The 57,159-nt window shown below is 33.7% G+C and carries 63 protein-coding genes (2 of these 63 running past the window's edge); 25 read left to right on the top strand and 38 right to left on the bottom strand.

Translation table 11 applies throughout. The annotated features are described in order from the left end of the window. On the top strand, positions 1 to 522 hold the 3' portion of the coding sequence (locus J7E44_RS16180) for an APC family permease (RefSeq protein WP_214831449.1). Its footprint begins 1,164 nt before the window's first position; only the last 522 of its 1,686 coding nucleotides appear in the window; its start codon lies off the left edge, out of view; it ends in the stop codon at positions 520 to 522. A 148-nt stretch (positions 523 to 670) separates the two neighbouring features. Continuing rightward, positions 671 to 985 (top strand): Mpo1-like protein, encoded by a 315-nt coding sequence (locus J7E44_RS16185; RefSeq protein WP_214831450.1) that lies wholly within the window; start codon positions 671 to 673, stop codon positions 983 to 985. 51 nt (positions 986 to 1,036) lie between these two features. On the opposite strand, the gene J7E44_RS16190 is transcribed toward J7E44_RS16185, so the two are convergent. Continuing rightward, complete coding sequence (locus J7E44_RS16190) at positions 1,037 to 1,513, bottom strand: hypothetical protein (RefSeq protein ID WP_214831451.1); 477 nt, start codon at positions 1,511 to 1,513, stop codon at positions 1,037 to 1,039. Positions 1,514 to 1,609: 96 nt separating this feature from the next. Here J7E44_RS16190 and J7E44_RS16195 point away from each other — a divergent pair, with 96 nt between their 5' ends. Next, positions 1,610 to 3,619: a M43 family zinc metalloprotease gene (locus tag J7E44_RS16195; protein ID WP_214831452.1), complete on the top strand. Its 2,010-nt coding sequence runs from the start codon at positions 1,610 to 1,612 to the stop codon at positions 3,617 to 3,619. Positions 3,620 to 3,765: 146 nt separating this feature from the next. Here J7E44_RS16195 and J7E44_RS16200 read toward each other — a convergent pair whose 3' ends face one another. Further along, the gene (locus J7E44_RS16200) at positions 3,766 to 5,787 is read right to left on the bottom strand and encodes a hypothetical protein (protein WP_214831453.1); all 2,022 of its coding nucleotides are present in this window, start codon (positions 5,785 to 5,787) and stop codon (positions 3,766 to 3,768) included. 150 nt (positions 5,788 to 5,937) lie between these two features. Between J7E44_RS16200 and J7E44_RS16205 the strand changes: the two genes are divergently transcribed. Then, positions 5,938 to 6,285: a DUF4377 domain-containing protein gene (locus J7E44_RS16205; RefSeq protein WP_214831454.1), complete on the top strand. Its 348-nt coding sequence runs from the start codon at positions 5,938 to 5,940 to the stop codon at positions 6,283 to 6,285. A 51-nt stretch (positions 6,286 to 6,336) separates the two neighbouring features. On the opposite strand, the gene J7E44_RS16210 is transcribed toward J7E44_RS16205, so the two are convergent. Together J7E44_RS16210 and J7E44_RS16215 are read right to left on the bottom strand one after the other, a co-directional pair. Next, a complete protein-coding gene (locus J7E44_RS16210; RefSeq protein WP_214831455.1) occupies positions 6,337 to 7,269 on the bottom strand; it encodes an SPFH domain-containing protein in 933 nt (310 codons plus the stop codon). A 63-nt stretch (positions 7,270 to 7,332) separates the two neighbouring features. Next, positions 7,333 to 8,688, bottom strand: a complete 1,356-nt coding sequence (locus J7E44_RS16215) for a deoxyguanosinetriphosphate triphosphohydrolase (protein WP_214831698.1) — start codon at positions 8,686 to 8,688, stop codon at positions 7,333 to 7,335. A 70-nt stretch (positions 8,689 to 8,758) separates the two neighbouring features. Here J7E44_RS16215 and J7E44_RS16220 point away from each other — a divergent pair, with 70 nt between their 5' ends. Further along, entirely contained in the window at positions 8,759 to 9,493 is a 735-nt protein-coding gene (locus J7E44_RS16220; RefSeq protein ID WP_214831456.1) for a DNA-formamidopyrimidine glycosylase family protein, read from the top strand. Positions 9,494 to 9,596: 103 nt separating this feature from the next. Here J7E44_RS16220 and J7E44_RS16225 read toward each other — a convergent pair whose 3' ends face one another. After that, positions 9,597 to 10,322: a LytR/AlgR family response regulator transcription factor gene (locus J7E44_RS16225; RefSeq protein ID WP_214831457.1), complete on the bottom strand. Its 726-nt coding sequence runs from the start codon at positions 10,320 to 10,322 to the stop codon at positions 9,597 to 9,599. Next, positions 10,319 to 11,200 (bottom strand): sensor histidine kinase, encoded by an 882-nt coding sequence (locus J7E44_RS16230; RefSeq protein WP_251040607.1) that lies wholly within the window; start codon positions 11,198 to 11,200, stop codon positions 10,319 to 10,321. Before J7E44_RS16230 ends, J7E44_RS16225 begins: the two co-directional genes overlap by 4 nt. Before the next feature lie 378 nt (positions 11,201 to 11,578). Here J7E44_RS16230 and J7E44_RS16235 point away from each other — a divergent pair, with 378 nt between their 5' ends. The 4 genes from J7E44_RS16235 to J7E44_RS16250 all read left to right on the top strand — a co-directional run bounded on the left by J7E44_RS16235 (position 11,579) and on the right by J7E44_RS16250 (position 14,537). Continuing rightward, a complete protein-coding gene (locus J7E44_RS16235) occupies positions 11,579 to 12,007 on the top strand; it encodes a hypothetical protein (RefSeq protein WP_214831459.1) in 429 nt (142 codons plus the stop codon). Between the two features lie 3 nt (positions 12,008 to 12,010). Further along, positions 12,011 to 12,988: a DUF6268 family outer membrane beta-barrel protein gene (locus J7E44_RS16240; RefSeq protein WP_214831460.1), complete on the top strand. Its 978-nt coding sequence runs from the start codon at positions 12,011 to 12,013 to the stop codon at positions 12,986 to 12,988. A 150-nt stretch (positions 12,989 to 13,138) separates the two neighbouring features. Next, on the top strand, positions 13,139 to 13,813 hold the full coding sequence (locus J7E44_RS16245; RefSeq protein WP_214831461.1) for a glycosyltransferase family 32 protein: 675 nt from the start codon (positions 13,139 to 13,141) through the stop codon (positions 13,811 to 13,813). Between the two features lie 121 nt (positions 13,814 to 13,934). Then, a complete protein-coding gene (locus J7E44_RS16250) occupies positions 13,935 to 14,537 on the top strand; it encodes a DapH/DapD/GlmU-related protein (protein ID WP_214831462.1) in 603 nt (200 codons plus the stop codon). A 157-nt stretch (positions 14,538 to 14,694) separates the two neighbouring features. Here the strand turns inward: J7E44_RS16250 and J7E44_RS16255 are convergent, their stop codons facing one another. After that, on the bottom strand, positions 14,695 to 15,030 hold the full coding sequence (locus J7E44_RS16255) for a DMT family transporter (protein WP_214831463.1): 336 nt from the start codon (positions 15,028 to 15,030) through the stop codon (positions 14,695 to 14,697). A 665-nt stretch (positions 15,031 to 15,695) separates the two neighbouring features. Between J7E44_RS16255 and J7E44_RS16260 the strand changes: the two genes are divergently transcribed. Both J7E44_RS16260 and J7E44_RS16265 read left to right on the top strand, forming a co-directional pair. Next, entirely contained in the window at positions 15,696 to 16,196 is a 501-nt protein-coding gene (locus J7E44_RS16260; RefSeq protein ID WP_214831464.1) for a MepB family protein, read from the top strand. 84 nt (positions 16,197 to 16,280) lie between these two features. Then, the gene (locus J7E44_RS16265) at positions 16,281 to 17,003 is read left to right on the top strand and encodes an AAA family ATPase (RefSeq protein ID WP_214831465.1); all 723 of its coding nucleotides are present in this window, start codon (positions 16,281 to 16,283) and stop codon (positions 17,001 to 17,003) included. 503 nt (positions 17,004 to 17,506) lie between these two features. On the opposite strand, the gene gcvP is transcribed toward J7E44_RS16265, so the two are convergent. The 23 genes from gcvP to tpx all read right to left on the bottom strand — a co-directional run bounded on the left by gcvP (position 17,507) and on the right by tpx (position 36,302). Continuing rightward, positions 17,507 to 20,365, bottom strand: coding sequence for an aminomethyl-transferring glycine dehydrogenase (gcvP, locus tag J7E44_RS16270; RefSeq protein WP_214831466.1), 2,859 nt, complete (start codon positions 20,363 to 20,365; stop codon positions 17,507 to 17,509). 470 nt (positions 20,366 to 20,835) lie between these two features. Next, entirely contained in the window at positions 20,836 to 21,483 is a 648-nt protein-coding gene (locus tag J7E44_RS16275; RefSeq protein WP_214831467.1) for a J domain-containing protein, read from the bottom strand. Positions 21,484 to 21,813: 330 nt separating this feature from the next. Further along, entirely contained in the window at positions 21,814 to 22,071 is a 258-nt protein-coding gene (locus J7E44_RS16280) for a hypothetical protein (RefSeq protein WP_214831468.1), read from the bottom strand. A gap of 91 nt (positions 22,072 to 22,162) precedes the next feature. Further along, entirely contained in the window at positions 22,163 to 22,504 is a 342-nt protein-coding gene (locus tag J7E44_RS16285; RefSeq protein WP_214831469.1) for a hypothetical protein, read from the bottom strand. An 18-nt stretch (positions 22,505 to 22,522) separates the two neighbouring features. Then, a complete protein-coding gene (locus J7E44_RS16290; protein WP_251040608.1) occupies positions 22,523 to 23,077 on the bottom strand; it encodes an RNA polymerase sigma factor in 555 nt (184 codons plus the stop codon). 426 nt (positions 23,078 to 23,503) lie between these two features. Next, complete coding sequence (locus tag J7E44_RS16295; RefSeq protein WP_214831470.1) at positions 23,504 to 25,513, bottom strand: S9 family peptidase; 2,010 nt, start codon at positions 25,511 to 25,513, stop codon at positions 23,504 to 23,506. 153 nt (positions 25,514 to 25,666) lie between these two features. Then, the gene (locus J7E44_RS16300; RefSeq protein WP_214831471.1) at positions 25,667 to 26,125 is read right to left on the bottom strand and encodes a DoxX family protein; all 459 of its coding nucleotides are present in this window, start codon (positions 26,123 to 26,125) and stop codon (positions 25,667 to 25,669) included. A 126-nt stretch (positions 26,126 to 26,251) separates the two neighbouring features. Next, on the bottom strand, positions 26,252 to 26,695 hold the full coding sequence (locus tag J7E44_RS16305) for an SRPBCC family protein (RefSeq protein ID WP_214831472.1): 444 nt from the start codon (positions 26,693 to 26,695) through the stop codon (positions 26,252 to 26,254). 53 nt (positions 26,696 to 26,748) lie between these two features. Next, the gene (locus tag J7E44_RS16310) at positions 26,749 to 27,177 is read right to left on the bottom strand and encodes an SRPBCC family protein (protein ID WP_214831473.1); all 429 of its coding nucleotides are present in this window, start codon (positions 27,175 to 27,177) and stop codon (positions 26,749 to 26,751) included. A gap of 50 nt (positions 27,178 to 27,227) precedes the next feature. After that, positions 27,228 to 28,061, bottom strand: a complete 834-nt coding sequence (locus tag J7E44_RS16315; RefSeq protein WP_214831474.1) for an SDR family oxidoreductase — start codon at positions 28,059 to 28,061, stop codon at positions 27,228 to 27,230. A gap of 48 nt (positions 28,062 to 28,109) precedes the next feature. Continuing rightward, entirely contained in the window at positions 28,110 to 28,967 is an 858-nt protein-coding gene (locus tag J7E44_RS16320) for a VOC family protein (protein ID WP_214831475.1), read from the bottom strand. A gap of 121 nt (positions 28,968 to 29,088) precedes the next feature. Continuing rightward, positions 29,089 to 29,325, bottom strand: a complete 237-nt coding sequence (locus J7E44_RS16325; protein WP_251040609.1) for a helix-hairpin-helix domain-containing protein — start codon at positions 29,323 to 29,325, stop codon at positions 29,089 to 29,091. Between the two features lie 33 nt (positions 29,326 to 29,358). Beyond that, positions 29,359 to 29,772 carry an SRPBCC family protein gene (locus J7E44_RS16330; protein WP_214831477.1) on the bottom strand — a complete coding sequence of 138 codons (414 nt, stop codon included), beginning with the start codon at positions 29,770 to 29,772 and terminating at the stop codon, positions 29,359 to 29,361. 78 nt (positions 29,773 to 29,850) lie between these two features. After that, on the bottom strand, positions 29,851 to 30,282 hold the full coding sequence (locus tag J7E44_RS16335) for a VOC family protein (RefSeq protein WP_214831478.1): 432 nt from the start codon (positions 30,280 to 30,282) through the stop codon (positions 29,851 to 29,853). 133 nt (positions 30,283 to 30,415) lie between these two features. Next, on the bottom strand, positions 30,416 to 31,192 hold the full coding sequence (locus J7E44_RS16340) for an alpha/beta fold hydrolase (protein WP_214831479.1): 777 nt from the start codon (positions 31,190 to 31,192) through the stop codon (positions 30,416 to 30,418). Positions 31,193 to 31,195: 3 nt separating this feature from the next. Continuing rightward, complete coding sequence (locus J7E44_RS16345; RefSeq protein WP_214831480.1) at positions 31,196 to 31,720, bottom strand: DinB family protein; 525 nt, start codon at positions 31,718 to 31,720, stop codon at positions 31,196 to 31,198. A gap of 42 nt (positions 31,721 to 31,762) precedes the next feature. Then, positions 31,763 to 32,224 carry a DinB family protein gene (locus J7E44_RS16350; RefSeq protein WP_214831481.1) on the bottom strand — a complete coding sequence of 154 codons (462 nt, stop codon included), beginning with the start codon at positions 32,222 to 32,224 and terminating at the stop codon, positions 31,763 to 31,765. 23 nt (positions 32,225 to 32,247) lie between these two features. Beyond that, the gene (locus J7E44_RS16355; RefSeq protein WP_214831482.1) at positions 32,248 to 32,658 is read right to left on the bottom strand and encodes a VOC family protein; all 411 of its coding nucleotides are present in this window, start codon (positions 32,656 to 32,658) and stop codon (positions 32,248 to 32,250) included. A 76-nt stretch (positions 32,659 to 32,734) separates the two neighbouring features. Then, positions 32,735 to 33,325, bottom strand: a complete 591-nt coding sequence (locus tag J7E44_RS16360; protein ID WP_214831483.1) for a Crp/Fnr family transcriptional regulator — start codon at positions 33,323 to 33,325, stop codon at positions 32,735 to 32,737. A gap of 221 nt (positions 33,326 to 33,546) precedes the next feature. Then, entirely contained in the window at positions 33,547 to 34,758 is a 1,212-nt protein-coding gene (locus J7E44_RS16365; RefSeq protein ID WP_214831484.1) for a DUF763 domain-containing protein, read from the bottom strand. A gap of 188 nt (positions 34,759 to 34,946) precedes the next feature. Then, positions 34,947 to 35,351, bottom strand: a complete 405-nt coding sequence (locus tag J7E44_RS16370; RefSeq protein ID WP_214831485.1) for a glyoxalase superfamily protein — start codon at positions 35,349 to 35,351, stop codon at positions 34,947 to 34,949. An 11-nt stretch (positions 35,352 to 35,362) separates the two neighbouring features. After that, positions 35,363 to 35,710 (bottom strand): VOC family protein, encoded by a 348-nt coding sequence (locus J7E44_RS16375; RefSeq protein ID WP_214831486.1) that lies wholly within the window; start codon positions 35,708 to 35,710, stop codon positions 35,363 to 35,365. A gap of 94 nt (positions 35,711 to 35,804) precedes the next feature. Next, the gene (gene tpx / locus J7E44_RS16380; protein WP_214831487.1) at positions 35,805 to 36,302 is read right to left on the bottom strand and encodes a thiol peroxidase; all 498 of its coding nucleotides are present in this window, start codon (positions 36,300 to 36,302) and stop codon (positions 35,805 to 35,807) included. 169 nt (positions 36,303 to 36,471) lie between these two features. Between tpx and J7E44_RS16385 the strand changes: the two genes are divergently transcribed. Beyond that, positions 36,472 to 38,691, top strand: coding sequence for an NADP-dependent isocitrate dehydrogenase (locus J7E44_RS16385; protein WP_214831488.1), 2,220 nt, complete (start codon positions 36,472 to 36,474; stop codon positions 38,689 to 38,691). Beyond that, positions 38,681 to 39,976 carry a hypothetical protein gene (locus tag J7E44_RS16390; RefSeq protein ID WP_214831489.1) on the top strand — a complete coding sequence of 432 codons (1,296 nt, stop codon included), beginning with the start codon at positions 38,681 to 38,683 and terminating at the stop codon, positions 39,974 to 39,976. The genes J7E44_RS16385 and J7E44_RS16390 overlap by 11 nt, the downstream gene beginning before the upstream one ends. A 59-nt stretch (positions 39,977 to 40,035) precedes the next feature. On the opposite strand, the gene J7E44_RS16395 is transcribed toward J7E44_RS16390, so the two are convergent. Beyond that, positions 40,036 to 40,374, bottom strand: a complete 339-nt coding sequence (locus tag J7E44_RS16395; protein WP_214831490.1) for a winged helix-turn-helix transcriptional regulator — start codon at positions 40,372 to 40,374, stop codon at positions 40,036 to 40,038. 86 nt (positions 40,375 to 40,460) lie between these two features. Between J7E44_RS16395 and J7E44_RS16400 the strand changes: the two genes are divergently transcribed. The 7 genes from J7E44_RS16400 to J7E44_RS16430 all read left to right on the top strand — a co-directional run bounded on the left by J7E44_RS16400 (position 40,461) and on the right by J7E44_RS16430 (position 46,033). Continuing rightward, complete coding sequence (locus J7E44_RS16400; RefSeq protein WP_214831491.1) at positions 40,461 to 41,207, top strand: SDR family oxidoreductase; 747 nt, start codon at positions 40,461 to 40,463, stop codon at positions 41,205 to 41,207. Between the two features lie 165 nt (positions 41,208 to 41,372). After that, positions 41,373 to 42,365 carry a heme-binding domain-containing protein gene (locus J7E44_RS16405; RefSeq protein ID WP_214831492.1) on the top strand — a complete coding sequence of 331 codons (993 nt, stop codon included), beginning with the start codon at positions 41,373 to 41,375 and terminating at the stop codon, positions 42,363 to 42,365. Continuing rightward, positions 42,362 to 42,805, top strand: coding sequence for a cytochrome P460 family protein (locus tag J7E44_RS16410; RefSeq protein ID WP_214831493.1), 444 nt, complete (start codon positions 42,362 to 42,364; stop codon positions 42,803 to 42,805). The genes J7E44_RS16405 and J7E44_RS16410 overlap by 4 nt, the downstream gene beginning before the upstream one ends. A gap of 115 nt (positions 42,806 to 42,920) precedes the next feature. After that, positions 42,921 to 43,934, top strand: a complete 1,014-nt coding sequence (locus J7E44_RS16415; protein ID WP_214831494.1) for a sensor histidine kinase — start codon at positions 42,921 to 42,923, stop codon at positions 43,932 to 43,934. Further along, positions 43,915 to 44,682 (top strand): LytR/AlgR family response regulator transcription factor, encoded by a 768-nt coding sequence (locus tag J7E44_RS16420; protein ID WP_214831495.1) that lies wholly within the window; start codon positions 43,915 to 43,917, stop codon positions 44,680 to 44,682. Before J7E44_RS16415 ends, J7E44_RS16420 begins: the two co-directional genes overlap by 20 nt. A 116-nt stretch (positions 44,683 to 44,798) precedes the next feature. Further along, on the top strand, positions 44,799 to 45,578 hold the full coding sequence (locus tag J7E44_RS16425; protein ID WP_214831496.1) for a DUF1223 domain-containing protein: 780 nt from the start codon (positions 44,799 to 44,801) through the stop codon (positions 45,576 to 45,578). Positions 45,579 to 45,631: 53 nt separating this feature from the next. Continuing rightward, a complete protein-coding gene (locus tag J7E44_RS16430) occupies positions 45,632 to 46,033 on the top strand; it encodes a DoxX family protein (RefSeq protein ID WP_214831497.1) in 402 nt (133 codons plus the stop codon). Between the two features lie 414 nt (positions 46,034 to 46,447). Here the strand turns inward: J7E44_RS16430 and J7E44_RS16435 are convergent, their stop codons facing one another. From J7E44_RS16435 to J7E44_RS16445, 3 genes are all read right to left on the bottom strand, one after another. Next, positions 46,448 to 47,437, bottom strand: a complete 990-nt coding sequence (locus J7E44_RS16435) for an MBL fold metallo-hydrolase (protein ID WP_214831498.1) — start codon at positions 47,435 to 47,437, stop codon at positions 46,448 to 46,450. 72 nt (positions 47,438 to 47,509) lie between these two features. Next, positions 47,510 to 48,511: an aldo/keto reductase gene (locus J7E44_RS16440; protein WP_214831499.1), complete on the bottom strand. Its 1,002-nt coding sequence runs from the start codon at positions 48,509 to 48,511 to the stop codon at positions 47,510 to 47,512. Between the two features lie 88 nt (positions 48,512 to 48,599). Continuing rightward, positions 48,600 to 49,505, bottom strand: coding sequence for a helix-turn-helix domain-containing protein (locus tag J7E44_RS16445; protein ID WP_214831500.1), 906 nt, complete (start codon positions 49,503 to 49,505; stop codon positions 48,600 to 48,602). Between the two features lie 464 nt (positions 49,506 to 49,969). Here J7E44_RS16445 and J7E44_RS16450 point away from each other — a divergent pair, with 464 nt between their 5' ends. Then, positions 49,970 to 50,257, top strand: coding sequence for a GNAT family N-acetyltransferase (locus tag J7E44_RS16450; protein ID WP_214831501.1), 288 nt, complete (start codon positions 49,970 to 49,972; stop codon positions 50,255 to 50,257). A gap of 2 nt (positions 50,258 to 50,259) precedes the next feature. Here J7E44_RS16450 and J7E44_RS16455 read toward each other — a convergent pair whose 3' ends face one another. Beyond that, a complete protein-coding gene (locus tag J7E44_RS16455; RefSeq protein ID WP_214831502.1) occupies positions 50,260 to 51,357 on the bottom strand; it encodes an MBL fold metallo-hydrolase in 1,098 nt (365 codons plus the stop codon). 174 nt (positions 51,358 to 51,531) lie between these two features. Here J7E44_RS16455 and J7E44_RS16460 point away from each other — a divergent pair, with 174 nt between their 5' ends. From J7E44_RS16460 to J7E44_RS16470, 3 genes are all read left to right on the top strand, one after another. Further along, on the top strand, positions 51,532 to 53,037 hold the full coding sequence (locus J7E44_RS16460; protein ID WP_214831503.1) for a S41 family peptidase: 1,506 nt from the start codon (positions 51,532 to 51,534) through the stop codon (positions 53,035 to 53,037). 7 nt (positions 53,038 to 53,044) lie between these two features. Further along, on the top strand, positions 53,045 to 53,878 hold the full coding sequence (locus tag J7E44_RS16465; protein ID WP_214831504.1) for a helix-turn-helix domain-containing protein: 834 nt from the start codon (positions 53,045 to 53,047) through the stop codon (positions 53,876 to 53,878). A 62-nt stretch (positions 53,879 to 53,940) separates the two neighbouring features. Continuing rightward, positions 53,941 to 54,516 (top strand): DUF417 family protein, encoded by a 576-nt coding sequence (locus J7E44_RS16470; RefSeq protein WP_214831505.1) that lies wholly within the window; start codon positions 53,941 to 53,943, stop codon positions 54,514 to 54,516. Positions 54,517 to 54,549: 33 nt separating this feature from the next. On the opposite strand, the gene J7E44_RS16475 is transcribed toward J7E44_RS16470, so the two are convergent. Both J7E44_RS16475 and J7E44_RS16480 read right to left on the bottom strand, forming a co-directional pair. Continuing rightward, on the bottom strand, positions 54,550 to 55,143 hold the full coding sequence (locus J7E44_RS16475) for a hypothetical protein (protein WP_214831506.1): 594 nt from the start codon (positions 55,141 to 55,143) through the stop codon (positions 54,550 to 54,552). Between the two features lie 18 nt (positions 55,144 to 55,161). Next, the gene (locus J7E44_RS16480; RefSeq protein ID WP_214831507.1) at positions 55,162 to 55,662 is read right to left on the bottom strand and encodes an RNA polymerase sigma factor; all 501 of its coding nucleotides are present in this window, start codon (positions 55,660 to 55,662) and stop codon (positions 55,162 to 55,164) included. Between the two features lie 176 nt (positions 55,663 to 55,838). Between J7E44_RS16480 and J7E44_RS16485 the strand changes: the two genes are divergently transcribed. Continuing rightward, entirely contained in the window at positions 55,839 to 56,573 is a 735-nt protein-coding gene (locus tag J7E44_RS16485) for an SDR family oxidoreductase (RefSeq protein WP_214831508.1), read from the top strand. A 111-nt stretch (positions 56,574 to 56,684) separates the two neighbouring features. Here the strand turns inward: J7E44_RS16485 and J7E44_RS16490 are convergent, their stop codons facing one another. Next, positions 56,685 to 57,159, bottom strand: partial view of an NADP-dependent glyceraldehyde-3-phosphate dehydrogenase gene (locus J7E44_RS16490; protein ID WP_214831509.1) — the 3' portion only. The gene runs 1,154 nt beyond the window's last position; 475 of the gene's 1,629 nt are visible here — the last part of the coding sequence; its start codon lies off the right edge, out of view; it ends in the stop codon at positions 56,685 to 56,687.

The raw sequence follows: 57,159 nt of genomic DNA on the forward strand, positions 1-57,159 counted from the left end.
ATTGTTACTGGTATTGCAGTGGGAGTTCCTATTTTATTTACTGATAAAACGTTCATTCTTGATTTTACAAGTATTGGAACCATCTTCGCTTTCGTGCTTGTTTGTGCCGGAGTTTTAATGCTTCCTGCAAAAGAAAAAGTTAAAGGTACATTTCACCTTCCTTATATTAATGGTAAAATCATCTTCCCTGTTATTTTTATTGGTGGATTAATCGGTTTCTATATCTGGCAGCCTGAATTTTTCCATAACCTAATGGATTGGAATGATCCTAAAGAAGGTGAATTTAGAGCTTCTATTTTCGTTTTCTTCCTGATTAATTTAGCCCTGTGTGTCTTTACCTTTATTAAAAACTTTTCTCTAATTCCATTAATTGGTTTAAGCTCTTGTTTATATCTTCTTACGGGAATGAGCCATGAAAACTGGTTCTGGTTTGGAATATGGTTCGCTATAGGTCTGGTAATTTATTTCTGCTACGGATATAGAAACAGTAAACTGGGGAAAGAGCATAGTTTAAAAAATTAAATAGTATAAAGCGAAAGACTTGAAAAATCAAATCGCTGAATAATAAGATAAAAAAAGGCAAATTTGCGGCTTCGCAGTTTTGCCTTTTTTTTATTAAAAATTGGCCAACTTATTGCTTTTATTTATAAGAACTTAAAACCAATATACCATGTCCGACAGAATAAAAACGTACAGAGAATTTTATCAGTTCTACCTTACTGAACACAGTAAACTGGGAACAAGAATTTTTCACTTTCTGGGAACACTCCTTATATTCGGAGTCATTGCTTATGTGATCAGCTCCGGTAAAGAAAGGTTCTTATGGTATATTCCTATTTTTGGATATGGATTCGCCTGGTTCAGCCATGCGGTAATTGAAAAAAATAAACCAGCTACTTTCAAATATCCTGTATGGTCATTAATTTCAGATTTCAGATTGTTTTTTGAATTGCTAACAGGAAAGCAGAAATTTGTAACAAAGTAAATCACATATCATATTAACAATTCTTCTTTTTTTTACACTATTTTATCATAATTAAGGCTTGTTCTTTGACTTGCCAGAGCTTTTTTTAATCTCTGTATATAATGCCTCTAGTTCTTTAGGTGGCTTCCCTTCATCGAAACTAGCGGAAGTGAATGTAGATCCATTGGACACAATCACGATTGTTGCAGACAAAGCCTGATCGGAATACCTTCCTGTAGTGGGTGATTGAAGTTGTGATATTTTCGATAAATCAATCATTTCCGCTTGTGTGGATATACTCTTCCAATAAGAAGGGGGAATAGAAGATTTTACAGCTTCTCCATTTAAACTTGATACTATAAATGTAGGGGTAAATACAGTACTTTCATTAATACCTCTTGTTTGTTCTATTAATTGAATATTTTCAATATTCTGTACTTTCATCGAAGTAGTTGATTTATTTTCGTTGTTTTCATTTTTACTCTGATGAAAACAACCTATATTAAAAATTATCAAAATAATATTAATTGTCAAAAATCGCTTTTTCATTGTGTATTTTTTATTTTATTATGATATTTTATGATTTTTAAGTCTGTTTTTTAATAAATTATTATATATTTGCTAAAATACAAAATTATTATAATAATGACAAAATCTATTATTTCGAAAATTTCTTTAACTCTTTCCATTTTTATTGTTACCGGAATGGTGAACGCTCAAAATAAAAAAGAGATAAAGTTTCAAAAACAATCAACAGAAGGGAATACAGATCCCCGAGGTATTGAAAGATGTGCAACCAATGAATATGAAGATGCTTTAAAAGCGAAATTTCCGGGAAGATTAACAACGGAACAATTTGAATCCTGGTTAGCTCCTTTAATAGAAAAGGCTAAGCTGAATAAATCCCAAAACGGAAATGTTATTACCATACCTGTAGTAGTACACGTAATTCATAGTGGACAAAATATTGGAGTAGCTCCCAATATTCCAGATGCCCAGGTAATGTCTCAGATTACCGTTATGACTAATGATTTTAGAAAATTAGCCAATACTCCAGGTTTCAACTCCAGCCTAGTAGGAGCTGATACTGAAATACAATTCGTACTTGCTAAAGTAGATCCTAACGGAAACCCTACCAATGGTATTGACAGAAAAAATCTTTGTCAGGATTACTGGAGCAAAGATCATATTGATAGCATTGTAAAGCCTCAAACTATTTGGGATCCTACTAAATATATGAATATGTGGAGCATTGATTTCGCAAGAAATGGACTTTTAGGATATGCACAATTTCCTTCCAACTCCAGTCTTGCAGGATTAGATGCAAATGGAGGACTAGCTAATACAGATGGTGTGGTTGCCGGTTATAACACTTTTGGAAGTATGGATTATAACGACGGAACATTTATTATGCAATCTGGTTATGACAGAGGAAGAACAATGACCCATGAAGTTGGACATTTTGTAGGATTGAGACACATCTGGGGAGATGCAACATGTGGAAACGATTACTGTGCAGATACCCCTACTGCACACGGTGCCAATTACAGTTGTAATGCCAGTATTCCAAGCTGTGATAATCCAGCAGTATTTGAAATGGTTCAAAATTATATGGATTACACCAATGATACTTGTATGAATATTTATACTAATGATCAGAAGACAAGAATCAGGGCAGTGATGGACAATTCTCCAAGAAGAAAGGAATTGAAGACATCTAACACTGATCAGGCAATTCCATTGTTTGCAAACGATGCCGAAATAAAATATGACGGAGGCTGCTCAATAGGTGTTACTAATTGTGGAGCTGGTGTATTACGCCTTGTTATATATAACAGAGGAACAAGTAATTTGACCTCTGCAGTTGTTTCCTACTCATTTAATGGAGGAACGGCTCAAAATTATAACTGGACTGGTAATCTAGCTCAAGACAAATCAAGTGTGATCCTTATTCCTGTAGATAACACTATTACATCTTCACCTGTTTCTGTTTCTATAGTATCAGCTAATGGAAGTGCTGATCAAAGAAGTACGAATAATGTTTCAACAGGTAATTATGTAAAACCTGTAGCGCCTGAATATTTTGCAACAACTACTGTAACGTTCAAATTACTAAGAGACAGATATGGCAGAGAAACGAGATGGAATTTAAAAAATAGCGCTGGACAAGTTATCAAATCCGGAGCTTACTCTAACACTCCAGCTGGACAACCAAGCCCCTCTTTAATCACTCAAACATGGACACTGCCATTGGATTGTTATGTATTCACAATCTCTGATGATTTTGGCGATGGATTAAGTGACGGAGGGTATGTAAATCTATCTACAAGTACTGGCCAGGTTATATATCATGCAACTGACGATTTTGGATTCTACGGAACTAAAGCATTTACGACTCAGAACAATCTGGGAACCCACGAAACTACTAAAAACAATAAGTTTGGTATATACCCTAATCCTGTAAATGATATCCTCAACATCGTTAACATCTCTGGAAAAACCCAATTTGAAATTCATAATTCGGTAGGACAGATTGTTAAAAAAGGGGACATTAATAATAGCCAGATTCGTGTATCTGATTTAATCAAAGGAACCTATACCATCACAATAAATAATGATAAAATCTCTGAAAGCATTAAATTCATTAAGAAATAATAAATAGATCAAAATTTAAAAATCCCCATGAAGACTGGGGATTTTTTATACTTCCTACTTATTCAAAAACCATATTTTACACCATAAAAAATTAGTTCAGGTTTTGCTTTGCAAAACCTGAACTAATTATAATTAAAATTTTCAACTTATTTAAATCGCTTTTTAAAGCTGAATTTCAATCTGTTCATTAATCCCGGTTCAATGATATCAATTCCTAATCCGAAGTTACTGTCTGCAACCGTATGATGTGCTGTTCTAAAAGCTTCAAATTCTTCCTGAGGAATCTCCAGATTCACTAAAGGTTTATAATCAATAAAAACTGTAGCCCCATTTTTTGTTATCTTTTTACGGCTTGTATAATCAAAATATGGATTTTTAATTGTACTTTCCTGAACCGTATATTTTTCTTCTGTATCTATCTTCTGATCCGTATACAAATTGATCTCATATTTCTCTGTATCGAAATTATGCCAGAAAGGTAAGTCTTTATGTAAGAAATCCCTTGCACTTGCTTTGATCACATTACGATCAAAATACATTAAGAATCGATTGTTCTGTGGATCTACATAATAAGGTTTGTCAACGGTTGCATGATATTCAATTTTAAATTCATTCAGCTTTTTATCATCGCTTACAATATCTATTGAAGCATCTTTAAAGATGTTTCTTACATCGGTTCCATTTCTGTCATTAGAATAATTTAAACTATAGAACAGAAAATTATTCCAGCTGTCTACTACCTCTCTTTTATTTGTATTTTTAAAATACCTTCTCATAGCATTAGCGCGATTTCCTTTGTAAGTGGTAGTTAATTTTAATTCTCCGAAAGCATTCTGAGCATTAAATTCAACTTTTTCATCGATACAATAATAAGGATAGCGGTACGCTTTCCTTTGCTGTAGCTCCTGATCAGGTTTTACTTCCAGATAATGCATAAAGTATAAAAATCCCCTGTTTTCTATTAATCCAAATTCATCACGAATGGTAGCATCGATAAAGTATTCTTCCCCTTTATAATTGATCCTTACTACAACATGATTAAATGAAAGCAAAGAAGGCAGATAATATTTAATATAATAATCCGTGTGATAATTTACCAGAACTACAGAAGAATCAATTCCTATATAATCTAAAATAACCTTCAATAAAACACATTTGGCCTTACAGTCACCTTGTTTATTTTCATAAGTCACAGAAGGTTCCTGTGGTTTATGCCCGTTCATTTCATCTGCATTGAAAATATAATAGATATTATTCTGAACATACTCAATCGCAAACTGGAGTTTCTCATCCTGATCGGCGATAGCATCCAATTTTTCAATTAATTTCGGAGCAAAATCTTTTATAGATGATTTATTATAAATCTCTGCATAGATAGGAGCAATATAGTTGGAAAGATCTTTCCAGTTACTTTCTGTTGCGAAATCAATGAAGGGAAAAATCTCACGACTTGCATCTACTGGATTGATATAATTTTCTTCCTGAATAGCAAACCTTTCTCCTTTCTTTAGGTGATAGACTTCCGGTTCTAAAACATTTCCCTGTTCATCTCTAAAGAATACTTTTTTATAGGCTACAGGTTCTTCCCTGTCATTAACGAATGTGAATTGATAACTTCCATATGCCCAATAATTATCCGGGCTCACCCATACATATTTAGAAAATTCTTTTCTTAAAAAATCACGTTCAGTAAAAGCTTTTACCCTTGAGTCTTCGAGTATTAGAATATCATATAATCTCAAATCCTTTATGGTGATATTAATCTTTTTGTTACTGCTTAAAATCCCACCACTACTTTGATTTTCACTATCTAAAACTTTGATCTTCATATCAGGAATTTTATCAATTAAAACGCCTTCTCTCAATACACTGATCCTATGAAGATTGTAAACTTCATTTTCTTCAACCACGATATCCATTACGGATGCCCTTTCAAGGTTGGATGGTTCATTCAGCGTATAGGCCATACATACATATTCATTGCTTTCTGCATTGCTTGTATAGTAGATCTTATCAAGAAAATAGCAGTAATCCCTTCCTTCATTAATTTGCATATTGGAGAAATCCGATTCTTTTATTTTTTCAATAAGCTGCTGATCATCTACGCTTCCCGCCCACGATTCAGGCTTTTGAATTTTGTAATTTTCAATTTGAATTTGATTATCCATATTATTATTTGCTATTTAATGTGTTTTGATTGAAATAATTAAGGGGGATGAAATTAAATAATTAAAAATTAAAAAACAAGAGTAGAACAACGACGATTCTTAATTTGCCTTCGGCACAGTAATTGTCGCGTTTTTTTTAAAATTAGATTTATGAAAAATATGATGACCGTTTTAAAAGGCGCTTTTCCAGTATTGGCTATTGCTGTACTAACACAATGTACAACTTCTGCAAAAGTTTCTGACGGAAGTGAAAAGACTTTTATTGTAGGACCTCAAACCGCTGACTGCACAGGAGTAGCACCAATGAAGTGTCTTCAGGTTAAAGAAAAGGCTTCAGAAAACTGGACTAATTTCTACAGTAACATTGAAGGATTTACCTACGAACCAGGATATGAATATGTATTAAAAGTAAAAACTGAAAAAATAGCAAATCCGCCTGCCGATGGATCTTCTATCAAATATACTTTGATAAATCAGGTTTCTAAAACAAAAAAATAGTAAAAGCCTCCTAATATTGGGAGGCTTTACTTTTATTATACATTTGATATGTTAGTGTTCATGATCTTTTGGAGGTGGTGTATACTTTCCTTTGGTTGTTTCACCTACTGCATTTGCTGTAGTCATGGCAACCACCAGATCGTTAAGCATTCCACTTGCCGCTGTAGGTGAATTAGGAAGCAAAACCAAACTGCTCCTATTTGTCGCACCTATTGAATGTAAAGTATCATAATGCTGCGTAACAACAATCAGTGCTGATGCTTCATGAGAATTGATATCTACATTATTCAGCATTCTTACAGATTCCTCAAGACCTTTAGCAATTTCCCTTCTTTGATCTGCAATTCCCTGTCCTTGTAATTTTTTAGATTCTGCCTCTGCTTTTGCAACGGCTACGATTCTTATTCTTTGTGCTTCTGATTCATATTCAGCAGCAGTTTTTTCCCTTTCTGCAGCATTGATTCTGTTCATCGCATGTTTTACCTGTTCATCAGGATCGATATCTGTTACCAAAGCTTTAATAATATCATAGCCATAACTCTGCATTGCTTCCTGAAGCTCCGCCTTCACGGCAACAGCAATATCATCTTTTTTAAGGAAAACATCATCCAGCTTCAGTTTTGGAACTTCTGCTCTTACCACATCAAAAACGTAAGAAGTAATTTGATCATGTGGACTTTCTAAACGATAAAAAGCATCCGCTACCTGTGATCTGATCACCTGGAACTGAACTGAAATCTTCATTTTCACGAAAACATTATCCAGTGTTTTTGTATCGATCATAACATCTAATTGCTGAATTCTAAGATTCATTCTTTTAGAGATCTTATCTAAATAAGGTATTTTCAATTGCAAACCTGCATGACGAACAGAATGAAATTTTCCCAAACGCTCTACAATAGCTGCTGTTTCCTGTTTTACAGTAAAAAAGGACGCAAATAAGGTAACAAGTCCAATGAAAATAATAATGCCTAAATATGCCATAGTATAATTTTTAATCGATTAGTCGTATAAGTTACGCATTTGTTATTTTTAATTCTATTAAAATTACATGGTCATCCCTATATCGATACCCTTTATTTTTCTGTAGAGATCAGTAGCATAATTATCCGTCATTCCCGACACAAAATCAATAACCCCCAATACTTTCTGATAATCTGTTCCACCCTCATATAGAAATTGATTAGGTAAAAGTTTTAACGCCATTTTATCGTAGGATTTTCTTTCGTCTTTCGATTTTAAAACAGAAGGAATAAAATGATCTAGCAACTCATACATTACATTATATCCTGCATTTTCAATTTCAACGACAGCTTTATGATTGTAGATCTTCTCAATAGAGAAACTTTCAATATCCTGTAGTGTTTTATTATTCGATTTATAAATATCAAGTAACGCCCTATCTAAATTACCCTGAAGAATTGTTTCAAAATTCTCTTTATAGGTTTCAATTGATTTGTTGATCAGTGCATTAATCACTTTAGCTCTTAAATAGGAAATCCTTTCATTATCATTAGAAATAGACGTTAACTTCTGCTCTACTCTTTTTGTATCTTGGTTTTCAGATTTTATCAATTCTAAAAATAAATTCTCACAATCTGCTGTAGAAACAATTCCCAATCGGTGGGCATCTTCCATATCAATGATATTGTAACAGATGTCATCCGCAGCTTCCACAAGCCACACAAATGGATGCCTTTTAAAGATATGAGGTTCATTACTTTCACATATCAGATTTGTTTTTTCAGCGATCTCTAAGAATGTTTCTTTTTCATTTTGAAAGAACCCGAATTTTTTTCGGTGTATAATTCCTTTTTGTCTGGCGATTGCTTCACAAGGATATTTTGCAATACTTGCCAGTGTCGTTAAAGTAAGCTGAATTCCGCCTTCATCCTTTCCTTGCTGTTGATGAGCTAAAACCCTTATCGCATTGGCATTCCCTTCAAAATTAACCAAATCTGCCCATTCTTTCTCTAAAAACTTAGGTTTCAAATCCTTTTCATTTCTTTCAAAATAGCTTGCAATAGCATCTTCTCCTGAGTGTCCGAATGCGGGATTACCTACATCATGACATAAACATGCTGCCGCTATCACATTGCCCAAATTATGCAGATAAAAATTTTTAGAATCTTCTGTAAGTTCATTCACATAATTTTCAGAAATAAACTCTCCAATAATACTTCCCAAACTTCTTCCAACTGATGAAACTTCTAAAGAATGTGTAAGACGGTTATGTACAAAAACACTTCCAGGAAGTGGAAAGACCTGTGTTTTATTTTGCAATCTTCTAAAAGCAGCCGAGAAGATAATCCTGTCAAAATCTCTCTGAAAATCTGTTCTGGATGCTATAGTATGTGGGTTATTTCCGGTACGCTGATTGGTAAAAATCTGATTTAAATTCATCATTTTTCAAAATTACTTCAAATTTTACTTTTACGGAATACTATTTGAATTTTTATAGAAAATTAAAGCTATGCCAGAAGGACCGTCTATATTATTAATGAAAGAAAGTCTGCAGGAATTTGTAGGCAGGAAAGTGACTGAAGCTTCAGGAAATGCTAAATTTGAAAAGAAAGCATTAGTAGGGAAAACCCTTCTTGATATCAGAACTTTTGGAAAACAAACCTACCTCGTTTTTCATGCTGTGAGTGTCCGAATTCATTTACTGATGTTTGGTTCTTATAGCATTAATGAACAGACAAAGCCTGACAAGAGCCTGCGATTATCATTAAAGTTCAAATCCGGATCTATGTATTTTTATACATGTTCTGTAAAGCTCGTCGAAGCTGAGTTCTTAACAACCATCGATTGGGAAGCTGATATCATGAGTGAGGATTGGAATCCCAAGAAAGCTGAAAAGAAACTAAAAGCAAAACCAGAAATGATGGTTTGTGATGCTTTAATGAATCAGGATATTTTTTCCGGTGTGGGAAACATCATCAAAAATGAAGTCCTATTCAGAATCGGAGTACAGCCTGAGAGTAAGATTGGAAATCTTCCCCCTAAAAAATTAAAGGAAATTATTAAAGAGGCCAGAAATTATAGCTTCGACTTTTTAAAATGGAAGAGAGAATTTGTTTTGAAAAAACACTGGCTTGTTCATACCAAAAGTACTTGCCCCAAATGTGGTCAGAAACTCATTAAAAAGCAAACCGGCATTGGGAAAAGGCGGAGTTTTTATTGTGAAAAGGATCAAAAATTTTATTAGTTTCTATAATATATATCATTAAAACAATAACAAAAAAAACTAATAACAAGTTATAAGGTTTATTGGACAAAAATACAGCTAAAGCCTGAAATTGTTTCTAAATCTAAACGTCAGAATTTAAAAACCCACCTGTATATTTTGTAAAAAAATCTAATTTATATACCTCTCCTATAGGAATTTCTGAATCATTGATATAAATATTGTGATTATCAAAAGAGTCAATATAATCAATGTTAATTACATATGATTTACTAACCCTTATAAAAGAATCCGAGGTAATTTTCTGATGAATCGTTTTCAGGTTCATTGCTGTAATCAGTTTCTGATTTTGAGTATGAATAACAACATAGTCCTTTAAACCTTCAATATACTTAATATCTACAAAATTGATTTTATAAAATCTTCGTTCCGCTTTAATAAATAAAAAATCGGCTGTATTAGACTCCACGGTACTTTTTATGGTGTCTGCAGATAAAAGTTCAGTATACAAAATGGCTTTATCTATTGCTTTTTTTAACCTTTGCTTATCAATAGGTTTCAATAAATAATCCACCGCTTCCAGTTCATAACTTTTCAAAGCATATTGTGAATAAGCGGTTGTAAAGATGATTAAAGTACGCTTTGGAAGCATTTCTACAAATTCCAATCCAGTCATCAAAGGCATTTCTATATCCAGAAATATGAAATCAACTAAGTTATTCTTAAGAAAATCCAAAGCGGAATGTGCATTAGAAAATTCACCAAGAATCTCAATTTTAGAAACTTCATTAATTAAAGAATGCATTTCTGCTCTTGCCAAAGGCTCGTCATCTATGATAATACAATTCATAAGGGAATGGTTAAATCAATGGTAAATTCTTTTTCTTCGGAGGTTATATTCAAATGATGTGTATCACCATACAAAAGCTCCAATCTTCTTTTAATATTGGCAAGCCCTAATCCACTATTACTAACATTAGAAATAGGAAAATCCGGATTTTGAGAATTACGGCATATAAAATGAAGCTTTTGATTTTCTATTTCCACAACTATTCTAACCCACGACTTTTCACCGCTAATATCTACACTGTGCTTTACGGCGTTTTCCACAAAAGATGTAAACAGATTAGGTGGAATAAATGTGCTATTCAAGAGTCTTTTGTCTGTATCACTATGGATATCGAACGAAAAATTTTCCCTTCTTATATTTTCCAGATTGAGAAAGTTTGATAAAAACTCAATCTCAGAAACCAGCAATGTCTTTTCCTCACCATTCTCATACAGCTGATATCTTAAGAACTCTGATAACTTCACGATCATCGTAGATGCCTTTTCAGGATCAGTTCTTATTAATGCTTTTACATTATTCAGCATATTGAACAAAAAATGAGGATTCATCTGGTTCCGGAGCTCATTTAATTCCATTTTCAATGTAAGATTACTCAACTCTATAATTCTTTTATTATCCCGTGTCCATTTCTGGAGTAATTTCACTGTAGTTGTAGCCAATATAATAGGAACACATGTCATCACTCCTTCATAAAGGCCACCTTTGTTACTATTTTTAGGTATTTCAGTAAGCCTGTAATCCAAAAAGAAATGATTAAAACTATATGCAATAAGATTCAGCCCAATAACCCCGAGTAATATCAACAGAATTAAATACGAAATATAATACGTTTTAAAGAAAAATAATGGCACCAGAATATAAATATTAATATACACCATACTTACTAAGCAAACGTATACATAACATAAAATATAATATTGGTAATCTTCAGCAAACCAACGCCAGAAACTTGCACTATATAACAATGCAAAAAAGATTATCAAAAACACTAAATGCCTTAAAAACCGATATCGGTCTTCTACAAGAAAATCGATAACTAAAATATTTTTCAACTCCCGTGAACTGTATTTCATATCATTACAACGAGCAACAAAATTAGTATTATTAAAAACAAAAAGCCGAAAATTATACCAAATCCGAAGTTTATTATACCAATTTTCCAATCAGGATTTGGTATAATATCTAAAGGATTTGGTATAAAAAAATTCTAATCCCTCCCTATTCTATTTTTCTTTGCCCTGTTTAATTTACCATTTATGGATATTACCGTTTTCCAAGAACTAACAGAACAAATAACATTGGAATGTTTTTTTATGACCGATTCTCAACAAGAAGAAAAAGTAATTCAGCTAATTGACCTTCATCATTTTATTGAATGTTATGATCCTGGAATAAAAATCCACAAAGCTGTTCACAATCCTATCAATATTATTGAAGAGAATGGCATTAGGAAGGGAATTTTATTTTACGACCATAAGCATTCCAGTCTAATTGACATATCTGATTGTGAAGCATTTAAGAGACTACATCAATTACAGGAAATGTGGTTTGTATTCGTAGAAGAAGATATACATAATCATTCTAATCGACATATTGACTTTATCATAGAAAATAGTCTTGAAACATTTTATGACAGAATATTTCTGTTCAATTTCTTCCAATCAATAATTAACAATTTAAAATAATTTATGAGAAACTTCCGAAAAGTCCTCTTGCCATTCGCTATCCTCCCTTTTAAGAGTATTATTTCTGCCCAAAAAAAAGATAGCATACCGCAAAAAGTCATTGCTTTTGTAACTGATAAATTTCCGCAAACGAGGGATTTCAATCTTGAGTATACTCAACTCACTCCTTATAAATATTCTTCTTCCTTATATGGAGCCAATCAACCGGATAATAAAATCAAAAACTTTCAACAACTGAAAGCCAATGCAAATATTTATTTTTTTAAACATGAAAAATGGATTTTGAATGCAGCATTAAATTATCGTTATACCTCTATTAATGCTGAGAACAACGCCTTCTTTTTACCTGAAGAAAACAATAAAGGAGATTTCCATTATCATTCTGAAGCTTTGAGTATTACCCATATTTCTAAATTATTCAATAAAATGGCCATCTATTCTGCAACAGCCTCAGTGGATGGAAGTGAACAACACTTTGAAAGAGTTCGTGGAATGCTGACGGGTTCTTTAATATTAAAAGCTAATGCTAAAACTAAAATGACATTGGGAGTTGCTTTATTTCTGGATCCAAGCACACAGGTTCCGGCACTTCCTATTTTCACTTATGAACATAGGTTTAACAACGGTTGGGTCGCAGATGTTGTTCTTCCTAAAAAGATATTGATAAGGAAAGATATGTTTTCAAATGGTAGAATTTCTTTTGGAACTGAAATGGATAATACATCTCTTTATATTTACCGATCAGATAAGAGATACGAATTCAGGCAACTTGAAATTAACTCTGGAGCAATTTATGAACATAATCTCGGTTCAAACCTTATCGCCACGCTAAAAACCGGGGTTAGAGTAATGCCAAGGGCTAGGCTATTTGATAAAGAAGAATCTTTCAAAGATTATACGTTAGAAACCACGGCAAAGCCTTCTTTATATTTCAATCTGGGTATTTCTTATAATCCTTTTGCAAGACTGAAGGCGAAATAATTAAAATTTTCCGGTTTCATATTTAACCTCAAGGTTAAATCACTATCAAACCTCCAACACAGCATTTAGTTTTCACATTAATTCGCCACTAAAATTATAGTGGCCGGTTCTACTATTGTGTATTATCTAAACCTGTTAATTAATTAAAATATGTCCATTCCAAAACAAATATTCCAGACTTTTAAGTCTAAAAAACTTCCCTGGCTAACCCAATGGTATATCTGGAGGATGAAAAGAAAAAACCCAGAATATCAATACCACTTTTACGATGATGCTGATATCGAAAATTTCATAACAAATGAATTTCCATCTGAGTACATCGAAAATTACAACAAGCTAACTATTGGTGCTGCAAAAGCCGATTTTTTCAGATATGCTATCTTATATAAGAAAGGCGGAATCTATTTAGATGTAGACAGTGCGGTTACAAGACCGTTCAAAAATCTGATAAATGATGATGATGAAGCTGTAATCAGCAAGGAAAGGCATGAAGGATTATATGTGCAATGGGCACTTATTTTCAATAAAAATCATCCTTTTTTGAAAAAGACATTAGATCTGATGCTTGACAATATAAAGACGCATCGGTATCCTAATAATATCCATGCTACTACGGGCCCATCAGTATTTAGTAATGCAATCAATCAAAGTTTAGAAGAGAACTCAAATATACCATACAGTTTATTTAAAGGGGTTGAATTTCGTGGGTATCTACAATTCAAATATAAATTAGGGAAGTTCTTTTTATACGAAAAAAGGGCTGAACATTGGAAACAGAAACAAATATCCCAGGATATTATTACACAAAATCGAATAACACTATAGAGTTCCTTATATAAAGTATCCCTATAATCATAAAATATTCATCTTAGAATATATCAAATTAAGATCAGATTAATGTTTAAATTTGTTTTCGGGTATTCACTTTTAAACAACATCTCTGCTCATGATTAATATCAACGATTTCATTGATAATTTTTTTGATTTCAATTCTAATATTTACACTCTTCCCTGGGAAATCATCAGTAACCTTGATGATCTTCTGAAAGAGAAGTTTGATAATTTAAATGATGAGTATGAAATTTCCGGTGATGTTGCCGTTCATAAAACGGCAACCGTAGAGCAGAATGTTATTTTCAAAGGTAGAATCATTATTGGCGAAAATTCTTTTATTGGTGCCAACGCTTATTTACGAGGCCCTATTTATATAGGAAAAGATGTTAAAATTGGTCCCGGAAGTGAGATCAAGCAAAGTATAATTTTTAATGAGACTGCTGTGGCTCATTTTAATTATATAGGAAATAGCATTATCGGAAACAGAATCAATTTTGAAGCAGGATCTATTTGTGCTAATCATTACAATGAGAGAAAAGATAAAGAGATATCTGTTCTATTGAATAATGAAATTATAAAAACAAATACAGAGAAATTTGGATCTTTAGTTGGTGATGATTCCAGGATTGGTGCTAATGCTGTCCTGTCTCCCGGAACTTTATTACCAAAAGAAAGTATCGTTAAAAGATTGGAACTTATTGAACAGATTAAATAGATAGATATACGCTACCATATAAAAATTTAAACCCAAAAAGTTGCAAAAGCTTTTCTTCTCAATTTAAAAAAAATCTGACAAAAGTTCGCAAAGGATGAAAATCTATGATTTTCATAACTCACTTATTTTTAACGTTAAGATATTTCAGGGTCTCTCATTAATGGGTTCCCATTTTTGAAAAAAGGTTGATAATGATCACGCCAATCACAATTAATGCAATACCTATGATCGCAGGTAGATCTGGAACCTGTTTAAAAGCTACTACTCCTATAATTGTTATACATATAATGCCGACACCTGACCATATCGCATAAGTAACTCCAATAGGAATATGACGAAGTGTAAGGCTTAGGAAATAAAAAGCAGCAGAATATCCGGCAATGGTTACAAGAGATGGTATAAGCTTTGAAAACTCTTCAGATTTCTTCAGAAATGTTGTAGCAATGATTTCAAAAACAATTGCCAAAATAAGATAGATATAACTGCGGCCCATAGAAAAAATCTTTATTTACAAAAGTAGTAAAAGTGACTGTCATTTTTTTACTCAATTTCTGTCTATTATTAAATATCCGTAATGAATTATTTATAAGCGCTTTAAAAATAAATTTTTCTTAATATTTAATCTTCCATTTTTCACTTTTAAGTGTTTTATATGATAATGCATTTTATAATAATATGCATAGCATTTCATTTATCAATCTGTAAATACAGAACGGAAATCTTTTATCAAATTAATAATTTTTACGAATAAGATAATAATAATACACATATTTTTTCAATAATACATTAAATTAATGTAAACAATTAATCACGAAAAGCACACACATAAAACACCTAAATACCTGATAAACATCACACTTATTCTATTTGGCATGTCGTTTGAGAGTTGTAATATTGCAATTAGAAAATTAGTAAAGAAAGTATAATTAAAATTTAAAAAAAACAAAAATGGTAACTTACGCTTTTATCGCAACATGTATAGTAGTATTCGCTTCTTATTTTACAACAGTTAGAAGAGAAAGAAATTAATTAAAAACGCTTAGCTGCATTCAGCTTCGACTATTTATATTAGTTTGTATTGTTTATGTTTGCAATCTGAAAAATCAGATCGCCGCTCTTTTACTCCACTGGAGTAAAAGGGCCCAAAACATAAATTAAATGATCCATCAACTTACTCATATTCAAAAATCAGTTTTTACAAAGCTGAATCAGACAATTTCCAATTTACATCCCGATTTAGAATGCGAAGAATACTTGGGGTATAACTTCCGGCTGAATCAATACCATATCAAATTCAGAAAAGCTAAAATAACTCCGAAGAAAATCGGACAATTTGTTACGTTATGGAAAAGAAATCCAGACACACAACAAACAGAACCTTTTACCATTTCTGACCAATCCGATTTTTATATAATTTACGCTGAACTTGAAAACAAGTCCGGTTTTTTCTTTTTCCCGAACACTGTACTTTCTCAACAATCTATTTTAACCACGCCTTCAAAAGAAGGAAAACGAGGATTCAGAGTTTATCCGGACTGGGATATTCCACAAAATAAACAGGCTGAAAAAACAAAGAAGTGGCAAGAAAGTTTCTTTATAGATTTTTCAAAAAGTACGTATCTGGAAAAATTTGAAGAGATTTTAAACCTAAACCTATAGCAAGCACCTCAAAATACTCTAAATTTTTATCTTTGTATATTCTAACATGTTCTATAAGAAACATCTTAAAATCATTTAAAAAGCATGAACCTGTACAATCTTATCATCCAAGACAAAGAAGAAGTTACCCTTAATGATGTATTTCTGGAAGAAACCAATAAAGAACAACTTGTACAACTGATCAAAGAACATACATATCTCAAGGAGCTTCAGGAATATGGGCTTCCTGTTAACAATAAAGTTTTTCTGCAGGGAAGTTCAGGATGTGGAAAAACAATGACTGCAAAAGCTATTGCCAATGCTCTCGGTAAAAGCATCATTATCTTAAACCTCAGCAATATTGTTTCATCCCGTATCGGAGAAACTTCTCAGAATATCAAAATGATCTTTGATAAAGCAAGCCGGGAAAGATCCGTTCTCTTTCTGGATGAATTGGATCAGATAGGTAAGGCAAGAGGTAGTGATGATAAAGATGTTGGCGAAATGAGGAGGCTCGTTAATACTTTGATCCAGCTGATCGATTATTATCCCGAGAATGCTCTATTGCTTTGCGCCACCAATCATCCGGAAATTATTGACACTGCTCTATTAAGACGTTTTCAATTAAAAATTAATTATAAAATGCCTTCAAAAGAATTCCTGGATCATTTTTATGACAATCTATTATCTAAATTTCCAGAGGATTTAAAGCATATTGATCGACAATACAATATTTCTTTTGCTGAGGCTAAAGATCATACGTTTACCGTTGTTAAAGGGAATTTAATTAAAAAGCTGGAAACTGAAACTCAATCCGCAAAAATATAAGATAACCTTCAATGGTTTACACAGCTTTTTTAAGTGACCAAGATGACAAAATAAAAAGTAATACCTCTCAAAAATTTGAGAGGTATTAATTTTTTAATTTCAAAAAATAGCTGTACAGCTATAGTTTAAAACGATGTGCTATTCGAGGCATATAACTCTAAAATAATTCACTCGTATTCGGCATATTTATTGCTGATAATTCACTAATAACCAAACATATGTAAATATGATAAAAAAACTACTCCCTATTTGCCTATTTATGGCAACACTATTCTTGTATTCTTGCGAAAAAAGCAATAGTAATTTACAAGTTAATGAAAGTCAATCTGCAATTAAAACTACATCTATCATTACGTTTGTTGTAGTGGCAGTAATACTTCTCATAGCATATACGTCAAAATACATGTCGAAAAGAAGACCGTAGAATAAAACGTAAGATTATTAAAAATAATAACCCACTCAGATTTTGAGTGGGTTATTTATGTTTATCTAGAAATAATCTATTACATATAAGCTTCAATAGGCTCACATGTACATACTAAGTTTCTATCTCCGTAAGCTTCGTCTACTCTGGAAACAGAAGCAAAGAATTTGTGATCTCTTACCCAATCCAATGGATAAGCTGCTTTTTCTCTGCTGTATGGCTTATCCCAGGAATCTGAGATGACCAACTGCTCTGTGTGTGGAGCATTTTTCAGTACATTATTTGCCTGATCTACTTCGCCGTTAGCAATCTCATCAATTTCTTTTTTGATCGCAATTAACGCTTCCGCAAAACGATCGATCTCTGATTTGCTTTCAGACTCTGTAGGCTCAATCATCAATGTTCCTGCAACAGGGAAAGAAACAGTAGGGGCATGGAAACCGTAGTCCATTAATCTCTTCGCCACATCAGCCACTTCAATTCCTAATGATTTGAACTGACGGAAATCTACGATACATTCGTGAGCTACTTTTCCGTTTTCGTTTGAATATAAAATCGGGAAGTGTTCCGCTAAAATTTCTTTTAAATAGTTAGCATTTAAGATCGCATGTTCTGTCGCTTTTTTCAATCCTGAAGTTCCAAGCATTTTAATGTATGCATAAGAAATATTCAAGATCAGTCCTGAACCGTAAGGAGCTGCAGAAATTCCATCAATAGCTTCTTTAGATCCTATTTTAATGTTAGCATTAGTAGGCAAGAAAGGCACTAAATGTTTAGCAACACATATTGGTCCAACTCCAGGTCCTCCACCTCCGTGAGGAATTGCAAAAGTTTTATGAAGATTTAAGTGACAAACGTCAGCTCCAATGTTTCCAGGACTTGTATATCCTACCTGAGCATTCATGTTGGCACCATCCATATATACCTGTCCACCATGTTCGTGGATCAGTTTGGTAATTTCTTTAATATTAGCATCAAAGAATCCGTAAGTAGAAGGATAGGTAATCATCACTGCGGATAAATTCGCTGAATTAGCTTCAGTTTTAGCCTTTAGATCTTCGAAATCAATCTCCCCGCTTTCAAGGTTTTTAACAACAACGATCTTCATTCCAGCCATTGCTGCAGAAGCAGGATTTGTTCCATGTGCAGATTGAGGAATCAGCACTACATTTCTATGACCTTCACCTCTTGAAATATGATATTCTCTGATTACCATTAAACCTGCATATTCCCCTTGAGCACCAGAGTTTGGCTGAAGAGAAGTTCCGGCAAAACCAGTAATCTCAGCTAAATCTTTTTCCAGCTCACGGATCATTTCCTGATATCCCCCAGCTTGGTCAACCGGTACAAATGGGTGAACACTTCCCCAATTATCCCAAGAAAGTGGCAACATTTGAGTGGCAGCATTCAGTTTCATTGTACAAGAACCCAAAGAGATCATTGAATGTGTTAATGATAAATCTTTTCTTTCCAGACGTTTGATGTAACGCATCAATTCTGTTTCCGTATGGTATTTATTGAATACTTCTTCCGTAAGAATTTCATCTTTTCTTAAATTCTCTTCAGGAATACTGTAGCCTTCTTTTATTTCTAATTTAAAAGTCTGCTTATCTTTAAACTGAGCGAAAGAAGCCATTAGTATATTCAACTTTTCTAATGTTGTACTTTCATTGATCGCGATACTTACAACCCCTTCTGTAAAATAGTTCAGATTAAGTTTATGATCAAGCATCATTCTTGATAATCTTCCTTTTTCATCTTCGCTCATCGCAATCTTTACAGTATCAAAGATCGGTTCTTCAACAGTCTGATATCCTAAAGCTTTAAGACCACCTTTCAAAGCATTTGCTTTAAAGTGAATCTGATCGGCAATATAATTCAATCCTTTTGGACCATGATAAACGGCATACATTCCAGCCATTACTGCTAAAAGTACCTGAGCTGTACAAATATTTGAAGTTGCTCTTTCTCTCTTAATATGCTGCTCTCTTGTTTGTAAAGCCATTCTTAATGCACGTCTTCCGTACATATCCTGAGAAACTCCAATGATTCTTCCTGGAATATCTCTCTTATAATCCTCTTTGCAAGAGAAGAAAGCTGCATGAGGTCCTCCATAACCCAACGGAATACCAAATCTCTGTGAAGTTCCAACCGCACAATCTGCTCCCATTGAAGCAGGAGATTTTAATTTTACTAAAGCCATAGGATCACAAGCTAAAGCAACCTGAAGATCGAATTTTTTATATTCTACGATATCTTCAGTATAGTCAAGAACAATTCCATTCTTTCCAGGGTATTGTAATAAAACTCCATAGTAAGATTCATCAAACTGATGGGTTTTATGATCTCCTTCTACGATTTCTATTTCTAAACCTTCCGCCTTTGTCTTTAGTACCGAAACAGTCTGAGGTAAAACAAGATCAGATACGAAAAATTTATTTGCATTTACTTTTTTCTGATCTTTCGTTCTGTTATTGAAGAACATATGCATTGCTTCTGCTGCTGCCGTAGATTCATCCAATAACGAAGCGTTGGCTAATGCAAATCCTGTAAGATCACATACTACAGTCTGATAGTTCAATAATGCTTCCAATCTCCCTTGAGCAATCTCTGCCTGGTAAGGTGTATAAGCAGTGTACCAACTTGGATTTTCAAAAATATTTCTCTGAATCGCCGATGGTAAAAGCGTATTATGGTATCCAAAACCAATATAGCTTGTATAATCAGTATTTTTAGAAGCCAATTCTTTTGAATGAATGAGCATCTGATATTCTGAAAGCGGTTCTGAGATATCAAGGTCTTTTTCTAAACGGATAGAAGAAGGAATGGTTTGAGAAATTAACTCTTCGATACTTGAAACGCCGACTCTTTCTAACATCGCCTGTTTATCGGCTTCATTAATAGAAATGTGACGGCTCACAAACTGTTCTGTATTCATTTTTTTTATTAGATTTTGTTTGTAAAAAAGATGGGTAAAATTACATTTTTTTAGGGGATTTCACAACAGTCAAAAATAAGTGATGGATATTGATAATTACTATTGATTAATAAACGAGTGTTTAATAAAATCAATTCAGAAAATGATAATAGTTGAAAATTTTAATTTGTCATATTTATTTTAAAGCTTCAACACACTTTATGAAAAAGGTATAAATCCCATGGTTAAACAATAAGAACAACATGCTGATTTTCAGGGGTGATATTTTTATGAAATTTTATTAATTATATTTATTCTAAATTAATATATTTGCAGCATGAATATGATTACCCCTTTTAAAGTACCGCCTCTAACTCCTGTTTATGCCTTCAATAATGAAGATATGTATTGCGAAAAAAAATCTTGCTGCAAGAAATTTAAGAAAGGAAAAAGATGTAAAAAATGTCCGGGAAGGAAAAAAATGGCTTAATCTAGTTGAAACTTTTTATTAAGAAATAAAGAGCAACTGCCAAAAGTATTATTGCCGCTAAAATTTGTATGATTTTTGGCTGCCCTTTTGGATTTGTTACTGTTCGTGGTTGGGCTTTAAATAAGTCTTCCGCTCCACTTCTGAACTTCTCCGTATTATTTTCAAATACTTCTGTAATTGTTATTCCCTGAACAACCGTTTTATGTAATAATGAATTCGTTGCATGAAGCAAAAGCTGAAATTTACCGTCTTTAAATTCTGTGATTTTAAAAACCCTCTCACCATAAGCTTTCTCTAATCCAAAAGGAAGCACTTTTACAACATCAGCATTGGCTGTCTGCCAGTTTATAATGATCTCTTCCCCTTTTTTCGCATGAATCTTATTCGATGTAAAAGTTTTGATAGCCGGTGGAATATTATATCTGAAACTTTTTTGATGATTTTCTAAATTCTGATCATAAGTTCCTCTCCTGGCTGAATCACTTAATGTTTCATAAGCTTCCTGAATTTCACGAAAACGATCTGCAAAAAAATCGTCGTTCTCATTTTTATCAGGGTGATACTTTAAAGACAATTTTCTATAGGCTTTTTTGATGTCTTCTTCTGAAGCATCCTGAGAAATACCGAGAAAATAATAGTAATCTTTCATGTAGAATGATACAAAAATAAGAATTTATTTCTCTAAATGCACTTAAAGAATATACGATTTTTGTCATTGCAAATTGAGTGATCATCTCTCATATATAACCGAAACCCCTCATAATTCTTTTTTAGGTCTCGCAGATTTCGCTTCTTTGACGGCTGATTGAGAATAAAATACGATCTATAGGATCTTCTTTTATGATTTTAATTTGCAAGAGAGAGAAGCATTTCAGTCTACCAGCTTCAAATATTCTCAGATCATCTACATAAAAAATTACGGCGCGGGAAGCTATGCTTCCCGCGCCGTAATTAAACAATTTCAATTTAGTTATAGTGACTAAGCTTCTGCAGCCTCACTTCTTCTATGACATCTTGATTTGAATTCTTTTTTGAATTTACCTTTCAATTCTTCATATTGTTCTTCATTCATTTCTCTGATTTTATCTGCAAGACCAAAAGGTGATCTTTCTTTAATTCCATATTCATCAAAAATACCTCTGATAAATCTTTTTCTTTCTGCCATTTTTTTAACAGCTAATGCTACGCCTACAACGGCTAGTGCTCCTAGTGCACCTTTTAATACTGAATTTTTCATTTTTTCAAAATTTTAAATTTTACTACTTCTTGTTTTTTATATAGACGAATGAATTCTAATTTTACTTTACTACTTCTTTAAAAACTTCAAATTATTCGTTATTTCTGTTGTGTCTGTTGAAGAATCCGCTTTCGCATTTACTTCTCCACACCTCTTTGAACTTTTCTCTTTCTTCGGGAGATAAGTGTTGCATTCTTTCCCTCATCTTTCTTTCCTTAAAATCTCTCATTCCTTTTCCAAAGTGGAAACCTCCGAAAAGAATTTTGCTTAAGATCAATACTCCCATTGCCTGCCAATAGGTAATTGATTTTACGCCTAAAATTTCAGGAAGAAGGCAATTCCATAGCGACATGACAATCCATGTAACGGCTAATAAAATCAATGGTGGACATAGAATTAAAAAAATCCAACCTTTTTTGTGTTTATGATTCATAATATCTTCTTTCTATTTCTAACTGTTTAAATCTTCGTATAATGCTCTCAATCTGTTTCTCAGATGTTTCACCGCATAATTTTTTCTGCTGATAATGGTCTTTATATTTTCACCTTGTTCATCAGCTATTTCCTGAAGGGTCTTATCGTTCAGCTCATTTTCCATGTAAACCAGTTTTTGCTTTTCAGGAAGTTCTTCTAAAGCTTCAAATAACTTCTTCCAGATTTCATCCTGAAACATTTTAACTTCAGGTCCCGCACTGTCATCCATCAATAAAATATCTTTGATAGAAAAATCACCATCCTCATCTTCATATACAAAATCTTCAAGATTTTCTGTTTTCTTTTTGCGATAACGGTCGGTAATTTTATTGGCAGTAACCCTGTACAACCAACCCCCAACATTTACAATCTCAGAAAGATTGGTAATGTTACTAAACTGATACCAGACCTCCTGCAGAATATCTTCCGCATCTTCCGTGTTTTTCACTTTCGGACGAATGAAAGACATCAGTTTTCCTCCGTAGCTTGAAACGGTTTGCGAGATGATGTTTTCTTTCTCTTTCTGTGGCATTGTTATTTTTTCGACAACCTCCATACTAACATGACGATTGTACATTTTGTTTTACTTTAATAAATTTAAAATATTTTTTATCAAATATTCACTTTTCTTTTGTTAATCGTATTTTGACAGTCTGAAAAAAATAATATTTATAAGGAGCTTAATCCCGCTATCCGCTCATACTCCTCGCTCCATCCTTTGCCTGACTCTTGCTGTGGGGTAACCGCTACTATCGGGGCTATTGATCCGTCATTACGAGTAAAGCGAAGCAATCTTTTATTAACAGATCTGCTATAAGACGAGATTCTAAAGTACACTTGTGAACTACGTTCGCAGACCTTCAGCCTGTGCTCGGAATGAAAAATTCAGCTTTCAGTAACAAACAAAAAGAACGGAAAGCAAAATGCTTTCCGTTCTTTTATAAAAATTGTATCAGTCTTATTTACTTTTATTAAAATTCTCAGCAAAAAATCCTAACATATATTTGTAGAGTTCAAGTCTGTTCGGCTCCTTTCCAAAGCCATGACCTTCGTCGTATTTTACCATATAGGGTGTTTCAAAACCTTTGGCACGCATTGCTTTTACAATCTGATCGGATTCATTGATGTTCACTCGTGGATCATTAGCTCCTTGTACAACAAAAAGAGGTTTTTTGATCTTATCGATCTGAAATACCGGAGAAACCTCTTTGGCAATTTTTGCCTCTTCAGGATTATCCAGATCATACCATATCTGTTTCGTCATTTCTTTATATGGCTTCCAGTATTCAGGGAATGAATCAAAGAATGTAAAGATATTGGAAACTCCAACATAATCTACACCACAGGTATATAAATCTGGAGTTTTAATCAGCCCCATTAATGTAGCATAGCCACCGTGGCTTCCTCCATAGATGGCAATTTTATCCTTATCCACCCATCCTTGCTGGATTGCATATTTTACTCCATCTTCCACATCATCCATTGCTTTTCTCCCGATTTGCTTATAACCTGCTTTCTGGAACTCCTTTCCATACCCCCCTGAAATTCTAAAATTCACCTGTAAGGTCGCATATCCTCTACTGGCAAACAATTGTGTTTCAGGATTAAAGCCCCAATCATCTCTAATACCTTGTGGCCCTCCATGAGGATTTACTACTAAAGGAACTTTTTTCCCTTCCAAAGCAGCTTTTGGCAATGTGATATATCCATAGATAGTCAACCCATCTCTGCTTTTGAATTCAATGGGCCTCATTTCTGCCATATCCTCTTCCTTCAATTGAGGCATCAGATTATAAAGAAGCTTTGTCTGCTTGGTTTTGGAATCATACTCGTAATAGGTTCCATATAGCTTATCACTTCCAACTACGACCAAAAGTTTATCATTATTATCATCTGATGAAACAACACCAAATTCTTTATCTCCAAACTGAGATTTTAATTGAGCATCAATTTCTGTGTAGAATTTACTTACCGGAACAGTTTCACTTTTCACTCCGTTATAACTGATATAATCCAGTTCATAATTTCTGTTTTTACCGGCAGTACGTATTGAACTTACATCATAAACAGGATTAGAATATACATCTTTAATCGCTTCATTTTTCTTTAAGTCATATAAAACAATTTTTGCTTTATCACTGTCCAGATTTGTCACAACATAAGCCTCATCTTTATTCTTAGAATGATCATTGAAATCTATAATACTAAATGTATCAGACCAGTCCGTTGATTTAATGAGATTGAATTTCCTTGTCTGCAGATCTTTATAATAAGTCTTTGTAGTCAATCCATTTTCAAGAACAATATATCCTCTTAAATCCCCATCCTTATCAAAGATATAATCATCAATAGGACTATTAACATCTTTATTTTCATACAGCTGAATCATTTCACCTGTAACGAAGTTTATTTTGTACGGTTCGAAGATCTGTTTGTTATTTTTATTCATTGTGACAACGACAAAATCGGTATCCTTTATCAATTTTACGGAACCCAGTGTTACTCCATCAAATGGAGTAAGGTCCTTGAGATTACTTCCATCAACATCCGCCGCATACAAATGAAGATTCTCATTTCCCCCTTTATCCTGAGTGAAAAACAAACGCTTTTTATTCAACCATCCATAGCTTTTTACAAGATCTTCCTTCTCTTCGATCGCTTGGGTAACTTTTCCGGTTTTTAAATCTTTTACATAGACATGATTCTTACTGTCTTTATCTTTTTCTTTATAAGAAAGAAAATTTCCGTCTGGTGAGATTTTAAATTGTGAAGCTTTTGGCCTGGCAAAATAGTCTTCAACTTTGTATTTAAAATTTCCTGTGTCATAAGAAATAAGTTTCTCAAGACTGGCTTTGGTAGATGGTAGGGTAGCATCACCGGGTAACTTAGTGGTCGTGTTTTGTGCATTCATCATAATCGTTGAGAGAGCAACCTGAGCGGTTACTATAATTTTAGTTTTTATGTTCATGACTTGTGATTTGGAGTGAATTAAAACGTAGCAAAAAAAATGCTTTCTATATTAGACGTTTAATCACCCTTAAATGTTACATTTTTCTCTCTTCAATGTGAAAAAAAAGCACGAAAAGTAAATTCCGTGCTTTTTATATGAAAAAATATTCTTTTAATGTAAATAAATTCCAAAATACCAGGTCCATAAAATAAGTATAACCTGCATTGGGAGCCTTTCTTTATATAAATAAGCCATTCCTGGGCCTGTATAATCTCCCTTAAAAATATTGACTTTTTTCTTTGATGAATTGATGTTGGCAATAAAAACCATAACAAAAAAAACAATCAACAAAACAGCTGTGGTCTCACGTATTGATGGAATCATCAATCCAATTCCAGCCGCAATTTCAATAATTCCCGTAATGTATACCCAAAACATTTTGGCAGGAATAAAATCGGGGATCATCATGGCCATTCCTTTTTGAAATTTAAAATGGGCAAAACCTGTAAACAGAATAAATACTGCCATTCCCAAATTTCCAGAAAATAAAAAATTCCAGCTTCCCTGAAACAGTTTTGTACCTAGCAAAGCCAGAATGAATGTGGCAAAAAGGATTGTTAATAATTTCATGTGTTATTTTTATCTCTCGAAGATGATACAAATTTCGCAAATGATTGCAATTAGTTCAATGCTAAAATTATAACAAAATTGTGCGTCAACTATAAAATCTGCTCAATAATATTATTTAGCTCACAGCTAATTTCCTTCAGCAAGAGTTTTTACAATTTCAAGACCTTTAGTAAAGCCTGTATTCATATGCTCTTCCCAGTCTTTTTCGGTTTGTACCTCTGCATGAAGTTTTGTCTTTCCATCAAAATCAATAAGAAAGTATTTTTCAAACGCACCACTCCATTGCTTAATCTCCATACTTTCGGTGTCTTCTACACCATCCTTAATCATTCCAAGGTGTTTAAACACAATTTGATTAGGCTCATCCAAACTGTCAATGGTAGAAACCATTCCTTCATTATTTGAATCTACAAAATAGGTTTTTCCTCCTACCCTCCAATCCGATTTCATGTATGAACCCGATGAATTAAAGAACTTTGTCCATTCATTATATGTTTCAGGTCCCCAAAGGATGTCCCATACTTTCTGTTGAGGCGCATCGATTACTGTTTCATAAGATAATGTTTCCATATTTCTAATTTTGTGATTATTAAGTTAAGTAACTAAGTCTTTAGTCCGTAAAATTAAAGCTGATTTTGCGAAAGGTTTTTCACGATTTCCAAGGCATTGGGAAATTTCTCTTCAAAAAAATCTTTAAACTCAGCAGGGGTCTGGATTTCACTTTTTAAAATTGTACCATTTTCAGTTTCCTCTAAAACATAAGATTCCGTTGCTTCCCCCCAATCCTGAGGGGCTTCTACACCCTCATAAATTTCTCCCAGATGTAAAAATTTTATTTCTTTATTGGGTATATTTTTTTCAACACGGCTGTACATTCCATTATTATTGGGATCTAAAAACTTCACAATACTTCCTTCTTCAAGATTTCCCTGATAAAAAGAACCTTCTGTGAAGGCAGCTGTCCATTGCCTATAGGTCATTTCACTCCAAAGTACCGTCCATATCTTTTCAGGGGTAGCATTGATTCGTATTTCATAAGTTAATCTTTCCATATATTATTTTTAATTTAGTGTTTATAAATCTATTATTCATGGGTAACCTTCTAACCGCCGACAAAATCACCCCCATTAATGTGAATGATCTCACCTGTAATAAAACTGGAATCCTCAGAAGCCAGAAAAACATAAGCCGGAGCGACTTCAGAAGGCTGTCCCGCTCTCTTTAAAGGATTATCCTTTCCAAATGTTGAAAGATCATCAAATGTTTCTTTCACCAGTGGTGTCCAGATAGGCCCCGGTGCAACTCCATTCACTAATATTTTCTTTTCAGCAAGATTAGTAGCTAAGGAACGGACAAAGGTAGCAATCGCTCCTTTTGTTGCCGAATAATCGATAAGATGGTTACTTCCCCGATAGGCCGTAACAGAAGTTGTACAAATAATTCTTGATCCTTTATCCATTAACGGCAAAAAATCCCGTGTTAAAGAAATCATTGAAATGATATTTATGTTAAAAGTCTCCGTTATCTGATCATCTGAGATCTTTTCAATATCATTTTTAGGAAATTGCACTCCTGCATTGTTGACCAGAATATCCAGGCTCTTCCATTCCTTCTTAATTTTCTCAATACATTTGTTTCTAAATGCTTTTTTGGAAACATCTCCCTTAAATAAGAGGCATTTCTGACCTTCTTTTTCTACGAGCGTCAACGTTTCTTTAGCATCTTTATCACTTTCTTTATAAATAATAGCAATATCAGCTCCTTCTCTGGCATAATGAACTGCAACGGCCTGTCCTATTCCACTGTCACCTCCTGAGATAACGGCTTTCTTATTAAGAAGTTTTTTACTTCCTATATAATTTTTACGGATAATCTCGGGAAATAATCCTTCTTTAGGCACTTTAGATTTGGATCTTGACTTGTTCTGTGTGTTCATAAGCAAATCTTTTTCTAAAATACCATCAAATGATAAGCCGAAATAGATTTAAGAATTATAAGCTTCTTCTAACTCTTGGATAATAATTTTCTGCATTTTCATCATCACCTGTACTACTTTTTGAGCCTTTTCCTGGTTCGAATCGTTCATAAGCTGAATAAGTCTCTTTGGAACGATCTGCCAGCTAAATCCGTATTTATCTTTCAGCCAGCCACACATACTTTCTCTACCTCCACCCGATATCAGCGTATTCCAAAGAAAGTCTGTCTGTTTCTGGTCATCAGTCATGACCACCATTGATACACCTTCATTAAAATCGAATTTATGATCATATGAAGAATCCATACAGTAAATATCATAACCATCAATCATAAAGTTGGCATGCTGAATATTTTCAGGATTTTCATTAGGTTCACCACCATCTTTATATTTCAGAATATTTCCAATTTTTGAGTTAGGGAAAGTTTGGGTATAAAACTCCATTGCTTCCATCGCCTTACCATTATTCTGATGCATGAACATTAATGTCGGAACAATTTTTTGGTCACTTGTTTTCTCTCCGAAAAATAATTGCCAACTAACTCCATACTGATCATCAAGCCATCCGAATTTTTTACTCCAGGGATAAGAGTCAAGTGCCATCAATTCCTTACCTCCTACCAATAGCTGATCCCAATATCTTTGAACTTCATCTTCAGTTTCACATATAACCATAAAAGATACTGATGGATTTTTTTCAAAATGAGGACCACCATCCAGGAGCATTAATTTTTGACCAAAAAGGTCAATATTCATTACTACAGGAGTATCTGCAGTAATTCTTCCATTAAATACTTTGCAGTAAAATTCTGCTGATTGTTTTGCATTTCCGTCGCACCAAAGGCATGGAAAAATATCATTATTCATAATTTTTATTTTTTGTGGTGAGTTGATGTAATTTATGTTGTCAATACAAGCTATTCGATGTATTGAATTTAAGTTCATAAATCTTAGGTGTCGTAAAAAGAATGACACCAATGGGTATTGGTTAATTTTTAAAAGAAATTTGATGCTCTTGCATATAGACTTTAAGCTTCTCCATTGTATTTTTTCCAAAACCATGAAGCTGCATGATTTCATCTTCAGAATAATCTGATAATTTTTCTAAAGAATCAATCTTCTCTTTTTCTAAAGCACGTCTTGCAGGCATAGCAACTACGCCCTGCAAAAAAGTTCCCTGAACAACATGATTAACAGCACAAATGGAACTTAAACATTTTGCCATTATTAATAGATTGATCATGATTGTAAAAATATTTTAATGTTTTTCAACGTATTTGTGGAAATTATCCAAAATAGCATACCATCCATCTCTCTGCATTTCCACGGAGTTTTGTTTTTCAGGATCAAAAACTTCAGTAACTTTTGTCGTATCAGGATCTATTTTTTCAAAGATTACATCTACATTTCTCCCATCTTCAAGGTGATATTTTATCCTTTGATTAGGAATAACCTCATCATAAACACCCGCAAAATCAAATCCGAAACTTCCGTCTTTAGCTTCCATTCTGCTTTTGAATTTGCCACCTACTCTAAGGTCGTTTTCAGAGCTTGGACATTGCCAGCTTTCGTGAGCAAAATTCCATTTTATAATATGATCAGGCTTATTAAAATAATCCCAAACCTTTTCAACAGGAGCTAAAATTGTAATATCTATTTTAATAGGATCCATAATTCTATTTTTAATGATTTAGTTAAATAAGGGCAACCATTAAAAAGTTGCCCTCTAATAATTTAGTTAAATATAAGATTATTTTGCAGATTCTTCATTATAGTTCACCATCCAATGAACACCATATTTGTCCTGAAAACTACCGAAATAATCTCCCCAAAACTGGTCTTCAATAGGCATTTCAATATTGCCGCCATCAGAAAGACCTTTAAAAAGACGGTCTGCTTCTTCCCTTGATTCCGGAAATATAGAAACATAATTATTGTTCCCAACCGTTAAAGTTTGTCCGAATCCGGGAACGATATCAGAAGCCATCAGTAAGTCATCGCCAATAGGTAGAGCAATGTGCATAACCCTGTTTTTTTCTTCGTCAGATAGGTTTTCAGTTCCTGGGGCATTCCCCATTTTATGAACTTCACCGCGAAATTCACCTCCGAAAACAGATTTGTAAAAGTTGAATGCTTCTTCAGCTGTACCATCAAAATTGAGGTACGAATTTAATTTTGCCATGATATTAATTTTAAAAGTTATTGTTTATTTTATAATTTTTAAAAACAGATAGTAAGAATGATTCACAAATAACACTATTTGATTATTTATCATTTATCTATGCCGTGTTTTTATTCTTAAAGTCGATTGAGAATTAATGATTTAAGAATTTCACTACTTCATTAGTAGTTAAGCTAATCAGATTTTCATCTGTATTTCCTTCAAAATCTGCCATCATATAAGAACCATGAGTTGCCGGAAGGATCAATAATTGAGAATCGGGAATCAGGCGCCACATTTCAACAACATGTTCTGGCTTCATAACATCCTTATCTCCAGAAATGAAAAGTGTAGGTGAGTCTATGGAGGTTAATATCTTTTCGTCCCAATCTTCAAAATTCTGCATTCTTTTGCTGTCTTTATCAAATAGATTTTCAAGTTTTGAAAAGTCAGGGTTTAATTCAAGAAAATTAATCTTCAAAGGTTCGGGCATTGATTCTAAAGTCGCTTCAGACATAGACTCAAAAAAGCCGTCTATCATTCCATTTCTTTTGAAAAATGAAGAAGCAACAATCAGTTTTTCTATTATTTCCGGATAAAGATGACCAATTTGCATGACCGTATTTCCACCATTACTGAATCCCCAGAATGAGGCTTTTTCAATTTTCAATTCCTTTAAAAGGGCTGCCACATCATGAGCATCCTGTTCGAAAGTTTCGGGAATATCTCTATGTTCGGTCTTTCCATGGTTTTGTAAATCTATTCCGATGAATTGAAATTGAGATTCCAATCTTGAGATGACTTCTTTAAAGTCAAATAAAATTGAAGATCCACCACCATGAACGAGAACCAAAGGCTTTCCTGAACCGTAGATCTCATAGTACATTTGAATTCCATTGACTGTTTTAAAGCCCTTTTCAGTAGGATTCATTATTTAGTATTTTAAATTATCATCAGTATCATACTTCATTCCAGGATATCCCAGAATTTTTCGCATCAAACCTATTTGTCCACATAAATAGTCTTCACGACTGATAGACATTCCCGTAAAATTGAGTTTTGTCTCTGGAACATAAGGTACATTCATTCCGATTTCAAATATTTCCTCAAGCTGCTCATCCGTTGCTTCGAGTAATTTTTGATATACTTTTGGTGAAATTGCATGAAAGTTCTTCTTCAATTCTTCCAGACTTGGATAATTAAAACTCTCATCTAAAGCCTTTCCCTGAAAGAAAAGTTCTGTGTATGGATCCTCTTCCTGAAGTCCTAAAACCCAGCCTAAGCCATAACGCATATTGAGAAAATTTCCTGCCATCCAAACAATATGGTTGGTTTTACCGTCAATTCTTTTCATTCCATCTTCTTCCGAAATACCATCCAAAACATTTAAAAAGCTTTGGGAATGCATCCTGTACGCCGGAATAACGATATCTAATTTTTTTGATTTTGGTGTGTCCATTATAAATGGTTTTTAGTATTAAAGTTTTAATTCTTTGTGATTCTACTTTATAGCTCCCGATTTTCCGAGAATTCTTCTGAGGTAACCAAATTGTCCGCTGTGGTAAATTTCGTGCAGAGAAAGTCCCGAAACATCATTAATTATTGCTGGATCAATACTTTCGAGATTATTAAGATTTGATTCAAGTTTATTCTGAGTTTCTTTTAAATATGATTTTAACTCTTCAAAACTTATAAACTCATCCTTCCTGTTTAAAGGCGTTTCCCCTCTGTTATAACATGAATATTTTTCATTATCCCAAACTGATTCTTCACCTAAAACATTTAAAAAAGCATTTCTTATATAAATTAAATGTCCTAAGATCCAATTCATGCAATTTGCTTCACCATTAGGAAAAACCATTGCTTCTTCATTGGAGATACCTTCGATATTCATTGAAATCACTTTGTAATTGCTAAAGACAAGGTATTTTATGATTTCTATATCGTTTGATTTCGATTCCATAATGAATAGGTTTTAGAATTAAGCTATTCTGTTGGAAGTTGAGACATATCCGCGAACATAACTTCCCACTGATGTCCATTAAGATCAGCAAAAGCGTTTTGATACATCCATCCGTGATCCTGAGGTTCACTATATTTTGAACCACCATTCTCTAAAGCTGTTTTTACCATATTGTCAACTTCTTCGCGACTGCTAACGCCGATGGCTAGAAGCACCTGTGTCGTCTCACCCTGCGCAATAGGTCTATTGGTAAATGTTTTGAAAAATTCTTCTTTTAGAAACATGGCGAATATGTTTTGTTCGTTCAAAACCACACATACTGCATTTTCATCAGAAAACTGTTCATTGATCGAGAAACCAAGCTTGGTCCAAAACGCTCTTGTACTTTCAACGTTTTTTACGGGTAGGTTTACATAAATTTGATTGACTTTCATTGTTGTAATTTTAGTGTTAAACTTTAAACCAAAATTACCAAGTCAATATCAGAATCATCTTGCCCTATGACAAGATTTAATTTTTCTTTGGATGTGAAACTATTTCTTTACGAATTCTGCTCAGAGAAGTATCTGTAACACCCAGGTAGGAAGCGATTTGTTTTAAAGGAGCGAATTGAATAACCTGACATTTTTGTTCAAGCAAATTAAGATAGCGTTTTGTTGCTGAAAGAGTAAACATCTCTACGGAACGCTGTTTGTAGGCAAATAATTGCTGGGACATCCATGATCTTCCCCATTCTCTAAGATTAGGAATTTTATGAAACAGATCCTGAAAGGTATCATAATCTAGCTTCCAACATTCGCAGTCTGTGATACACATGATATTTTCCTGTGATGGAATCCTTTGAAAAAGAGAGAGAACTTCTATAATGATTTCATTCTCTGCAAAAAAGTGAGTCGTTACTTCATTACCATTAAAATCATTCACGAATGATCTTGCTAAACCTTTATCCAAAACATAATATTCATTAGCTGTTTTTCCTTCTTCAAGAATAAAATCCCCTTTTTGAAAACTTATCTTTTCATGAGCTTTGAAGATCTCATCCAGCTCATCATGCATGAAGAAAGGAAAATCATATGAAATTTCTAAAGCTTTATTTGCCATGAGATGAATATTTTTTAGAGTTTTAAAATTAGAATTTTTATTGGAATTGATATAAAAAAGTTTTATAAATGTAAAATTAGGAATGCTTTACTAACCTCAGTTTATCCGTTGAGTGGACCTTCTGACAAAGGTATATTCAGAAATTTTTCATCAATATTTCCGATACATAATCAGCTTCACTTAGATTACAAATGGCTTCAGCCAAAACAATTATTATTACTTTAAAACAATGAAAGTTGAATAGAATTTGGTTTTGTTGGTTTTTCAGCATCTCCAAAAACGGTTTTCCCGCCAAACCTCCAGGAGTTCTGCCTTTCTTCTTCTATGACCTCCTGGATATCGAAATCCGGAGTGAAATCCTTTTCTGTTGCAGCTACAATCTGATGTAGCTTATTTAATGTCTTCAGTTTATCGGAATTTCCCAATTTTGACTTTTCAATTCCCTTTCTAAGAATATCTATGCTTTCATCATACACTTTCGTAGGAACAGGAAACGGATGTCCGTCCTTCCCACCATGAGCAAAAGAAAATCTCGCAGGATCGGAAAATCTTGATGGTGCCCCATGAATCACTTCACTTACCAGAGCTAAAGACTGCATTGTTCTGGGACCAACGCCCTCCAACATCAGTAGATCTTCGAAATTTTGTGGTTGCTGTTCGCGGGTTACATACAAAAGTGCACCTAAACGTTTTAAATCAACATCAGAAGCCCGAACATCATGATGACTGGGAAGAATCAATCTGGAAAAATCACTCATGATCTCAGCAGAATCTGTGTGAGAAATATCCAGAATTCCTTTTCTGCTTTGTGAAGCATTAGCATCAGTAAGATTGAGGATCTTGCCTCTATAAACTCCATTGATACCAGTATGTGGCTCTTCGACAAAAGATTTTATATTTTCCGAGTGCCAATGATAACGTCTCGCCGTTCCATCGGATTCATGCATTCCCTGTTGAACCACACTCCAGCTTCCATTATCGGCCAGAATAAAGTTATGTAGATATAATTGATAACCATCCTGAATCGCTGTATTATCAACTTTTGCAGATAGTTTACTAGCCTTTACAAGCTCAGTTCCATTAAGTCCTGTTTTATCAGCAATCTGAATTAATTCCTGAGGTGTATTTCTTGAAAGCTTTCCTTTTCCGCCACAGATATAGATACCCAGTGATTGAGAATTCGGATTTACGGAACGTTTTAAAGCACCCATTACAGAAGTAGTTATTCCTGATGAATGCCAATCCATTCCCATTACAGCACCAAAACTCTGGAACCAAAATGGGTCTGCCAGTCTACGAAGCACCTCATCCTTACCATAATCCATTAAGATTGCTTCAACTATAGAAAGTCCAAGTATAGACATACGTTCATACAACCACGGCGGTACTTTGCCATAGTGTAAAGGTAGATCTGCTGTTCCTGAACGTTTCATGTAGTTTAAAATGTAAAGTTAGTAGATATTAAATAAGATTTTGATGATTTGAATCATTAATCCAGGTGCTTTTTAATCACAAATGATATTAATATATGATATAAATTTCCGCTGAAAAGCCCTTTTTTATTGAATTTAAAATTGCTGAGGTTCTTCACTTCATTTACATTGCGTTCTGAATGACAAAATCACTCGAATGAATAAAATTCCAACCCCTTATGTTTCGCTTCATCAAATTTTTCATTAAAAACAATTTTGTTTCCAAAAGGATCATTAACTGTAAAAGACACAGCGTCGTAAAATGTTTTTTCCAGTCCGGGTCTGTTGTATTTATATTTTTTATCAATCAGCTCTTTATGGTATTCTGCTACCCCTTCTCCCCAGATAAAAACACTGCTTCCGGGTGTTGAATCTCCATGATGCTCACTTAAATGAAGAATGATATTGTCTTTTTTCACTTCCATATAAACAGGTGTATTTTCTTCGAAACGATGTTCTAAAGTAATTTCAAAACCTAACCAATCAACGTAAAACTCTATTGTTTTCTGATAATCAAAAATTCTTAGAATGGGAATAATGTGTTCTGCTTTCATTGTATATTTAATTATTGATGTGAAAGAATATTAATTAATTTATCAAACGGATCTTTGACAAAAAATCTACGGACTCCCCAGTCTTCATCAGTAATATCATAAGTTACTTCAAACCCTGAATCCTTCATCTTGTTATACACTTCATCAACCTCATCAACTTCAATGGACAGATCCGGAACAGGAGTATTATTCCCGCCTTGTGTTGCAAAACTTATCTGAACTTTCGATTCTACATCATTTCCAAATGTTTTGATCCACCCATGATCCATCAATATTTCAAGACCTAAAATATGATGATAAAAATAATCTGCACGGGACAAATCTTCAGTTTTGATGTTTGTAACAATTCTTTTTACCATTTTTATTTAAAATTATGAAATTATTACCATCAAAAAAGCCCTGCAAAAATAAAATCTTACAAGGCTTTCTTTTTAAAAGAGTTTTACTTCAATTTTATTTTAATGCTTCTAAAGCAGCACTATAATTTGGTTCGTTTACAATTTCGGAAACCTGTTCTGTATAAACTACTTTATTATTTTCGTCCGTAACGATTACCGCACGGCTTAAAAGGCCTTTCAAAGGAGAATCTGTAATGGTAACTTCATAATCATCTCCAAAGCTACTTCTGAAATCAGAAAGTGTTTCTACGTTATTCAAGCCTTCAGCAGCACAAAATCTTCCTAATGCAAATGGCAGATCTTTAGAAACATTGATCACAACAGTATTATCTAAACTGGAAGCTTCTTCATTAAATTTTCTTGCTGAAGCTGCACAAGTTCCGGTATCGATACTAGGAAAAATATTGAATACTTTTTTCTTTCCTTCAAAGTCAGAAAGCGTTTTTACAGCTAATCCAGAATCTACCAATGCAAAATCTCTGATGCTGCTTCCTACGGATGGTAAATTACCTAATGTATGTACTTCGTTTCCTTTTAATGTGATATTTGACATAATTTATTTTTTAAGGTTTTTCAAATTTACTTAAATAAGGCATTTTTCTCGTTGAAATAAAGGTTAAATAATTCTTAAAGTGCAAAAACTTATTTAGGTTTAATCTAAAAAATTTAAATTTTAACTAAATTTGTGGGAGTTAAAAAATCAAATAATAAATAACAGTATAATGTCAGAAAAATCAAAAATCTATTACACATTAACGGATGAAGCTCCAATGCTTGCTACACACTCGTTTTTACCTATTGTAAAGGCATTTACAAAATCAGCAAATATTGAAATTGCAGTTCCGGATATTTCTTTAGCAGGAAGAATTCTAGCTAACTTCCCGGAATTCTTAAGAGAAGACCAAAGAATTGGTGATGCCTTGGCTGAACTAGGCCAACTGGCTACAACACCAGATGCCAATATTATTAAATTACCAAATATTTCAGCTTCTGCACCTCAATTAGATGAGGCTATTGCGGAACTACAATCTAAAGGATTTGCTGTTCCAAATTATCCTGCTGAACCCAAGAATGAGGAAGAAAAAGCAATCAAAGCTAAATATGCAAAAGTATTAGGAAGTGCTGTAAACCCTGTATTGAGAGAAGGAAATTCTGACAGACGTGCTCCAAAAACTGTTAAAAACTATGCAAAAGCGAACCCACACAGAATGGGTGATTGGGCTTCAGACAGTAAAACTGACGTTGCTACCATGGCCAATGGAGACTTCTATGGCACTGAAAACTCTACAACTCTTGAAAATGCTACAAAATATAAAATTGTATTCAAGGGAAATGATGGTTCTGAAAAATTATTGAAAGATTTCGCAGGTCTTCAGGCTGGAGAAATTATTGATTCTTCCGTAATGAACTTAAATGCTTTGAAAGCTTTTGTAAAAGAAGCAATTGAAGAGGCTAAAAATAAAAATGTATTACTTTCTGCTCACTTAAAGGCTACGATGATGAAAATCTCCGACCCTATTATTTTTGGTGCTATCGTAGAAACGTTCTTTAAAGATGTATTTACAAAATACGCTGATACTTTTAAATCTTTAGATGTCAATCCAAATAATGGTCTTGCAGATCTTTTTGAAAAAATAAAAGGAAACGCTCAGGAAGGTGAAATTAAAGCGGCTATTGAAACTGCTTTAGCTAACGGACCAAGAGTAGCTATGGTAAATTCTGATAAAGGAATTACCAATTTCCATGTTCCTTCAGACATTATCGTTGATGCATCTATGGCTGCTTTAGTAAGAGGAGGCGGTAAAATGTGGAATAAAGAAGGTAAAGAAGAGGATACAATAGCAATCATTCCAGACCGTTCTTATGCAGGTTTCTATCAGGCTGTGATCGATGATATGAGAGCTCACGGTAAATTAGATCCTACTACAATGGGTTCAGTTCCAAACGTAGGGTTAATGGCTCAAAAAGCTGAAGAATATGGTTCTCATGACAAAACTTTCCAGGCTGATACTGACGGAACAATTGAAGTTCAGGATGAAACTGGAAATATACTTCTTTCTCAAAAAGTAGAAAAAAGTGATATCTTCAGAATGTGTCAGACTAAAGATGCACCTATTCAGGACTGGGTAAAGCTGGCTGTAAACAGATCAAGACTTTCTGATACTCCTGCGATCTTCTGGCTAGATAAAGGAAGAGCTCACGATAGAGAGATCATCAAAAAAGTAGAAAAATACTTACAGGATCACGATACTGCAGGACTGGACATTAGAATTCTTGATGTTAAAGATGCAATGACTGAAACACTTAAAAGAGCAAGAGAAGGTAAAGATACCATCTCAGTTTCAGGAAATGTATTGAGAGATTATTTAACAGATCTTTTCCCAATTCTTGAGTTAGGAACTTCTGCAAAAATGCTTTCTATTGTTCCGTTAATGAATGGTGGTGGTTTATTTGAAACTGGTGCCGGAGGTTCTGCACCTAAACACATTGAACAATTCCTTGAAGAAGGATACCTAAGATGGGATTCTTTAGGTGAATTCTTAGCGCTTCAGGCTTCTTTAGAGCATTTAGCTCAAACTCAAGGAAATACAAAATCTCAGGTGTTAGCAGATGCTTTAGATGAGGCGAACGCTAAATTCTTAGCTACTGACAAATCTCCAGCAAGAAAAGTTGGCCAGATCGATAACAGAGGTTCTCACTTCTATTTAGCAATGTACTGGGCTGAAGCTTTAGGTAATCAAACAGTTGATGCTGAGATTGCTCAAAAATTCAAATCAATAGCTGCTGCTATGCTAGAGAACGAGGCTGTCATTAATCAGGAATTAATATCCGCTCAAGGTAAGCCTCAGAATATTGATGGTTACTATAAAACCGATACATACAAAACATATGCAGCGATGAGACCAAGTACTATTTTAAATGAAATTATTGATGGAATTTAAATCTATAAAAAATCTTTGGTTTCTAATTTTTGCATTATTATTTACAGTTTCATGTTCTGGCGATTCAGATGAAGTAGTTGCACCTCCCCAACCTATTGAAGAAAAAATAATTCTAAAAGATGTAATAGTCGTTAACGATACTACAATCAGATTAGAATGGACAACAACAGGTAAAAATGTATATCAGAATTTTCAATTTTTGAGAAGTAATTCTGAAAATGCAACTCCAGAATATCTGAACCAGGAAAGCGGAAGTACATTTATAAAAGTAGATGCTAATGTTCCTTATTCTTCATATGTAGATTACCAAGTAATTGGATATACTACTAACGGTGAGCCGATAAAAAGTAATATTGTTTCTTATAAGAGACCCAGTATTAAACCGCTACTTAATATCAAACCAATAGATGCATTATTCGATGCTGATAATGGAAGTATGTTTATATTTAGCTCTACCGGTAATATAATGAGGTATGATGTAACAACAGGTACCGTTACAAAAGAAATATCTACAGGCGCTACATTGGGCTACTCGTTCTTAGGTACATATAATGGTCAAAAGGAATTATATGTTCCTAGAAATGATGGTTGGGTTTATATTTATAATCCTAATGATTTATCTTTAAAAGATCAAATAAATTTCGGAAGCGAAGTAAAAAGTGTTGTTTTAACAGATAATAAATTATATGGAACTACAGGAGCTATTTCGAATGTTTCTTTAAAATGTTTTGACAGAGCTTCTAAACAATTAATATCTGAGAATGGAAGTTATCAGTTTGGTAGAATAAAAAAAGTAGCTAACACAAGTTCGAGTTTCTTTTTTATCACTACAAACGTAAGCCCTACCAACCTTATACGTTTTAATTATAATGCCGATGGATCATTTGTTAATAGATTTGAGGACACTTATCATGGTGATTACCCTTTAAACCCTAGAATATTTGAATCTTTGCCAACCGGAAATGGCTTCTTAACAGCTATGGAAGGAGTTATTTATAATTCTAATTTAGTTTATATAGGGCAGTTACCACGTGGTAATTCAGGACTTTCAAGTTATGATTTTGATGCTAATAATATCATTGCAGGAACTGATAAAAAAAGTATTGAATTTTATAACTTAACAGGTTATGCAAAGGTAAACTCAATAAGTACTGAAAGATATCCGTTTAAAGTATTTAATTATGGGAATAAAGTAGTTTCCTTAAGCTCAATAAATGCTTTAAATATAGGTTCAGGTTATTCTGATCCTCCTGAAAATGTTATCGTAGAAATATTTAATAAATAATAAAAACCTCTCCTTCTGGAGAGGTTTTTTGATATAAATTGAATTGAAATTCTAAAACATCAGATCTTGTCTTCTACAATCACCTTCCGATGCTCTCTACCCCAATTGATCATTTCCATTATAATTTTCCCAAAGGTTCTGCAATAATCTGTAGGTATATATTCAATTAGAACCGGAGTATCCGGATACACATTTCTCGTCACCAGTTTATTGAGTTCCATATCTTTCAGTTCCTTTGAAAGCATTCTTGTGGTGATGCCGGGAATACTGCGCTCAATTTCACGGAAGCGTCGGTTACCATTACAAATCGCATTGATTACCGGAATCCGCCATTTACCCCCTATAAAATATAGGGTATCCTGCAGTGCTCTTAATTCTTCTGTCTGATCTCTTTCCATTTTGTAAAAATTAAGTTGATATACTCTGTGATACTAATTACAAAAGTATACCATTTTCACTATAACTTTGTCAAAAATTTTAAGAAATGAATAAATTTAACAACAAACTGGCTATCGTAACCGGTGGAAATAGTGGAATCGGATATGCAACAGCAAAAGAATTAATTGCGGAAGGAGCAAAAGTAATTATTACCGGAAGAAGAAAGGAAGCCATAGACAAAGCAGCAGCAGAGTTAGGAGCAGTCGGATTTGTTTCTGATCAGGGAAAATTAGAAGATATCTCTTTATTGAAAAAAGAAGTTGAGGATCAATATGGAAAAGTGGATATTCTATTTATCAACGCTGGAATTACAGGAACATTAACCTCTATTGAAAACATGAATGTTGAAAATTTTGACAGTGTAATGGATATTAACTTCAGAGGTGCTTACTTTATGCTGAGTCAGTTTATTCCTACATTAAATGATGGAGCGTCTGTCGTGTTTTTATCATCCATTGTAGCGGCTACACATAATCCAAACAGTTCGATCTATCAAGCCAGTAAAGCGGCACTAAACTCCATTGCAAAAACAGCAGCTGCAGAATTAGCACCAAGAAAGATCAGAGTAAATATGATAAGTCCCGGGCCTACAAAAACAGAAATAATGAATAAAGCAGGACTTGATGATGTTACCTTACAAAATATTCAGGAGCGCCTGATCAATGAAATTCCATTAAAAAAAATGGGAACTGCTGAAGATGTTGCCAAACTTGTAAGCTACTTATCTGATGACAGCATATCAAGTTTTATTACAGGTACTGAAATCATCGTTGATGGCGGAATGGTTTTATAATAAAATTCTTTCAACTATAAAATACCGGAAATACTTCCGGTATTTTATAGTTATAACTGAGGGATAAAAATTCTAGTTTCACCCTTTAAATTGTCCGGTTCACCATTCTTTACATTTCATCATTCTGAACCAGTATCTACTTTTGAACCATAAAATAAAACGATTATGGATTCAGTAAAGAAAAAGAGAACAATAAAACCTATAGCTATACTATTCATAGCGATCCTGGGAACCTTTGCAGGACTGCAGCTTTTCAATCCACCACTCGAAGGTAAACCTGTAACCGGTACCATTGAAGCGCCTCGTGAAGTGATCTCTATCTTAGAAAGATCTTGCTTCAATTGTCATTCTAATGAGCAAAAACTCAGTTGGTATGATAAAATTGCTCCTCTATCATGGGCCGTAAAAAAAGATGTGGAAAGGGCGAGAGAAGTAATGAATTTTTCAGAATGGCCGCAGCTTTCTCCAGGAGAACACAAAGGAAGAATGTATTCCATCCTAAACATGATGCAGGCCGGAAAGATGCCTCTTCATGAATATACTTTGCTACACTCATCAGCAAAGATTTCCAGTAAAGATATTGAAGTGATCAGAAAATATACTTTATCTCTTTCCGGAAAAAATCCCACTCCAATAAATAAAAAAATTAATGATCCACATCAGGATATAAAACAGGCTTCCGCAGGTTATCCGGGTTTTCCTGTGTCACCCAACGGAGTTCGTTATACACCTGAATTTAAAAAATGGAAAGTCATCAGCATGAGTACGTTGTTCGACAATTCCATTCGTGTGATCTATGGAAACAATATTGCTGTTAAAGCTGTAGAAACTGATAACTTTCATCCATGGCCAGATGGCAGTATTGTGGTAAAAGCAGTATTTAAACAAACCGAATCCGCTGACGGAGAAATAAGACCTGGTGAATTTATTAACGCTCAGTTTATGGTAAAAGATGCAAAAAAATATACCGATACGGAAGGCTGGGGATTTGCTAAATTTTCCGGAAAAGATCTTCATCCGACAGGAAAAACAGCATCATTTGCAAAGGAGTCATGTATTGCCTGTCATCGCCAATTGGCAGAACCTACAGGATACCTATTCGATGTTCCCATGAAAGTAAACACAAAAAATCTAATCGAAAAATTACAGAAAAAATGAAAAATATAAACATCGCTTTTTTAGCAATTTTCTTCCTTTTAACGGCATGTAAAAATGAAGATCCCAATAAAGATCATGTACGTCTGGTGTTTGATGCAGGTCATCTTAAATTTATCGGTTCTTCATTAAACAAAAAGAAAGAAACCATGTCTGCTTTGTATGGAAACAACCAGGCACTGCTATCGCTATCAAAGAAGAAAACTCAACCGGAAGCAGGAACTAAAATGAAACTTGTCACCTGGAAGTATCATGAAAATCCACAGTACACCGGCGGAACCATCACAGGTGAATTGCTGAGTATAGAAACTGTTGAAACGAATGCCAAGGGAGAGACATCATATCATAAGGATAACAGTTCTAATAAAGGAAATACCCAATCCTTTGACAAAGAACAAAGAATACAATATATGCTGGGTTATCAACCCGTCGTTATGCCCTAATTGAAAATAAAAATTATCAGGTAATCTGGGATTGAAATATCAGTCCCAGATTATATTTATTAAAGTATTATGATTAAAAAATATTAATTTAACATTTTTAAAACCTACCTTCTTAATGCATCAGGAAAAAATAAAAATATCGCAGGCTGTCATCTGGATAAGCTCCATTTTTTTAGGGATCCTATCGTCAGTTCCCCAGCTTGCTTCTCACGACTTCAATCTCATGGAAGCTGTAGTGAACGCAGCCATTACCTCAGCTTTTGCGGTAGTCATGTGGTACCTCAACATCTTCCTGCTCAACCGCAACAAAAAAAGACGCCAGGGAATTTCTTACTCCAGGCTATTAGTGGTACTGGCATTGGGTATGGTGGTCATGTTTGCATTGGCATGGGTACAACAATTAATTTTATCCCACATCAACTTTGGTCCTGTCATGCTGATGGTAGAAGTCAGAGGGATTCTGATCAACCTTGTTTTCTATATGTTTTTAAATCTTGTTCAGCATAATTATACCGGCCAGCAAGTTCATTTGGAATTAGAAAAAGTAAAAAGTGATAACCTGGGTGCTCAATATGAATTACTTAAACAACAGGTGAACCCTCACTTTCTTTTCAATAGTTTAAATACACTGAAGTCTATGGTGGAAACGCATGATGAGGAAACTGTTGATTTTATTATTAAGCTTTCCGATTTCTATCGTTTTACTCTGGAAAGCAGAAAGCTTGATCTAATCACAGTAGAGGAAGAAATGAAAATATTAAACTCTTATCTTTTTCTTCAAAAAGCCCGATTTGGTGATGGTTTTACTTTTACCGATACATTGGATAAAGACACTTTAAAGACACTTATTCCGCCTTTCACTTTGCAGCTATTAGTGGAAAACTGTATCAAGCATAATATTGTTTCACAAAGTAAACCTTTACATATTAAGATATATGACGCAAACGATAAGATTATTATTGAAAACCCTATTCAGCGTAAAATGATTCCTGAAGATTCTTTAGGTGTTGGCTTAAACAATGTTAATATGCGTTACAAACACTTATTAGATCAGGAAATTGACATTACAGACAACAATCAAATTTTTCAAATAAAACTACCTTTTATCCATGAATATCATCATCATTGAAGACGAATTCAGAGCGGCAAAATCACTGCAGAATTTAATCAAAGAATTAAAACCTGAATCTACAATTACCGGAGTTTATGACAGTATAGAATCCAGTGTAGAAGCTTTATCCCAAGGTAACAAACCCGATCTTATCTTTATGGATATCCATCTGTCGGACGGGCTTTCTTTTGAAATTTTCAAACAGGTTGACATCACCTGCCCGGTGGTCTTTTGTACCGCATTTGATCAATATATGCTGGATGCTTTTAAAAGCAAAGGGGTTGATTATGTTTTAAAGCCATTTTCACGGGATGACATTGCTGAAGCTTTAAGAAAAGTTGACGAGTTGAAAAAATTTTTCCAAAAGACAGAAATTCCTGAACTGGAAGCTATTTTACAAAAAATAACTCAGCCTCAAGCTTCTACTAAAAGTAGTTTCCTTGTTTTTAAAAATCAAAAATACACTACGATACTCACAGAAAATATTGCCTATTTCTATATTCATAATGAAATGACCCATCTGGTTACTTTTGATAAACAGCAGTTTTCACTCACCCAATCATTGGGTCAGGTGGCAGAACTTGTTTCTCCTAAACAGTTTTTTAGAGTAAACAGACAGTATATCGTTAATTTCACAGCCATTAAAGAAATGGAACATTATTTCCAGCGTAAGATCTATGTTAAATTAGTCATTGACACTCCTGAAAAGCTTCTTATCAATAAAGAAAAAACACATAGCTTTTTCTCCTGGCTAGAAGACCGGTAATTGCTCAAATCTTAAACTTATTTTTTTCAGGGTTCACCTTTCTATTTGTCTGGTTGAGCCCTTTTTTCATTTTTTAACATCACTCAGGTATCTACTTTTGAATAAAATTAAAAGAAATGATATCTAAAAAACTATTGATAGTAGGTGTATTTGTCGCTTTACTATTTACAATTTCTGCATTTGTGCAAAAAGATAAGACTAACGAAAACTTTAAAAACATTCCGATTGGAAATAATGGTGGTTTTGCAGTCTTAGAATTATTTACTTCTGAAGGATGCTCAAGCTGCCCTCCTGCAGATGCTTTAATGGGACAGATTAAGGAAAGCAGCAAAGATCAGCCTGTGTACATATTGGCCTATCATGTTGATTATTGGAACCGTCTTGGTTGGAAGGATCGGTTCAGTACTCCAGAAAACTCTGAACGTCAGCAACAATACAGCAGGCTACTAGGTTCTCAGGTTTATACTCCACAACTTGTTATCAATGGCAGACAGCAGTTTGTAGGATCAGATAGAGAAGCCGTTGAAAACTCTATTGTTAAAGCCTTAAGTAGTACTGGTGGCAGTATAATAGATCTGAAAGCTCAATCTGATTCTAAAGCAATCAGTGTTGCCTATAAAGTCTCAGAAAGCAATACTCAAAACAAACTACTGATCACATTGGTAGAGAAGAAATCTTCTACTAACGTAGCAAGAGGAGAAAATGAAGGCCGACATTTAGAACACTGGCAGATCGTTCATCAACAAAATCAAATTTCTTTAAAAAGCAGTTCTGAAGGCAGTTCCAGCTTCCCGTTACCTAAGGATTTTAATATCAACAATTGGGAGATCATAGGATTTATTCAAAATGCAAGAACAGGACAGATTTCGGGAGCTTCAAAAGCTATATTTCAATAAATCTTCAGGAAAGGACTAGACAATAAACAATAATAATTTAAAACAATAAAAAAATGAAAACAAAAACAACAAAAATCATCTATTGGTCAGGAGCAATTTTTATGTCATTATGGTTTGGAACAAGTGGTATATTTGAACTCATTAAAAGTCCGTTTGTATGGGATATTACTTTACAACTTGGCTATCCCCCGCATTTTATTTATATACTGGGAGTCTTCAAAGTTTTAGGAGTTATCGTACTTTTAGTTCCCAATAAGCTATTAAGATTAAAAGAATGGGTATTCGCCGGAATGTTTTTCGATATTACCTTCGCTTTCTTTTCTAAAATTGCAGTTATTGGATTTCCATCTACCATCGATGCTATTATAGCGTTTACCGTTCTGTCTATAACGTATTTTATGTTTAGAAAAATTTACAGTTCTGAACTGGTTCTTAATGAGGTTAAATTTAATTAAATATGAAAGATTCTTATTAAAATAAATCCTCTCAGTATTGAGAGGATTTATTGTTGAAACTATATTGTAGGAAATTTTATCTTTTCTTTTGTCTTGAAACAAAAGAAAAGATAAAATTTCAAGACTGGAATTTTCGACTAAAATAAACTTTGTTCTCTGAAAATTCTAAACTCGTACGGATATAAAGTGTATTTATTATCAAATTTATGTCCCGTACTCAAACAATAGAATTTTCTTAACGTTCACAAAATTTATTTTTTTTGACGCCTCAACTTTCTAGGTCGTAACGGAAAAATCTTCGATTTTTTTTAAAGAACTGATGTGCCCTTTTTTTATACAGCATGAATTAACCTTAAAAAACTTAAGTGTTTAAAAACTTTTGTGACTTTTGTGGTTTAAATCGTTTCTTTTGTCTTAGCTCATAAATGATTCCGGGATCCATTCAAATACACGATCCTTCTTTTTAGTAAAACCTAGACCTGGCCAAGGTAAATGATAGGCAAAAGCTCTGGATCTGGTTTCAGCTAAGTGTTCAAGGACTTTTTTACGTGATGCTATAGCAATATCCAGATCAGTATCTCCAAAATATCCCCAGTCAGGATGTGGAAACAGAATAACATCAGAGTGCATAAGATCTGCTATATACAATAGCTTCTCATTTCCTGAGGTTATAGTCACCAAAGTAAGTCCTGGCGTATGTCCTGGAGCTAGTTGAAAGTTAAAATTCTCATATAATGTTTTGTCAAGTTCATAAAATTTCAATTTTGGCTTTATTGTTCTCAGAATATTCTGAATACCGGGAATAACCTGATTAAGAAAATCAGGCTGATTCTTTAATGCACTGTTATTAAAATCTTTGAGTGTCGCCTGCATCCAAAAATCGTGTTCAATTTTTGAAATAAACATTTGAGCATTTGGGAAAACCAATTTGTTTTGTTTATCTACTACTCCACCGATATGATCGGGATGAGCATGAGAAAGAAATATATCTGTAATATCTGAAGCTGAAAAGCCCGCTTTTTTAAGACTTTTCAATAAAAATCCGGTTCTGGCATCAGCAAAAATCCCCATTCCGGTATCCATTAGGATCAGCTTATTCTTTGTTTTAACCAGTAAGACATTCATTGCCATATCGATAGAATTATCAGAACGAAAATTATCTTTAAGAATCATTTTCATTTCTGATACATTTCCGCGGGGAGCAAAAGAATTAAGATTCTCTTCGTGAATAAATCCGTCCGAAAGAATGTACAGATCGAAATCACCCAACTTTATTTTTTTAACACCCGAAAGGTCATCCTCTGTGAGTACCGTTTTCCGCTCACCTGCTAAAGAGCTTGAAAAAGGAATGACACTGAAAGCCCCGGCTAAAATTCCATTTTTTAAAAGTTCTCTTCTATTCATAATTAAATTTGTGATTTGGTAATAAAAAAACATGGATTCCCAAATAATCAGGAATCCATATTTACCTATGTTTTAGTTGTTAACCAACTTCATTGAGCCTTCACTATATCTTTCTCCTACATTAGGATATTTCTTTAAAATCATATCAATAGTATCCAAGTCGGATGTAGAAAGTTCAACATTAATTGCTGCGATATTTTCTTCGAGATATTTAATTCGTTTAGTTCCTGGAATAGGAATAATATCATCGCCTTGATTAAGGACCCAAGCCAAAGCAAGTTGAGTTCCTTTTATTCCTTTTGAAGCAGCCAGATCATTAAATTCCTTAACCAGCTTTCTGTTATTTTCAAGACTTTCTTCCTGATAGCGAGGTAATGATTTTCTGAAATCGTCGTCACCAAAATTCTCAACTTCATTAATGTTTGCAAAAAGTCCTCTTGCTAAGGGAGAATAGGGAACTAAAGAAATTCCAAGCTCTCTGATCGTGGGTAAAATTTCTTTTTCAACATCTTTGGTAAGAATAGAATATTCTGACTGCAAAGCTGTAATGGGATGAATATTATTTGCTTTTTTAATGGATTCTGCAGAAGCTTCTGATAAACCAATATATTTTACTTTTCCCGCTTTTACAAGATCAGCCATTGCTCCTACGGTTTCTTCAACTGGAATATTTGGATCAACTCTATGCGCATAATACAGATCTATAGTATCAATTTTCAAACGTTGCAGACTTAAATCTACTGCTTGTCTGATCCATTCTGGAGAACCATCAAAATAGGTTCCTGGAGCTCCACTATGACTCGCTTTACCATCTTTAAATCTAAATCCGAATTTTGTAGCGATAAAGATTTTATCCCGATTCGGAACTAAAACTTTGGAAATTAGCTTTTCATTTTCTCCATTGGCATACATATCTGCAGTATCCCAAAAGTTCACCCCCAGATCCAGGGCTTTATGCAATGTATTGATACTTTCCTGTTCATCTGCCGGGCCATATGCAAAGCTCATTCCCATACATCCTAAACCAATTGCTGATAGTTGTTCGTCTGTGTTTCCTAATTTTCTAAATTTCATGATTGCTTGTGATTTTAAATTACAGGAACAAAATTATAACAACGTAGATTAATTTTTCATATAGAATTCAAACTAAGAATTATAAAATTCAAACAAGGTCAGTTCTTAAGGCATTGGGTGTACTTCCGGTTTGTTTTTTAAAATAATTGGTAAAATAAGCAGGTTCTTCAAAGCCAAGTCCATAAGCAATTTCAGAAATATTCCAATCTGTATGTTTTAAAAGAGCATTGGCTTCCTGAATAATTCTTGCTGTGATCTGCTGGGTTGTCGTCTTTCCGGTCATCTCTTTCACAGAACGGTTTAGAGAATTTACATGAACTGAAAGGCTTTCGGCGTAATCATTCGGTGATTTCAGTTTTAAATAGGATTCAGGGCTGTCGATAGGAAACTGCCGCTCCAACAATTCCATGAACAACGAGGCTACTCTTTGTGAAGCATTCTGATGGTGCTCAAAATTCTCAGCAGGATTCATCTTCATGGTTTCATGAATTAAAAGATGAAGGTAATTACGGAGCATATCATATTTATGGATATAATCGGACTCAATTTCAGTCATCATTTTATCAAATATATCAGAAACTTTTTTTTGCTGCTCTTCATTAACAAAGAAAACCGGTGTTCCTCCTATTTTGAAAAGCGGTGAGTCCTGAAGATTTCCCAAACGGGTTCCATTTTGCATGAACTGATCTGTGAACAGACAGAACCATCCTTTCTGATTATCGTCATCCGCTTCCCATGAATATGGAATAACAGGGTTAGAAAACAGCAATGCTGGTTTATCTACACGGATCCACTTATCTGCATAATGAAGTTTACCCTTTCCAATAATCAGCGAAACTTTATAAAAATCTCTTCTGCTGTATGGGGTAACCAATGCACAGTTATCGCGGGAGAAAACATTAAAATGTCCTAAACCCGTATTCGAAAGACAGGAAGGGAAAACTCTTACCTGCGTACGATGGTAAAATTCTTGTAATGATTCTGATGATTCCATAAAGCAAAGTTATAAAATTCAAACAAAATCAAAATATTTTATTTTATACAGTCTGGGGAATAAAAAATGACTGATCTTACGAACAGTCATCAAGAAAAATTTGAATATATAGTGAAATGTGATTCATTATGGTGTTCATGTCATTTCAATTAAAATGCCAAAGCGGGGAAATCCTTTATTTATCTTTGTTAAAGGCTTGTAAGCAATTGAAAACGTAGGAAATAAATTTGGGTGGGATTTGAAATTGTGTCGTAAAGAGTTCGAGGTTATGATATTATAGTTAGATAATTACTACCTTCAAACTCTCCTGCTCTCAAACCTATTTAGCTTAATTTAAAAGAATATAAATTAGACTTAGCTTATTAAAAATTAGCCTGTTGTATTATTTTAATTTGTAATTTTAAAGAAGAGATCTGATCTTAAGTTCTCAAAATCATTTTTAATTCAACCTAATCTCAATACTTATGGAAAATGTAAAATTTGAAATATCTCCATATCAAGATGAATTGCAGATATTAATTGATGAGAAGAAGGCTGGCTATATGTCCATAGCGATTGATGGCAGACAATTAATTGTATACTACACCAAACTTAACGAAGATCTTGAGGGGCAGGGATATGCCAAAATGCTTCTAGATGAACTCGTACGATATGCTGAGGAAAAAGACTTGTTAATAGATCCTGAATGTGATTTTGTAAGACAGCAATTTGAAAATCATCCGAAAAGGTATAAAGATATCTGGCACGCCTGAAGTTAATCTTCCCACCATGCTTTGAATTGGTTATCGGATCGATTTAAGTCTACTCTCTCTCCAATCATAGGAGTAAGGATATGTAAATTTTTCTCTTTACCGGAGTTTGCTATTTTTTTTAGCGGTTCATTCCATGGATGAAGCGCCAAAGCAAATTTTGAAGAATGAACAGGAATAATATATTTAGCATTAATATCTATACTCGCCTGTATCGTATCTTCAGGAAGCGTATGGATATATCTCCAGGCTGCATTGTATTGTCCGTTCTCCATAATAGCATAATCAAAAGGACCATATTTTTCACCGATCATCTTAAAGTGCGTATCATAACCACTATCACCCCCTAAGAACATCTTTTTTGTTGGTGTTTCCAATACATAAGAAGTCCACAAGGTTCCATTTCTTTTTATTTTTCTTCCTGAAAAATGTCTTGCCGGTGTAAAAGTTATTTTAATATTATTTTTTAGATTAGAAATACCACCCCATTCTTCTTCAATCAGCTGTTCTTCTTTGTAGCCCCACTTTTCAAAATGTGCTCCAACACCTAATGGCAAGATAACCTTTGCAACTCTATCTCTTATCTTTTTAACCGTAGGATAATCCAAATGATCAAAATGATCATGAGTAATAACAAGGTAATCAAGATTGGGAACATCTTCGGGTTTAAAGATATCAGACCCGGCAAAAGCTTTATTAAAAAACTTAAATGGCGATCCGTATGTGCTTAAAACCGGATCAATTAAAAATGAAACACCATCTGTTTGGATAAAATATGATGAATGTCCCAACCAAACAAAAACATTCTGATCTTTTGGAATTGTTTTTAAATCGGTATGTATAGCAGGTATATTCTTTAAAGGTTTTAAAAGTGGGTCTTTTTTTGCCAGAAAAAAATCATAAAGAACACCAGGCATGCTATACCCTTCTGCAATTGATGGTGTATGGCTAAGGTTCTGAAACTGCTCATCTCTGTAATGCTCAGATTTCCTCATTCTTTCCAGTCTTTTCCCTTTAGGTTCAGCGCCAAAAACGTCCTGATTGATTATTAAAAAATATGCCATCACTAATAAAATGGCTATCGCAATAATTAAATACATCATTTGATAAAAAATAAGCATCAAATGTATTAACTTTTGTGATTAAATGATATAGCTAACAAGCAAATAACCTATTTATTTAACGTAACATTATAGGTCATACTTAAAAAATTATCATTATTTTAATATTTGAATAATTATAAACACTTAAATTTGTTGGTTTTAAACACAAAGGCTTTGAAAATTTCATTAATTCTACTCGGACTCATTTTCCTGTGGTCCTGCTCTTCTGTCACAAATAGTGAGCAACAGGAACGACTTGTCATTCCTCCTGATCAGCTAAAAAAAGATATTGATTATGCTTATGGCAAATTAAAGGAAATGCATCCTCAACTTTATCGGTATACCACAAGAAAAGATCTTGACCGAAGAATTGACAGCCTTAAACAAACCATTGACACCCCTCTAACACCTGTTCAGTTTTATTTTAAACTACAACCTGTAATTACAACAATAAGAGAAGGACATCTTTCACTAACGATTCCTTTTGATAAATTAAAAAAGGATTTCCATGGGAAGAAATTATTTAATTATTTTAAATACTATATCAAGGGAGACCACATGTATATAGTGGAAAATAAGGATTCTATTCATCACATTAAACCTGGCACTGAAATATTAAGTATTAATGATGTTCCCATAACATCCTATATCAACAGATATAAAAAACTGATTAGCAGCGATGGGCAAAATACTACTTTTACACCCTATTATCTAAAAGATACTTTTTTTTACTTTTTCAGTATGGAAAATGGCTTTTTGGATCAGGTAAAACTTGAAACTTTATATAGTAATAAGAAACAAACCTATATTCTGGAAAGAGAAAAGCAAAATGAGGTGGAGCGAGAAAAATCCAGAAGTCAGACTACCGATAATAAAGGAGGCCTCCATTGTTCCACAAACAGAAATTTTCAATTTTTAGATCATGATAATTCTATTGCTTATATAAGCATAAAGAAATTTTCAGATAATAATTCCGATAAATTCTATAAAGAAACTTTTGAAAGAATTAAAGAAGCAAAGTCATCTTATCTTATACTGGATATCAGAAATAATTATGGCGGTTCCTTACAGGAGATCAACAATCTTTACTCCTATTTGGTTTCTGAACCTTTTACGCTGATAAAACCTTCAAGATTAAATTCTGGCTTTACCCCACTAAAAACCAATTATTTCAAAAAGAGCACACCTCTTGAGTATGCATTGAAAGGAATAACCTACCCAACCTATTTTTTTCTTAAAACCCTTCATACATATAAAGGAAAAGATGGTAAATTTTATTATAAAATAAAAGCTGATAAAGTTACCCAACCGAATAAAAATGCCTTTAATGGGAAAATCTATGTATTGATTAATGGTGGAAGTTATTCGGCTTCTTCTATTATCAGTTCTAAATTAAAGTTTGATAAAAAGGCCACACTTGTTGGTGAAGAAACCGGTGGTGCAAATGACGGAACTGTTGCAGGATTTTACTCTTATCAAATACTTCCAAATTCTAAACTGACCCTACCTATCGGTTTATTGCTGGTGAACCCAAATATCACACTTACCAACTCTCTAAGAGGAGTAATACCAGATATACCAATCAGTGAAACCTTACAGGATATTATTAATAAAAATGATGTTCAGTTAAACTGGATAAAGGATGAGATAGTAAAAGAAAGGGAAAACCGCGTAAAATAAGTTGACAATGAAAAGTACATTTTTTTCAGTCCAAAAATCAGATTCAGAATATTATAAAAATATTTTTAGCGATTCTTGTTATCATATCTTCTTATTTGAGGGCATTGGAAAGATTGTGATAGATTTCACAGAATATGATTTTAATGGGAAGATTGTTCTTTTCTCTTCACCTTTTCAAAATATTCAGATCTTAAGTGATCATTCTATTGGTGTTGAAACCCTTAGTTTTCATAGTGATTTTTATTGTATAGAATTTCATAAAAAAGAAGTTGCGTGCAACGGTTTATTATTTAATAACATTTATCTCTTTCCTTATATTGGGTTAAACAAAGAGGTTTTTGATGAGATTTCAGAATATTTTTTAAAAATTAAAAAAATTGATCTTCATGAAGATTTCTCAGAATCCATTTTACAATCCTATCTTCAGCTCATTCTTGCCATCTGCAGTAAGGAGAAAAATAAGATGCTTTCCGACAAGGATTTAGTTAATGATGATTTCAAAGAGTTAAAATCTTTTCAGAATTTGGTGGAAAAGCATTTTATTGCTGAGAAAACCTTATCATTCTATGCAGATCTACTGAATATCACACCTAATACCTTAAGTAAAAAGATTAAATCACGCTTTAATAAAACACCTTCACAAATTATCCAGGAAAGAGTTATTCTGGAATCTAAAAAGCAGATTCACCTAACCCGTAAATCATTTAAAGAAATTGCGTTAGAACTTAATTTCAGCGACGAATTTTATTTCAGTAAATATTTTAAAAAACATACAGGTGTTTCACCTACTCATTTCCGCAAAGAAGCAGGTATTTCGATTGTTGCAGATTTGTACAAATAAAGTCCATAATCTTCCATTCCCTTGAGTATCCATTCGTTCTAATTTTGTCAAAAAAAAATAGTATGATTGAATTCTTAGCCCACTCACAGAAAAACTTTATTCATATTTTAAGAATAAGTGTGTTCATCGTCATGGCGTGGATTGGAGGATTAAAAGCTTTTCATTATGAAGCTGAAGGAATAATCCCATTTGTTGCCAACTCTCCTTTTATGAGTTTCTTTCTTAATAAGAAAGTTTCGGACACTGATAATTATAAGCTTCATAAAAGCAAAGAAGGAGAGGTGATTCCTGATCATATAAAATGGCATGAAGTAAATGGCACTTATACTTTTTCTTATGTATTAGGAAGTCTTATTCTTGGTATTGGAATTTTAGTTGTATTGGGAGTATTCTTTCCTAAGATCGGATTATTATCAGGAATTTTAACTGCTGGAATGTCTATTATTACTCTTTCTTTTCTTATCACAACACCAGAAGTCTGGGTTCCTGATTTGGGTGGTCCAGATCATGGTTTCCCTTATCTCTCAGGAGCAGGCAGACTGGTTATAAAAGATATTATTATGTTTGCAGCTGGTTTAGTGATAGCATCAGATTCGGCAAAAAGTCTCTTAAAGCAGTCTAGTAAATTGACTATATAAGATTTTCGGCGGGCATTCTGCCCGCCGAAAATTTCACTTCTGAAACTCTAATAAGAGCTCTTCTATTTTCATAATATATTTACCATAGAATTTCTGAAACCACCATTTTCCAAGGAGATATAAAAAGAATAATCCAAATACGACAGAACCTATCAGAATGCTCGCTATTTTAAGATCACTTAAGGGTTGAGGCCGAGGGATAAATTCTAATACAATAATGATCTCACAAACAAGAAAAGGAACGAAACTCAGATAAAATGAGAGGTAATATTGTTTATTCAGATTGAACTGATGAAGTAAATCTTTTAAACCATCATAAGTCTTCATCACAGGATCGCCCATTTCCTTATATAGCTTAAAGAATTTATTAAAAAAAACAAAGGTAACCAGAGCCATGGAAGCCAATAGTATAGTAAGATAAAATTTAAATTTAAATGGTGCTCCGCATAACCAGACTATCACAAAACCAAAAATAAAAATTCCAATTGTGGAGAGAAACTCATGCCTCATATTTTTACGCATCCTTTCCAGAGGAAGATTAATCTTATTTTTATTTTCAATAGTGATTTCCGGTGTTTTCTCAAAAACATCATCATTCCACGTATTTTTTAGTTCATCTATATTCATTGTTATTGATTTAAAAAATTAGTATTTATTTGAGTTTAAGATATCTTTCAACTTATTTTTAGCGCGATTCATTTTTACTCTCACATTTCCTTCAGAGATTCCCATTTGCTCAGCAATTTCACGTCCGGGGAAGTCTTCCAGATAATAGAATATAAAAGCTTTATCTATTGGGTTTAACTGATGAATAGCCTGATACATTGCAGATAATTTCTCTTCTTTTTCATCATCATACTCATCTTGTACGATCTTGTAATTTGAAAAATCCTCATTAGCGATAAAACTTCTTTTCTTTTCAGATTTTAAAAATACGATCGCCGTATTCAAAGCTATTCTGTATAACCATGTAGAAAACTCACTTTGTCCTTTGAAACTTGGATATGCTCTCCAAACCTGATAGGTAATCTCCTGAAAAAGATCATCGCGGTCATCCTTATTATCCATGTACATTTTAGAAATCTTGAAAATGATTCCCTTATGTTTTTCAATTTTTTCTAAAAATTCTTGTTCTAATGCACTCATGGTTTTTAGCTCTATAGAGTTAGTGACACTTTAGTAAAAATGTTACAAGTATTTATGAAAATAATAAAAATACATCCACGCATTTAAAAAAGTTCAATATAAATTTCGTTTTTACCATTTGGTAAATAGAATGGTTTACAGTTACAAGAAATTTGTACCCATAAAAATAAGTAGTAATGATACCAACAACAAATTCTTTAGATGGAAAACATGTAATACTAATGGGCGGCAGTGCAGGAATAGGTCTTGCAACAGCAAAAGCAGCGGCCGAAAAAGGAGCTATAATTACTATTGTCGCTTCTAATCAACATCGTATTGATTCAGCATTAGCCCAGTTACCTGAAAATGCAACAGGTCAATCCGTTGACTTGAGTAAAGAAGAAAATATCCAGAATTTCTTCACGAATCAAACTTCCTTTGATCATCTTGTATATACTGCAGGTGAGAATCTTCAATTAACGAATATTGAAGAAACTTCACTTTCAGAAGCACAAAAATTCTTTACAATTCGGTATTGGGGTGCTTTGGCAGCTGTAAAATATGGCTCATCAAAAATAAATGCCGGAGGTTCAATCGTTTTAACAAGCGGAATTGCGGGTAACCGCCCTGGAAAGGGTTGGGGAATTGCAGCCAGCATTACCTCAGCTATGGAAGGTTTTACCAGAGCTATGGCAGTTGAACTAGCTCCAATAAGGGTTAATGTTGTATCTCCAGGTATTGTAAAAACAGACTTATGGGGAGCTATTCCGAAAGAAGCCCGTGAGGAGATGTATCAACAATATGCAGACAGTTTATTGGTGAAAAAAGTCGCAATTCCTGAGGACATTGCTCTTGCTTATATTTATCTGATGGAGCAAAGTTTTGGAACAGGAAATACGATTGTTGCAGATGGTGGTGGGGTTTTAGTTTGAACTGGCGCTCCGATTGCGTAATTCAAGTTCTGAAATTTGAGATTAAATTATAGAAAAACCGTACTAAGTTTAGATTTAGTACGGTTTTTATTTTGAATTTATTACTAATCTTTAGAAGATATAATCTGTACTTAAGAAATTGGAGTCATGGTCTCTTACGATTGTGTTCAACAATTCTTTATTGGATTCCGTAAGTTTGGCTGCTACTAAAGATCTTATGGAAAAAGAACGAAGGGCATCAAATACGGAAAGCGTTCCTTCAGCACTATCCTTTCTTCCTGTAAATGGGAAAACATCCGGACCACGCTGTGCCTGACAATTGATATTGACACGGCTTACAAGATTAACAAAAGGATCGATGAGTTTTGATACTTCATGTGGATCCTGACTGAAAATACTTACCTGCATTCCATGAGATGCATTCACTTGATAGTCGATAGGCTCGTCGATACTGTCAAAGGGAACAACTGGAATTACAGGACCAAACTGCTCCTCATGATACAGTTTCATTTCACTGGTAACAGGATACACAACTGCTGGAAAAACAAAAGAAGCTTCATTATAGCCACCATTCTCATTTAAAACT

It is taken from the genome of Chryseobacterium sp. ISL-6 (genome assembly GCF_018613715.1).
Classification (GTDB): domain Bacteria; phylum Bacteroidota; class Bacteroidia; order Flavobacteriales; family Weeksellaceae; genus Chryseobacterium; species Chryseobacterium paludis.

Excerpts from the sequence above, each read along its gene's own strand:
- J7E44_RS16275 (WP_214831467.1), bottom strand. The coding sequence starts at position 21,483 with ATGAAAGATTACTATTATTTTCTCGGTATTTCTCAGGATGCTTCAGAA.
- J7E44_RS16350 (WP_214831481.1), bottom strand. The coding sequence starts at position 32,224 with ATGGAATCGAAATCAAACGATATAGAAATCATAAAATACCTTGTCTTT.
- J7E44_RS16230 (WP_251040607.1), bottom strand. The coding sequence starts at position 11,200 with ATGGTGTATATTAATATTTATATTCTGGTGCCATTATTTTTCTTTAAA.
- J7E44_RS16280 (WP_214831468.1), bottom strand. The coding sequence starts at position 22,071 with ATGAAAAATTCAGTATTAAAAGGTGCACTAGGAGCACTAGCCGTTGTA.
- J7E44_RS16370 (WP_214831485.1), bottom strand. The coding sequence starts at position 35,351 with ATGAAAGCAGAACACATTATTCCCATTCTAAGAATTTTTGATTATCAG.
- J7E44_RS16365 (WP_214831484.1), bottom strand. The coding sequence starts at position 34,758 with ATGAAACGTTCAGGAACAGCAGATCTACCTTTACACTATGGCAAAGTA.
- J7E44_RS16425 (WP_214831496.1), top strand. The coding sequence starts at position 44,799 with ATGATATCTAAAAAACTATTGATAGTAGGTGTATTTGTCGCTTTACTA.
- J7E44_RS16470 (WP_214831505.1), top strand. The coding sequence starts at position 53,941 with ATGATTGAATTCTTAGCCCACTCACAGAAAAACTTTATTCATATTTTA.
- J7E44_RS16480 (WP_214831507.1), bottom strand. The coding sequence starts at position 55,662 with ATGAGTGCATTAGAACAAGAATTTTTAGAAAAAATTGAAAAACATAAG.
- J7E44_RS16330 (WP_214831477.1), bottom strand. The coding sequence starts at position 29,772 with ATGGATCCTATTAAAATAGATATTACAATTTTAGCTCCTGTTGAAAAG.
- J7E44_RS16320 (WP_214831475.1), bottom strand. The coding sequence starts at position 28,967 with ATGAATAATGATATTTTTCCATGCCTTTGGTGCGACGGAAATGCAAAA.
- J7E44_RS16225 (WP_214831457.1), bottom strand. The coding sequence starts at position 10,322 with ATGAATTGTATTATCATAGATGACGAGCCTTTGGCAAGAGCAGAAATG.
- J7E44_RS16405 (WP_214831492.1), top strand. The coding sequence starts at position 41,373 with ATGGATTCAGTAAAGAAAAAGAGAACAATAAAACCTATAGCTATACTA.
- J7E44_RS16385 (WP_214831488.1), top strand. The coding sequence starts at position 36,472 with ATGTCAGAAAAATCAAAAATCTATTACACATTAACGGATGAAGCTCCA.
- J7E44_RS16250 (WP_214831462.1), top strand. The coding sequence starts at position 13,935 with ATGATTAATATCAACGATTTCATTGATAATTTTTTTGATTTCAATTCT.
- J7E44_RS16435 (WP_214831498.1), bottom strand. The coding sequence starts at position 47,437 with ATGAATAGAAGAGAACTTTTAAAAAATGGAATTTTAGCCGGGGCTTTC.
- J7E44_RS16440 (WP_214831499.1), bottom strand. The coding sequence starts at position 48,511 with ATGAAATTTAGAAAATTAGGAAACACAGACGAACAACTATCAGCAATT.
- J7E44_RS16375 (WP_214831486.1), bottom strand. The coding sequence starts at position 35,710 with ATGGTAAAAAGAATTGTTACAAACATCAAAACTGAAGATTTGTCCCGT.
- J7E44_RS16360 (WP_214831483.1), bottom strand. The coding sequence starts at position 33,325 with ATGGCAAATAAAGCTTTAGAAATTTCATATGATTTTCCTTTCTTCATG.
- J7E44_RS16205 (WP_214831454.1), top strand. The coding sequence starts at position 5,938 with ATGAAAAATATGATGACCGTTTTAAAAGGCGCTTTTCCAGTATTGGCT.
- J7E44_RS16295 (WP_214831470.1), bottom strand. The coding sequence starts at position 25,513 with ATGAACATAAAAACTAAAATTATAGTAACCGCTCAGGTTGCTCTCTCA.
- J7E44_RS16345 (WP_214831480.1), bottom strand. The coding sequence starts at position 31,720 with ATGGACACACCAAAATCAAAAAAATTAGATATCGTTATTCCGGCGTAC.
- J7E44_RS16465 (WP_214831504.1), top strand. The coding sequence starts at position 53,045 with ATGAAAAGTACATTTTTTTCAGTCCAAAAATCAGATTCAGAATATTAT.
- J7E44_RS16240 (WP_214831460.1), top strand. The coding sequence starts at position 12,011 with ATGAGAAACTTCCGAAAAGTCCTCTTGCCATTCGCTATCCTCCCTTTT.
- J7E44_RS16195 (WP_214831452.1), top strand. The coding sequence starts at position 1,610 with ATGACAAAATCTATTATTTCGAAAATTTCTTTAACTCTTTCCATTTTT.
- J7E44_RS16285 (WP_214831469.1), bottom strand. The coding sequence starts at position 22,504 with ATGAATCATAAACACAAAAAAGGTTGGATTTTTTTAATTCTATGTCCA.
- J7E44_RS16235 (WP_214831459.1), top strand. The coding sequence starts at position 11,579 with ATGGATATTACCGTTTTCCAAGAACTAACAGAACAAATAACATTGGAA.
- J7E44_RS16410 (WP_214831493.1), top strand. The coding sequence starts at position 42,362 with ATGAAAAATATAAACATCGCTTTTTTAGCAATTTTCTTCCTTTTAACG.
- J7E44_RS16325 (WP_251040609.1), bottom strand. The coding sequence starts at position 29,325 with ATGGCAAAATGTTTAAGTTCCATTTGTGCTGTTAATCATGTTGTTCAG.
- J7E44_RS16185 (WP_214831450.1), top strand. The coding sequence starts at position 671 with ATGTCCGACAGAATAAAAACGTACAGAGAATTTTATCAGTTCTACCTT.
- J7E44_RS16485 (WP_214831508.1), top strand. The coding sequence starts at position 55,839 with ATGATACCAACAACAAATTCTTTAGATGGAAAACATGTAATACTAATG.
- J7E44_RS16420 (WP_214831495.1), top strand. The coding sequence starts at position 43,915 with ATGAATATCATCATCATTGAAGACGAATTCAGAGCGGCAAAATCACTG.
- J7E44_RS16220 (WP_214831456.1), top strand. The coding sequence starts at position 8,759 with ATGCCAGAAGGACCGTCTATATTATTAATGAAAGAAAGTCTGCAGGAA.
- J7E44_RS16255 (WP_214831463.1), bottom strand. The coding sequence starts at position 15,030 with ATGGGCCGCAGTTATATCTATCTTATTTTGGCAATTGTTTTTGAAATC.
- J7E44_RS16290 (WP_251040608.1), bottom strand. The coding sequence starts at position 23,077 with ATGCCACAGAAAGAGAAAGAAAACATCATCTCGCAAACCGTTTCAAGC.
- J7E44_RS16450 (WP_214831501.1), top strand. The coding sequence starts at position 49,970 with ATGGAAAATGTAAAATTTGAAATATCTCCATATCAAGATGAATTGCAG.
- J7E44_RS16400 (WP_214831491.1), top strand. The coding sequence starts at position 40,461 with ATGAATAAATTTAACAACAAACTGGCTATCGTAACCGGTGGAAATAGT.
- tpx (WP_214831487.1), bottom strand. The coding sequence starts at position 36,302 with ATGTCAAATATCACATTAAAAGGAAACGAAGTACATACATTAGGTAAT.
- J7E44_RS16310 (WP_214831473.1), bottom strand. The coding sequence starts at position 27,177 with ATGGAAAGATTAACTTATGAAATACGAATCAATGCTACCCCTGAAAAG.
- J7E44_RS16455 (WP_214831502.1), bottom strand. The coding sequence starts at position 51,357 with ATGATGTATTTAATTATTGCGATAGCCATTTTATTAGTGATGGCATAT.
- J7E44_RS16300 (WP_214831471.1), bottom strand. The coding sequence starts at position 26,125 with ATGAAATTATTAACAATCCTTTTTGCCACATTCATTCTGGCTTTGCTA.
- J7E44_RS16215 (WP_214831698.1), bottom strand. The coding sequence starts at position 8,688 with ATGAATTTAAATCAGATTTTTACCAATCAGCGTACCGGAAATAACCCA.
- J7E44_RS16245 (WP_214831461.1), top strand. The coding sequence starts at position 13,139 with ATGTCCATTCCAAAACAAATATTCCAGACTTTTAAGTCTAAAAAACTT.
- J7E44_RS16415 (WP_214831494.1), top strand. The coding sequence starts at position 42,921 with ATGCATCAGGAAAAAATAAAAATATCGCAGGCTGTCATCTGGATAAGC.
- J7E44_RS16200 (WP_214831453.1), bottom strand. The coding sequence starts at position 5,787 with ATGGATAATCAAATTCAAATTGAAAATTACAAAATTCAAAAGCCTGAA.
- J7E44_RS16190 (WP_214831451.1), bottom strand. The coding sequence starts at position 1,513 with ATGAAAAAGCGATTTTTGACAATTAATATTATTTTGATAATTTTTAAT.
- J7E44_RS16315 (WP_214831474.1), bottom strand. The coding sequence starts at position 28,061 with ATGAACACACAGAACAAGTCAAGATCCAAATCTAAAGTGCCTAAAGAA.
- J7E44_RS16475 (WP_214831506.1), bottom strand. The coding sequence starts at position 55,143 with ATGAATATAGATGAACTAAAAAATACGTGGAATGATGATGTTTTTGAG.
- J7E44_RS16260 (WP_214831464.1), top strand. The coding sequence starts at position 15,696 with ATGATCCATCAACTTACTCATATTCAAAAATCAGTTTTTACAAAGCTG.
- J7E44_RS16265 (WP_214831465.1), top strand. The coding sequence starts at position 16,281 with ATGAACCTGTACAATCTTATCATCCAAGACAAAGAAGAAGTTACCCTT.
- gcvP (WP_214831466.1), bottom strand. The coding sequence starts at position 20,365 with ATGAATACAGAACAGTTTGTGAGCCGTCACATTTCTATTAATGAAGCC.
- J7E44_RS16445 (WP_214831500.1), bottom strand. The coding sequence starts at position 49,505 with ATGGAATCATCAGAATCATTACAAGAATTTTACCATCGTACGCAGGTA.
- J7E44_RS16340 (WP_214831479.1), bottom strand. The coding sequence starts at position 31,192 with ATGAATCCTACTGAAAAGGGCTTTAAAACAGTCAATGGAATTCAAATG.
- J7E44_RS16210 (WP_214831455.1), bottom strand. The coding sequence starts at position 7,269 with ATGGCATATTTAGGCATTATTATTTTCATTGGACTTGTTACCTTATTT.
- J7E44_RS16395 (WP_214831490.1), bottom strand. The coding sequence starts at position 40,374 with ATGGAAAGAGATCAGACAGAAGAATTAAGAGCACTGCAGGATACCCTA.
- J7E44_RS16355 (WP_214831482.1), bottom strand. The coding sequence starts at position 32,658 with ATGAAAGTCAATCAAATTTATGTAAACCTACCCGTAAAAAACGTTGAA.
- J7E44_RS16335 (WP_214831478.1), bottom strand. The coding sequence starts at position 30,282 with ATGGCAAAATTAAATTCGTACCTCAATTTTGATGGTACAGCTGAAGAA.
- J7E44_RS16305 (WP_214831472.1), bottom strand. The coding sequence starts at position 26,695 with ATGGAAACATTATCTTATGAAACAGTAATCGATGCGCCTCAACAGAAA.
- J7E44_RS16390 (WP_214831489.1), top strand. The coding sequence starts at position 38,681 with ATGGAATTTAAATCTATAAAAAATCTTTGGTTTCTAATTTTTGCATTA.
- J7E44_RS16430 (WP_214831497.1), top strand. The coding sequence starts at position 45,632 with ATGAAAACAAAAACAACAAAAATCATCTATTGGTCAGGAGCAATTTTT.